This window comes from Sphingopyxis solisilvae (assembly GCF_015475875.1).
Lineage (GTDB): Bacteria > Pseudomonadota > Alphaproteobacteria > Sphingomonadales > Sphingomonadaceae > Sphingopyxis > Sphingopyxis solisilvae.
Window position 1 is genome coordinate 164365 of sequence record NZ_JADKYM010000002.1, and the last position, 50049, is coordinate 214413.

46 protein-coding genes are annotated in these 50049 nt (G+C 65.6%); 12 read left to right on the plus strand and 34 right to left on the minus strand.

The genetic code is table 11. The features are described from left to right. The first annotated feature begins 140 nt into the window (after positions 1–140). Positions 141–1205 carry a sigma-54 interaction domain-containing protein gene (locus IR187_RS02895; protein WP_194953198.1) on the plus strand — a complete coding sequence of 355 codons (1065 nt, stop codon included), beginning with the start codon at positions 141–143 and terminating at the stop codon, positions 1203–1205. Between the two features lie 133 nt (positions 1206–1338). On the opposite strand, the gene IR187_RS02900 is transcribed toward IR187_RS02895, so the two are convergent. Genes IR187_RS02900 through fliE form a run of 17 tightly spaced genes read right to left on the minus strand, consistent with a single transcriptional unit; the run spans position 1339 to position 15055 of the window. Continuing rightward, positions 1339–1728: a flagellar export chaperone FliS gene (locus IR187_RS02900; RefSeq protein WP_194953199.1), complete on the minus strand. Its 390-nt coding sequence runs from the start codon at positions 1726–1728 to the stop codon at positions 1339–1341. Between the two features lie 11 nt (positions 1729–1739). Then, positions 1740–3110 carry a flagellar filament capping protein FliD gene (fliD, locus tag IR187_RS02905; RefSeq protein WP_194953200.1) on the minus strand — a complete coding sequence of 457 codons (1371 nt, stop codon included), beginning with the start codon at positions 3108–3110 and terminating at the stop codon, positions 1740–1742. A gap of 45 nt (positions 3111–3155) precedes the next feature. Further along, positions 3156–4295, minus strand: a complete 1140-nt coding sequence (flhB, locus tag IR187_RS02910; protein ID WP_194953201.1) for a flagellar type III secretion system protein FlhB — start codon at positions 4293–4295, stop codon at positions 3156–3158. A 3-nt stretch (positions 4296–4298) separates the two neighbouring features. Then, on the minus strand, positions 4299–5078 hold the full coding sequence (fliR, locus tag IR187_RS02915; RefSeq protein WP_324187629.1) for a flagellar biosynthetic protein FliR: 780 nt from the start codon (positions 5076–5078) through the stop codon (positions 4299–4301). Between the two features lie 7 nt (positions 5079–5085). Further along, positions 5086–5355, minus strand: coding sequence for a flagellar biosynthetic protein FliQ (locus IR187_RS02920; protein WP_194953202.1), 270 nt, complete (start codon positions 5353–5355; stop codon positions 5086–5088). A 12-nt stretch (positions 5356–5367) separates the two neighbouring features. Next, positions 5368–6138 (minus strand): flagellar type III secretion system pore protein FliP, encoded by a 771-nt coding sequence (gene fliP / locus IR187_RS02925; protein WP_194953203.1) that lies wholly within the window; start codon positions 6136–6138, stop codon positions 5368–5370. Next, positions 6128–6406 (minus strand): flagellar biosynthetic protein FliO, encoded by a 279-nt coding sequence (locus tag IR187_RS02930; protein ID WP_194953204.1) that lies wholly within the window; start codon positions 6404–6406, stop codon positions 6128–6130. Before IR187_RS02930 ends, fliP begins: the two co-directional genes overlap by 11 nt. After that, complete coding sequence (gene fliN / locus IR187_RS02935) at positions 6406–6744, minus strand: flagellar motor switch protein FliN (RefSeq protein ID WP_194953205.1); 339 nt, start codon at positions 6742–6744, stop codon at positions 6406–6408. The genes IR187_RS02930 and fliN overlap by 1 nt, the downstream gene beginning before the upstream one ends. Next, the gene (locus IR187_RS02940) at positions 6737–7669 is read right to left on the minus strand and encodes a FliM/FliN family flagellar motor switch protein (RefSeq protein ID WP_194953206.1); all 933 of its coding nucleotides are present in this window, start codon (positions 7667–7669) and stop codon (positions 6737–6739) included. Before IR187_RS02940 ends, fliN begins: the two co-directional genes overlap by 8 nt. Further along, positions 7666–8265, minus strand: coding sequence for a flagellar basal body-associated FliL family protein (locus IR187_RS02945; protein ID WP_194953207.1), 600 nt, complete (start codon positions 8263–8265; stop codon positions 7666–7668). Before IR187_RS02945 ends, IR187_RS02940 begins: the two co-directional genes overlap by 4 nt. Before the next feature lie 17 nt (positions 8266–8282). Then, on the minus strand, positions 8283–9656 hold the full coding sequence (locus IR187_RS02950) for a flagellar hook-length control protein FliK (protein ID WP_194953208.1): 1374 nt from the start codon (positions 9654–9656) through the stop codon (positions 8283–8285). Beyond that, positions 9653–10099, minus strand: a complete 447-nt coding sequence (locus IR187_RS02955) for a hypothetical protein (RefSeq protein ID WP_194953209.1) — start codon at positions 10097–10099, stop codon at positions 9653–9655. Before IR187_RS02955 ends, IR187_RS02950 begins: the two co-directional genes overlap by 4 nt. Then, complete coding sequence (locus tag IR187_RS02960; protein ID WP_194953210.1) at positions 10096–11427, minus strand: FliI/YscN family ATPase; 1332 nt, start codon at positions 11425–11427, stop codon at positions 10096–10098. Before IR187_RS02960 ends, IR187_RS02955 begins: the two co-directional genes overlap by 4 nt. Further along, entirely contained in the window at positions 11424–12023 is a 600-nt protein-coding gene (locus IR187_RS02965) for a FliH/SctL family protein (protein ID WP_194953211.1), read from the minus strand. Before IR187_RS02965 ends, IR187_RS02960 begins: the two co-directional genes overlap by 4 nt. Continuing rightward, positions 12016–13047 (minus strand): flagellar motor switch protein FliG, encoded by a 1032-nt coding sequence (gene fliG, locus IR187_RS02970; RefSeq protein ID WP_324187630.1) that lies wholly within the window; start codon positions 13045–13047, stop codon positions 12016–12018. Before fliG ends, IR187_RS02965 begins: the two co-directional genes overlap by 8 nt. Further along, positions 13040–14698 carry a flagellar basal-body MS-ring/collar protein FliF gene (gene fliF / locus IR187_RS02975; RefSeq protein ID WP_194953212.1) on the minus strand — a complete coding sequence of 553 codons (1659 nt, stop codon included), beginning with the start codon at positions 14696–14698 and terminating at the stop codon, positions 13040–13042. The genes fliG and fliF overlap by 8 nt, the downstream gene beginning before the upstream one ends. 3 nt (positions 14699–14701) lie before the next feature. Further along, positions 14702–15055: a flagellar hook-basal body complex protein FliE gene (fliE, locus tag IR187_RS02980; RefSeq protein WP_194953213.1), complete on the minus strand. Its 354-nt coding sequence runs from the start codon at positions 15053–15055 to the stop codon at positions 14702–14704. A 248-nt stretch (positions 15056–15303) separates the two neighbouring features. Here fliE and IR187_RS02985 point away from each other — a divergent pair, with 248 nt between their 5' ends. Continuing rightward, positions 15304–16122 (plus strand): flagellin N-terminal helical domain-containing protein, encoded by an 819-nt coding sequence (locus IR187_RS02985; protein WP_194953214.1) that lies wholly within the window; start codon positions 15304–15306, stop codon positions 16120–16122. A gap of 222 nt (positions 16123–16344) precedes the next feature. Here IR187_RS02985 and IR187_RS02990 read toward each other — a convergent pair whose 3' ends face one another. From IR187_RS02990 to IR187_RS03020, 7 genes are all read right to left on the minus strand, one after another. Next, positions 16345–19629 (minus strand): error-prone DNA polymerase, encoded by a 3285-nt coding sequence (locus IR187_RS02990; protein WP_194953215.1) that lies wholly within the window; start codon positions 19627–19629, stop codon positions 16345–16347. Continuing rightward, positions 19626–21161, minus strand: coding sequence for a Y-family DNA polymerase (locus IR187_RS02995; RefSeq protein WP_194953216.1), 1536 nt, complete (start codon positions 21159–21161; stop codon positions 19626–19628). Before IR187_RS02995 ends, IR187_RS02990 begins: the two co-directional genes overlap by 4 nt. Beyond that, positions 21067–21855 (minus strand): ImuA family protein, encoded by a 789-nt coding sequence (locus IR187_RS03000; RefSeq protein ID WP_194953217.1) that lies wholly within the window; start codon positions 21853–21855, stop codon positions 21067–21069. The genes IR187_RS02995 and IR187_RS03000 overlap by 95 nt, the downstream gene beginning before the upstream one ends. A 222-nt stretch (positions 21856–22077) precedes the next feature. Beyond that, a complete protein-coding gene (locus tag IR187_RS03005; protein ID WP_194953218.1) occupies positions 22078–23484 on the minus strand; it encodes an efflux transporter outer membrane subunit in 1407 nt (468 codons plus the stop codon). Then, positions 23481–26672, minus strand: a complete 3192-nt coding sequence (locus IR187_RS03010; RefSeq protein ID WP_194953219.1) for an efflux RND transporter permease subunit — start codon at positions 26670–26672, stop codon at positions 23481–23483. Before IR187_RS03010 ends, IR187_RS03005 begins: the two co-directional genes overlap by 4 nt. Before the next feature lie 6 nt (positions 26673–26678). Continuing rightward, positions 26679–27869 (minus strand): efflux RND transporter periplasmic adaptor subunit, encoded by a 1191-nt coding sequence (locus IR187_RS03015; protein ID WP_407699064.1) that lies wholly within the window; start codon positions 27867–27869, stop codon positions 26679–26681. Between the two features lie 123 nt (positions 27870–27992). Then, the gene (locus tag IR187_RS03020) at positions 27993–28880 is read right to left on the minus strand and encodes a LysR family transcriptional regulator (RefSeq protein WP_194953220.1); all 888 of its coding nucleotides are present in this window, start codon (positions 28878–28880) and stop codon (positions 27993–27995) included. Positions 28881–28978: 98 nt separating this feature from the next. On the opposite strand from IR187_RS03020, the gene IR187_RS03025 reads away from it, so the two are divergent. From IR187_RS03025 to mmsB, 9 genes are all read left to right on the plus strand, one after another. Beyond that, positions 28979–30472 carry a CoA-acylating methylmalonate-semialdehyde dehydrogenase gene (locus tag IR187_RS03025; protein WP_194953221.1) on the plus strand — a complete coding sequence of 498 codons (1494 nt, stop codon included), beginning with the start codon at positions 28979–28981 and terminating at the stop codon, positions 30470–30472. A gap of 91 nt (positions 30473–30563) precedes the next feature. Continuing rightward, positions 30564–31082: a hypothetical protein gene (locus tag IR187_RS03030; RefSeq protein WP_194953222.1), complete on the plus strand. Its 519-nt coding sequence runs from the start codon at positions 30564–30566 to the stop codon at positions 31080–31082. 23 nt (positions 31083–31105) lie between these two features. After that, on the plus strand, positions 31106–31411 hold the full coding sequence (locus tag IR187_RS03035; RefSeq protein WP_194953223.1) for an I78 family peptidase inhibitor: 306 nt from the start codon (positions 31106–31108) through the stop codon (positions 31409–31411). Between the two features lie 155 nt (positions 31412–31566). Next, positions 31567–31989, plus strand: coding sequence for a hypothetical protein (locus IR187_RS03040; RefSeq protein WP_228765498.1), 423 nt, complete (start codon positions 31567–31569; stop codon positions 31987–31989). Further along, positions 31982–32380: a RidA family protein gene (locus IR187_RS03045; protein WP_194953225.1), complete on the plus strand. Its 399-nt coding sequence runs from the start codon at positions 31982–31984 to the stop codon at positions 32378–32380. The genes IR187_RS03040 and IR187_RS03045 overlap by 8 nt, the downstream gene beginning before the upstream one ends. Beyond that, positions 32377–33522, plus strand: coding sequence for an acyl-CoA dehydrogenase family protein (locus IR187_RS03050; RefSeq protein WP_194953226.1), 1146 nt, complete (start codon positions 32377–32379; stop codon positions 33520–33522). Before IR187_RS03045 ends, IR187_RS03050 begins: the two co-directional genes overlap by 4 nt. A 181-nt stretch (positions 33523–33703) precedes the next feature. Next, a complete protein-coding gene (locus IR187_RS03055) occupies positions 33704–34747 on the plus strand; it encodes an enoyl-CoA hydratase/isomerase family protein (RefSeq protein ID WP_194953227.1) in 1044 nt (347 codons plus the stop codon). 148 nt (positions 34748–34895) lie between these two features. Then, entirely contained in the window at positions 34896–35678 is a 783-nt protein-coding gene (locus tag IR187_RS03060) for an enoyl-CoA hydratase-related protein (protein WP_194953228.1), read from the plus strand. A gap of 178 nt (positions 35679–35856) precedes the next feature. Further along, positions 35857–36732, plus strand: a complete 876-nt coding sequence (gene mmsB / locus IR187_RS03065; protein ID WP_194953229.1) for a 3-hydroxyisobutyrate dehydrogenase — start codon at positions 35857–35859, stop codon at positions 36730–36732. Positions 36733–36836: 104 nt separating this feature from the next. Here mmsB and IR187_RS03070 read toward each other — a convergent pair whose 3' ends face one another. From IR187_RS03070 to IR187_RS03115, 10 genes are all read right to left on the minus strand, one after another. Then, the gene (locus IR187_RS03070) at positions 36837–37061 is read right to left on the minus strand and encodes a hypothetical protein (protein ID WP_228765499.1); all 225 of its coding nucleotides are present in this window, start codon (positions 37059–37061) and stop codon (positions 36837–36839) included. 264 nt (positions 37062–37325) lie between these two features. After that, on the minus strand, positions 37326–39359 hold the full coding sequence (locus tag IR187_RS03075) for a 3-hydroxyacyl-CoA dehydrogenase NAD-binding domain-containing protein (protein WP_194953231.1): 2034 nt from the start codon (positions 39357–39359) through the stop codon (positions 37326–37328). 112 nt (positions 39360–39471) lie between these two features. Then, on the minus strand, positions 39472–40674 hold the full coding sequence (locus IR187_RS03080; RefSeq protein WP_194953232.1) for a serine hydrolase domain-containing protein: 1203 nt from the start codon (positions 40672–40674) through the stop codon (positions 39472–39474). A gap of 153 nt (positions 40675–40827) precedes the next feature. Then, positions 40828–41631 carry an SDR family NAD(P)-dependent oxidoreductase gene (locus IR187_RS03085; protein ID WP_194953233.1) on the minus strand — a complete coding sequence of 268 codons (804 nt, stop codon included), beginning with the start codon at positions 41629–41631 and terminating at the stop codon, positions 40828–40830. Beyond that, positions 41631–42407, minus strand: a complete 777-nt coding sequence (locus IR187_RS03090) for an SDR family NAD(P)-dependent oxidoreductase (protein ID WP_194953234.1) — start codon at positions 42405–42407, stop codon at positions 41631–41633. The genes IR187_RS03085 and IR187_RS03090 overlap by 1 nt, the downstream gene beginning before the upstream one ends. Next, positions 42404–43471, minus strand: a complete 1068-nt coding sequence (locus IR187_RS03095) for a phosphotransferase family protein (protein ID WP_194953235.1) — start codon at positions 43469–43471, stop codon at positions 42404–42406. Before IR187_RS03095 ends, IR187_RS03090 begins: the two co-directional genes overlap by 4 nt. A 160-nt stretch (positions 43472–43631) precedes the next feature. Beyond that, complete coding sequence (locus tag IR187_RS03100; protein ID WP_194953236.1) at positions 43632–44723, minus strand: Zn-dependent alcohol dehydrogenase; 1092 nt, start codon at positions 44721–44723, stop codon at positions 43632–43634. Between the two features lie 123 nt (positions 44724–44846). Then, positions 44847–46136, minus strand: a complete 1290-nt coding sequence (locus IR187_RS03105) for an acyl-CoA dehydrogenase family protein (protein ID WP_194953237.1) — start codon at positions 46134–46136, stop codon at positions 44847–44849. A gap of 112 nt (positions 46137–46248) precedes the next feature. After that, positions 46249–47715 (minus strand): MFS transporter, encoded by a 1467-nt coding sequence (locus IR187_RS03110; protein ID WP_194953238.1) that lies wholly within the window; start codon positions 47713–47715, stop codon positions 46249–46251. Beyond that, entirely contained in the window at positions 47712–48569 is an 858-nt protein-coding gene (locus IR187_RS03115) for an SDR family NAD(P)-dependent oxidoreductase (RefSeq protein ID WP_194953239.1), read from the minus strand. The genes IR187_RS03110 and IR187_RS03115 overlap by 4 nt, the downstream gene beginning before the upstream one ends. A gap of 170 nt (positions 48570–48739) precedes the next feature. On the opposite strand from IR187_RS03115, the gene IR187_RS03120 reads away from it, so the two are divergent. Further along, positions 48740–49921 carry an acyl-CoA dehydrogenase family protein gene (locus tag IR187_RS03120; RefSeq protein ID WP_194953240.1) on the plus strand — a complete coding sequence of 394 codons (1182 nt, stop codon included), beginning with the start codon at positions 48740–48742 and terminating at the stop codon, positions 49919–49921. Positions 49922–50049: the final 128 nt, after the last annotated feature.

Genomic DNA, 50049 nt, shown 5'->3' on the forward strand with positions numbered 1-50049 from the left:
GTAGACAAAACATCCATTTTGGCAATAACCATTTGTTTTGAATGGGTTAGGTGCCTTTGGATAATCTTTTGTTTACTACTTTCGTCAATTTCTGGGTCCATCGAAAAGGCGCCGAATTGGGGGGCGCGGTGGAGACCAGAATGACCGTGGGGCACAAAAATAATCCGGCGCTCGAGACGCTCATCATCGGGAGCAGCGCGGCCGCGACGCAGCTGCGCGACATGATCCGCCGGGTCGCCCGGTCGAACGCCTCGGTCATGCTCTGCGGTCCGTCCGGATCGGGCAAGGAACTTGTTGCCCGCGCCATCCACGACGAAGGCGCCCGCGCCGCAAAGGCCTTTTCCGCGATCAATTGCGGCGCCATTCCCGGCGACCTGATCGAATCCGAATTGTTCGGCCATGAAAAGGGCAGCTTCACCGGCGCCCACGCCCGCCGCATCGGCCATTTCGAGGCGAGCGACGGCGGCACATTGTTCCTCGACGAAATCGGCGACATGCGTTTCGACATGCAGGTCAAGCTGCTTCGCGTGCTGGAAGAACGGACGATCGTCCGCGTCGGCAGCAGCGAGGTGAAGGCCGTCGATGTCCGCGTCATTTCGGCGACCCACCAGGATCTCGGCGCCGCGATCGCCGATGGCAAGTTCCGCGAAGACCTGTTCTTCCGGCTCGGCGTGGTTGTGTTGCAGGTCCCCAGCCTCGCCAGCCGCGTCGAGGACATTCCCGCGCTCATCCGCCATTTTCAGCGCAAGATGCCGGGCGAGGCGAAGTGCCGGTTTGACGATGCCGCGATGGCGCTGCTGATGCAGCACGGCTGGCCGGGCAACGTCCGCGAACTGCGCAACTTCGTCGAGCGAGCCAGCGTGCTGCACGGCGGCGAAACGCTCGGCGCCAGCGATGTCGCCATCCTTTTGAACCCCACCGCAGCGCTTGCACCGCGGCCGGCTGTCCCCAGCAGCCCGGCCGCGGTGCAGGCCAGCGCGGACGAATCCGCCGCGGCCCATGCGGCACCGCATGCCAAGACGCCGGCGCCCGGCCGCCCGATCGACCTGAAGCGCGAGATCGAAACGATCGAGCTCGAACAGATCCACGTCGCGCTCGACCTGGCCGACGGCATCATTTCCGAAGCGGCGCGGCTGCTGACGTTGAAACGCACCACGCTCATCGAAAAGATGCGCAAATACGGGGTGCAGCAGCAGGCGGCCTGACCATATCGCACAAGTTTTCAGCAAGTGCTGAAAATAGGGGGCTCTGGTCCGCCCCCGATCACCCGGCCGCCCGTCCCCACCTAGGGCGGCCGGGTACCCAATTTTCCGAAATCAGGACGAGTGGACGCCGCACTCAGCGCAGCTGGCGCCAGGCCGCGCTGACCGTCAGCAAGCCTTCGAGCAGATCGGCGAGCGCCGCATCGTCGTTTTGCAAGACGGCGTCGTCGAGTTTGCGGCGCATGCTGCGATAGACGCGCGACAGCGCCGCCGCGACGTCGCCCCCCGCATCATGATCGAGCCCCGCATCGAGGCCGATCAGGATTGCGCGGGCGCGGTGTGCGGGCTCGGTCGCCGAAATGCGCTGTCCTTGGCGAACCATCGACCCCAGCACGCCCAGCGCGATTTCCAGCTCGTCGTACAGCATCGTCACCAGCTCGACCGGGTCGGCGGCGGCGGCGCGGCTTTCGTGCTGCAAACGGCGATATTGCCCGGTCGCCCGGACGGTCGAGGCGGTGGCGGTCACGGTCGAAGTCCCTAGTCGTTACGCGAGTTGGTCCACATCTTGATCTGCTGCTCAAGATAGGTCTGGGTGGCCTTGAACGCGGCCAGTTTGGCGTCGAGCGAGCCATATTGTTTCTCGAGCCGGGCACGATAGGCGCTCTCGCGCATCTCGACCGTTTCGAGTTGCCCAAGCAGATTGTCTTTCCGCGCCGCGAGCGATTTGCTGACGCGGTCGATGACGCCGTTGTTGCCGACCGCCCTGTCGCGGATCGCGTCGAGGGCAAAGGCGATACCGGGGTCGGTCGCCTCGGTGCGACCGCCGTCGCGGCGGGGATTGAACAATGCCTCGACCGCGCCGGCATCGGTTTCCAGTGCCTTGGCAAGCTTGGCCTCGTCGACCGCGAGCAAACCGTCCTTGGTTGTCGACACGCCGATGTCGCTGAGCTTGTTGATCGTGGGGTGGCTGGTAACGACCTGTCCGACCAGCGTCGCCAATTCGCGCTCCAGTTCGCGGAGCGAGGCGGTGGGCCCGGCCATGCCCGAAGCCGCAAGCACACTCTTCTTGAGCTGGTTGTACACGGCGACGAAATCGCCGACCGTCTGCTTGATCATGTCGAGCGGACGGTTCGCGCCAATATCGACGGGCTGGCCCGGCGCAGCCTTTTTCAGGGTCAGCGACATGCCCGGAACCACGTCGTCGACGATGTTCGACGCGCGGCTGAACGCGATCCCGTCGATCGTGAACTCGGCGTTGGCGGCGCTTTGTCCCTGTGTCATCCCGCCGCCGGTGGCGAAGGCCGCGAGTGCCGGATCGGCATCAGGGTCGGCGGTGAGTGTGAAGGCGTTCGCCGCGCCGGTCGGACCCTTCAGGATCAGCCGGTGGCCGCCTTCGTCGGCGATGATCGAGGCGGTGACCCCGGCGCCGCTGGCGTTGATGCTGTTGGCCAGGCCGTCGAGGCTGTTGTTGCCTGCGCCGACGGTAATCGTTGTCGCCACGCCGCCCACGGTCAGGGTCATCGTCCCCGTGCCGATCGCGTCGGTGCGGCTGGCCACAACCGCCGAATAATTTGTTTGTGCGCGCGCGAGCTGGTTCACCACCACCGTTGCGGCAAAGCTGTCAGCGGACAGCCCGGCACGACTGGTGGCGCCAAGGATGCTCTGGTCGGACACCGTCGGCGTGCTGCGCAGGGTGCCGTCGCTGACCATCTGGCTCAATGAGTCGGCAAAGCCGTCGAGATTCGACCGCGCTTGCGCCAGCGCGCTGATCCGCGCCTGGTTCTGTTGATTCAGCGACGCGATGCGCGCGACCTTGGGATCGCGCGATGCGGCCGAGAGATCCTCGACCAGCTTTTTCATATCGATGCCCGAGCCAAAGCCCAGGCTGGCGGCGATTGAACTGACCATGGCGCAATATCCTTCGCGACTCTTAACGGATGCGCGCGGACGATTTTAAGCCCGACGGCGGCCCTCGGCGTCGAAATGGTGTGACGGCGGAACATCGACCACGGGTGGCGCGGTTCCTTCCGCGACCATGCGCTCAAGCTGGAAAACGAAGGCCAGCACCGTGGCAACGGCGACGAACAATTCCTCCGGGATCACACGTCCCGCGCGTGCGGTGAAATAGATCGCGCGGGTCAGCTGCGGATATTCGAGCAGCGGGACATTGGCGCCGCGGGCCAGTTCGCGGATCGACAGCGCGACGTCGCCGCGCCCGCGCGCGACCACCACCGGCGCCGCATCGACCCCCGGACGGTAGCGCAAGGCCACCGAAAAATGTGTCGGATTGGTCAGCACCACGGTGGCTTCGGAAACCGCCTTGCGCGCCGAACCGCTCAAGATCTCATGCGCGCGCTGGCGCTGCGCCTGTTTGAGTTCGGGGGCGCCGTCGGTCTGGCGCATTTCGTCCTTGATCTCTTGCTTGCTCATCATCAGCCGCTTGTTGCGCTGGAACCATTGGACGGGCACGTCGATCAGCGCGATCACGACCAGCCCCCCCGCCAGCATCAGCATCGCGTGGCCAATCGCCTGTCCGGCGAGGCCGACCGCGGCCAGCAGGTCGGCCTGTGCCATCGTCATGATCGCGGGCAGGCTGCGCGCCACCAGCCAGTAACCGATGGTGCCAAGCAGGAGCACTTTGGCGAGTGCCTTGCCGAGTTCGGTCGCGCCCTGCATCCCGAACATCCGCTTCAGCCCCGCCATCGGGTTCATGCGGCTGCCCTTGAACGCGAGCGCCTTGCCGCGCCAGCCGAACGAGCCAAGCAGGGCGGGACCGGTGATCGCGGCGCCCAGCGCCAGCGCGAACAGGCTGACGAGCGGCAGCAGGATTTCGGCGCCGTTGCGCATCAGCGCCTCGGCAGGCGCGAAGTCGGCGACGTCGGCCGCGGTCAGCGTCAATCCGCGGCGGACAAGGTCGCCCGCCGATTGCACAAACCAGCCCCCCGCTGCGACGATCCAGCCTGCGGCGGCCAGCATCATCAGCGCCGTTGCCAGCTCGCGCGACATCAACACATCGCCTTCGCGCGTCGAATCGGCCAGCTTCTTGGCCGTCGGCTGTTCGGTTTTCTGGTCCTTCTCGGGCTGGCTGGCCATCGATCAGGGTCTCGCGAACATTCGCGCGGCGTCGAGTGCGTCGGACAGGACGCGGACGATGGCCTCGGCCATGGCCGGGGTCGCGACCCCGAGCAGGACCAGACCGGCGAGCAGCGTTGCCGGGATGCCGACCGCGAACAGGTTCAGCGCCGGTGCGGAGCGGCCGATCACGCCCATGATGATCTGGACCAGGATCAGGATGAAGCCGACCGGCATCGCAATGGTCAAGGCCGCGGCGAACATCAGGCTGCCGAAACGCAGCACGCCGCCGATCGCGTCGAACGAAGGGAAAGCATTGCCGGGGGGCAGCGCCACATAGCTGTCGACGATGATTCCGATCAGCACCAGATGGCCGTCGGCAGCAAGGAATAGCGCCGTGGCCAGCATCGACAGAAACTGGCCGATCGCCGAGCTCGATGCGCCGCCCAGCGGATCGACCATCGATGCAAAGCCCAGCCCCATGGCGTTGCTGATCGCTTCGCCGGCGAGCAGCGCCGCTGCCAGCCCCATCTGGAGCACAAAGCCGATACCGAGCCCGATCACGACCTCGCCCATGACGAACAAAAGCCCCGGAACCGATACGATGCCTTCGGCGGGCAACGCCATTCCCGACGCCGCCACCGACGGGACGCCGACTGCGAGCGCGATCACCAACCGCAGCTGCATCGGGATATTTGCAGCGCCGAACACCGGCGCGGCGATGAACGCGGCGCCGGGGCGAACCATGCCCAGCATCCACAGCTGGAGCATCGCCTCGATATTCGGGATGTCGGCGGGGTCCACGGCGAATTTAGCGGACGAGGTTCGGGATCTGCGCGAAGATGTCGCGGGTGAAATCGGTGAGCAGCACCAGGATGCTGCCGCCGAAAATCGCGAGGCAGATGGCCGCGACGATCAGTTTCGGGACAAAGGTCAGCGTCTGTTCGTTGATCGACGTCGCCGCCTGGACCATGCCGAGCAGGACGCCGATGACAAGCACCGGCAACAGCAACGGCGCCGCTGCAAGGGCAAGTATCCACAGCGACTGCTGCGCCATGCCGATAAAATAGTCGGTTTCCATCCTGCGCTGCCCCTAGGTGCCGAACGAAGCGGCGAGCGAGCCCATCGTCAGCGCCCAGCCGTCGACAAGCACGAACAGCAGCAGCTTGAACGGCATCGAGATGATCGTCGGCGACAACATCATCATGCCGAGCGACATCAGCGCCGAGGCGACGATCAGGTCGATGACGAGGAAGGGCAGGAAGATCAGGAAGCCGATCTGGAATGCGGTCTTGAGTTCGCTGGTGACAAAGGCGGGCAGCAGGATCGAAAAGGGCACATCCTTCGGACTGGCATAGTTTGGTGCCTTCGCGATCTTGGCGAACATCATCAGGTCGCTCTTGCGCGTCTGCGACATCATGAAGCCATGCAGCGCGGTGCCCGAACGCGACACCGCTTCGCCGATGTCGATCTGTTCCTGGCCATAGGGCTCGATCGCGACGCGGTTCACTTCGCTGATCACCGGCTGCATCACGAACAGCGACAGAAACAGGCTCAATCCGACGAGCACCTGGTTTGGCGGGGTCTGTTGCAGGCCGAGCGCATGGCGCAGGATCGACAGCACGATGATGATGCGGGTGAAGCTGGTCATCATCAGCAGCAGCGACGGCAGCACCGTCAGCAGGCTCATCAGCACCAAGATTTGCAGCGACAGGCTGAGCGGACGGCCGTCGCCGCCGATGTCGTTCACCGCGCGGCTGAGCCCGTCGGCGGTCTGGGCAAAAGCGGCGGGGGAGGCGATCAGCAGCGCGAGGCCGCCGATCAGCGCCGCGGCGCGCAGCCCGGTCTTGCGATCAATCTGCATGGAAGTCGCCCTGGCTGTCGTCGGCAATCCGGGTGATGCCGTTGCGTGAAACGGCAACCAGAATCCGCTGTCCGGCGAATTCGACCACCGCCAGCTTCGACCCCGGACCGAGCGGCAGCACATCGACCATTTCGACGGCGCGCGCCTTCGCCGCGCCGCCGACGAGCGGCACGCCCATCTGGACGCGCTTCCACAGCCACAGGCTGCCCCATGCCATGCCGCCGACGAGCGGCAGCAGGAGAGCCAAGCGGAGGATATATTCCAGCATCAGGCTCTCCGCTCGAAACCTTCGAGGCCGCGCGCGGGCGCGACGACTTCGGCAACCTGGATGCCGTAACGGCCATCGACGCTGACAATCTCGCCCTTCGCGATCAATGTGCCGTTCGCGTAGATGTCGAGCAGGTCGGTCGCGGCGCGGTCGAGTTCGATCACGCTGCCCTCGTCGATCGCGAGCAACTCCGCGAGCGTCATCGAGGTCGACCCGACCTCGACCGACACGCGCAACGAGACTCCGGCGAGCAGGTCGAAATTGGGCGCCGCGGCGATATTCTTGTTGTCGCGGCGTTCGGCGCGCGGCGCCGTCGGTGCGTCACTCAGGTCAGTCATGGTTCGGTCCTTTTTCGATATGTTCGATCATGATGGCGGCGTTGCCATTGGCTTCGCCGATGCTGCCCAGCGCAAAGCTGCGTCCGGCAACGGTGACGGGTACGTGGCGCGGCATGCCGATGGGGATGATGTCGCCGACCTCGAGCGCCAGCAGTTTGACGAGGCTGATTTCGGGGCGTGCCAGCACCGAGCGCACGGGCAGGCGAACCTCGCGCAGCGTCTTGTGCAACGCGCTTGCCCAGGCCGGGTCGGCGGCGCCCGGAATTTCGGTCGCCGGTTCGGCGCCCGCGATGCCGCGCAGCGCGGCGAGCGGATAGGCGCAGCTGATGGTTCGGCCCTCGAACGGGGCACCGCGCAGCACAAAGCGCTGGACGAACAATTCGTCGTCGGCGCGCACCGCGGCCAGCTTGGCGGCGTCGCACGTCACGCAATCGAGTTCGGGTTCGAGGCCGAGCTTGCCGCGCCAGGCGGCGGCGAGCTGAAGCCCCATGTCGCGACCGAGCCGCGCCGCGAACCGGTCTTCGGCGTCGGTCAGTTCCTCGCGCTCGCCCGCCGGGGCGCCTTTGCCGCCATAGAAAATGTCGACGAGCTGGAGCAACAGCGGGCGCGGCGCGGCGAGCAGCAGCGGCCCCTTGAGCGGCGGCGCATGATAGCGCCAGAAGATCGCGGGCGCCGACGCCGCGGCCCAGTCGGCAAAGCTGATCGTGGCGGTTTCGCCGCGTTCGACCTGCACCGTCGGGGCGCCCAGCGCGCGGATCAGATCGCGCAGGCTGCGCGCGAACTGCACCGCGACGCTGTCCAGCGCCGGAAACGCATAGCTGCCCTCCGCCTTGCGCAGCAACAGCGACGCCCTGGCCTCGGCCGCCTCGGTGCTCGGGGCGGCCGGCGGCTTCATCGCTTTCACCGATTTTTCGCGCACGCTCACTGGATCACCAGGCTCGTGAAATAGACATTGTCGATACCCCCAAATCCCTCTTTTTCGCGCAGGACATCGTTGATCGCAGCGGTCAGTTGCCGCTGCAGTCGTTGTTTCCCTTGCGATGTCGAGAGCAGCGCCGGATCCTGTTCGGACAGCACCATAAGGACGACCGACCGGATCGGCACCGCCTGCCGTTTGATATTATTGATAACCTTGCCGTCATAGAAGGTCGAAAGGCTGATACCCGCCTGCAGAAAGCCCGACCCGTCGGCCAGGTTCGTTGTAAAGGCGTCGGGGATCGCAAAGTAAGTGACTTCATATTTGCGCGGGTCGACCTTGAACTTGTCGTTGGGCACCGACACGGTACCGACCTTGGGCGCTGCGTCCTTCTCGTCGCCTTCGGCAGCCGGGGCATCCTTGCCGCGCACGACCAGCTTCGGATATTGATCTTCGGGCTTGGCTTCGTGCGCCGACAGCGCGCCGAAATAGATGCCGGCTCCGGCGCCGGCGCCGACCAGCACCAGGGCGCCGATGCCGATGAACAGCAGCTTCTTGAGCTTGCCCTTCGGCTTGGCTTCGGTTTCGGTTTTATCCTTGGACATCGGTCATTCCCTCATGGTCAGGCAAAGCGGCCGCGGCGGTCGGCGGCCTCTTCGCGTTCGCGCGGCGCGGCGCGCTCGGTGGCGGTTTCGATCAGGTGGCTGGCGTCGGGCGCGGCGGTGGGCCCCTGACCCTGCGACTGGCCCTGCATCTGGCGGTTGCTGTCACCGGGGGTGCAGGTCACTTCGCTGCTGGTGACGCGAACGCCCTGCTGGCGCAGATCGTCGACCAGTCGGCCCTGCGCGGCGGTGACGATCGTCGCGGTGGCCTCATGCTGGGTGTCGAGCTTCAGCGCCACGCCCTCGTCACCCATGCGCATCGCGACGTCGAGGCGGCCGAGGTGCCGCGGCATCAGGCGAAAGCTGATGTCCCCGCTGTCCGATTTGGTCGCCGCAATGTCGTGCGCCAACTGGTCGATCCACGCGCCATCGCTGGCGAGGTCAAGGATGCGTTCGGCAACGGTGACGGGAGCGGCAGCGTTGGACGATGCTGCGACGCCCGTGGTCGCCGGCTGCGCGAACTGGATCGTCATCGACGGTGCTGCGTCGGCGGGCTTGGCCGCGACGGCTTCGGCGCGCGCGGCAACCGGGCCAGGCAGCGGCGCGGGGCGCGGCTTGCTTGCCGCCGACGCCGCGATCGCCGTTTCCATTTCTGGCGCGGCGGGCCTTGCTTCGGCACTGCGCGCTTTCTCGCTGGTTGGCGCGGCGGTTGCGGCTTCGGCGGTCGGCGCCGTGTCGCCGGTGGGGAGCGAGGCGCTTTCGCCCGCCTTCGCGGGCTTGCCAACGACAGCGGCGACCACCGCCGCGGCGACAGGCGCAGTCGGGATGGCCAGCGCCGCTGCGGGCGCCGGGGTGGTCGTCGGTGCGGGCGTTTCGGGCGCCGCGACCGTTTCAGCGGGTTTGGCCGCCGTCGTAGCGTCCGCGGCTGCACCGTCGGGCCGGGCTTCGCTCTCGACCGCTTTGGGTGATTTCGTCTCGGGCTTGGCGAGGCTGCCGTTCAACGCGATCAGCAGTTTCGCCGCCGATGCGGCGGCGGTTTCTGGGTCCGGACGGGCATCGCGCGCACCATCGTCGGTGCTGGCAACCGGCGTTGCGACGGCGATATCCATCGCGTCTCCCTCGCCCGCGGCAGCCGCCGGGACGATCGCGGTGGCCGCGGCAACGGCAACCGGCGATGTCGCCATCATGGGCGTTTCTGCTGCCGCTGGCTTAACCGGCTGCTCGGGCGCAGCTTCGATCGCAGCGGCATCGACCTTTGGAATCGCCGCCAGCAATTGCTCGAAGCCATTTTCTACCTCGCTACCGGTCGGCGTCTGGCCGATCGTGCTCAGGAAGGCGGCGAACCCGGCGGGTGTCGAACCCTGGGGCTGGGGGAGGGAGGCGGCGCCCATCATGCTGCGCCGCCTTCGATCAGGCGCAGCCGCATGCCGCCGCGCGTGCGGTGCGGACGGTTGGCGTCGCGGCGACGCTCGGCTTCGGCTTCGGCGGACTTGCGGCTGCGTTCGTACAGGCGGACGGCGGACTCTTCCTTTGCCATGGCGCTTTGCGCCAGCACCCCGGCCTGGTCGCGGCGCGCGCTGGCACCCGCGAGCGGCGCGGTCAGATTTTCCTGCGCGATGTCGAGCCGCATCGCGAGCTCGCCGATCGTGTTGAGCGCGCCGCCTGCGACCGCGCCCTTGGCCATTGCCAGGTCGACGCGCAGCGTTTCGAGCCGCTTGGCCAGTTCGACCAGGCTGGCGAGTTCGCCATTGGCGCGCGCCAGATTGGCCTCCGCCATCTGATGTTCGACGGTGCGCACGCGGATGATACGTTTGCGGCGTGCGGTGCGGGCGGTCATGCAGAATATCCTTCAATCAGGGTTTGGCGGGACATGTCGAAATCGACCCGGGCTTTCGCTGGCTGGGTCACGAACGCGAGCTGGTCGGCGTGGCGCGCGATGGCGGTGTCGAGCACCGGATCGCCGCCGGCGACATAGGCGCCCATCAGCATCAGATCGCGGTTCTCTTCATAGGCCGACCACAGCTGGCGAAAGCGCGCGGCGGCGGCGGCATGTTCGGGATCGACCGTGTCGACCATCGTGCGCGACAAGGATCGCGCGACGTCGATCGCCGGATAGACGCCCTGTTCGGCGAGCTGGCGCGACAGGATGATATGGCCGTCGACGATCGCGCGCGCGCTGTCGACAACCGGGTCGTCGATGTCGCCGCCATCGGCAAGCACGGTATAGAGCGCGGTGATCGATCCGCCCGTTTCGCGGTCGATGCCGGCGCGTTCGCACAATGACGGGATCAGCGCGAACACCGACGGCGGATAGCCCTTCATCGTCGGCGGCTCGCCCAAAGTCAGCCCGATCTCGCGCTGCGCATGCGCAACGCGGGTCAGGCTGTCGATCAGCAGCAGCACTTTCTTGCCGTCGGCGCGAAACGCCTCGGCAATCGCGGTGGCGCGCATCGCGGCGCGCAGGCGCAGCAGCGGCGGGTGATCGGCGGGAACCGCGACGACAACCGCTTTCTTGCGGACGTCGGGGGGCAATTTGGTTTCGACGAAGTCGCTGACCTCGCGGCTGCGTTCGCCGATCAGCCCGACGACGATGACGTCGCATTCGGTCCCGGCGATCATCTGGCCCATCAGCACCGATTTTCCGACGCCCGATCCCGCGATGATCGCGACGCGCTGCCCTTCGCCGACGGTCAGCAGCGCGTTGATCGCGCGCACCCCCATGTTAAGCGGGCGGGTGACGCGGCCGCGGCGCAGCGGATTGACCTTGCGTCCGGCGAGCGGCCACTGGAATTGCGATTTGACCGGCGGGCGCCCGTCGAGCGGATGGCCCTGCGCGTCGATGATCCGGCCGAGCAGCGCCTTGCCGCACGCGACCATGCTGCTGGCGCCATGCGGCTCCACGGGCGCGCCGGTGACCAGCGGCATATTGGTATCGAACGGCAGGACCAGGCTGCTCTGGCCGCGAAAGCCGACAACCTCGCCATAGACATAGTCGTTGTTCGCCGACTTGATGCGGACATTGCTGCCCAGCGGCTGCGGAAAGCCCGACACTTCGAGCATGATGCCTTCATGCGACACCAGCGTGCCGATGCGGCGCGGGCTGGCGTCGGTCAGGTCGATCGGGTCGAGCAGCTGTTGTGCGGAGAGGGCCAGGCGGCGCGTCATGCCGCCGTCCCTTCGCCCAGCGCGGCGCACAATTCGTCGAGATAGACGGCGCGACCATGCTCGATCCAGCCGGTCGAGGTTTCGATGCGGACGGTACCGCGCATCATCGCGCTGTCGCTTTCGATCGCCAGCGACAGCGGGCAATCGGTCAGCAGCGCGGCATCGTCGGGATGAACGCAAAGCGTGCGCGCCTTGTCGGCATCGGCGACCAGCGCCGCGGCGGTTTCGGCCTGTGCCTGAAGCCAGGCGGCATCGATCGGGGCATCGGCGACGATCTGGCGCACCAGCCGTTCGACGGTGCGTGCGATCAGCTGCGCCAGTTCCTCGCTCGGTTCGTCCTGCAACGCTTCGGCACTGGCGAGCAGCGCGAGCAGCTGGTGGCGCTCGGCGACAAAGGCGGCCTCGGCGACGCGTTGCCCCTCGGCGAGACCGCGGGCGAAAGGATCGTCGAGATCGGCGTCGGCGACGGGCCGTGTCGCCGTCGGCGGGGCAGCCGCATGGCCGCCCAGAGCCAGCGGACGAAAGCCGCCGCCGCGCGCCATCGCGTCGGCGAGCGAAACGGGGCTGAAGCTCGTTTCGGCGGCACGGTCAGACATAATCGTCGCCGCTCCCTGCGATCATGATCTCGCCCGACGCCGCCATCTGGCGCACGATCGTCATCACGCTCTTTTGCGCATCGTCGACGTCGGCGCGCTTGACCATCGTCATTTCGGCCATTTCGTCGCGGATCGTTTCCGCCGCGCGCTGCGACATCGTCGACAGGCACAGGTCGATCATGTCGTCGTCGGTGCCCTTCAGCGCGATGGCGAGCTGCGCCGCATCGACCGAACGCAGCACCGAACCCAGGCTCTTCTTGTCGAGGTCGCGCAGATTCTCGAAGATGAACATTTCTTCCTCGATCGTCTGGGCGAGCAGCTTGTCGGTCTTTTTGAGCGCGCGGATCGTGCGTTCGCTCAGCGACTTCGGCATTTTCTTCATGATCTTGGCGACGTCGCTGGGGCCGCCGATCGCCTGTTTGGCAACGCGCTGGCCGTCGACATTGGCGCTGGCGAGCACCGATTCCAGATCCTCGATCGCTGCCGCGGGGACGGCGGTCAGCTGCGCGGCGCGCAGCACCAGATCGGCCTGCAGGATTTCGTCGAGCGTTTCGATCGCGCGCGCCGCGACGTCGGGGACCAGCACCGACAGGATCAGCGCGCCGACCTGCGGATGTTCGGTAGCGAGCAGCGCGCTAATCGCATCGACATCCATCCAGCGCAGGATTTCCAGCGAGGTGGCGCTGCGCTGCGGCGCGACCGCGGCCAGGATATTGTCGGCGCGGACGTTGCCCACCGCCTGGTTGATGACGGTGCGGATGCGCGTGTCGGCGCCGATCGCCAGCGCGCTGACGTCGCGGCTGCGCACGACGAAGCGGTCGAGCGCCTGGCCGATCTGCTGTTCGCTGGCATTGGCGGTGTCGAACATCGATTTCGCCAGCTGGCGCACCTCTTCGGGCGCCAGATGCTTCAGGATCGTCGCCGCTTCATTCTCGTCGAGCAGCATCAACAGGATGGCGGCGGCGGCCGATCCTTCGATAGCGGGGGCGGCGGGAGGGGTAAGCGTGTCGGCAGCGTCAGGCACGGGCGCCCTCCTGCATCAGCTGGCGCACGACGAGCGCGGCGCGGGCCGAATCCTGACGGACAAAGGCGCGAACCAGGTTGGCGCGGGCTTCATAGCTCGGCGCCTGCTCGATCATTTCGAGAGTGATTTCGCGCCCGGCGCTGCCGCTGGCGAGCGCCGGGCGCGCATCGGTGGCGGCGAGCAAAGTTTCCTCGAGCGCGGAGTCGCGTTCGGCGCGTTCGGCGGCGCGCGCCTTGGCGGCGCGAATCAGCGGCCGGCCGATGAACAGGAACGCCAGCAGCGCGGCGAGGATTGCCCCGACCTGTTTGACGAGCGGCAGGAACCAGGCCTGGTCGTAAAAGGCGGGCTCGCTGACCTCGGTCTGCACGAACGGGCGCTGGCTGATCGCGACGACGTCGCCGCGCGCCGCGTCGAAACCGACCGCACCCTTGACCAGCGCATCGATCTTGGTCAGGTCGGCCTGCGTCAGTGCCTTCTTGCCCTGGTTGAGCGCGACGGCGACCGACACGCGGCGCAGCTTGCCCTGCGGCGAGTGGGTGACCGAAATCTCGCGGCCGACCTCGAAAGCGCGCGCGGCATTTTCGTTGCTTTCGGTGCCCGGCGTCATCGCCGGGGCGGGGGTCGGCTGCGGCGCATTGGCGGTGACCGTGGTGGCTTGCGGCGGCTGGTTCGACAGGGCGCCGGGAATGCCGACGGCGGGCGGCGTCCCCTGGCCGCTGACGGTGCGGGTGATCTGTTCGCTGGTCATCGCGCGGTCGTTTTCGGGAAAGCTCTCGCGCGTCGCCTGGCTTTCGGACATGTCGACGTCGGCGTGGACCTCGACGCTGAAATTGCCCGCGCCGAGCATCGGGCCGAGCAAGGTGTCGAGCGCGCGGCGGAACCGGTCCTCGATCTGCACCTGCAACTGGAATGCCTTCATGTCGCTGCCCGATGCGGTGTCGGACAGCAGCGCGCCGCGCTGGTCGATCACCGATACCTGTTCGGCGTTCATGCCGGGAACCGACGAGGCGACGAGATATCGGATCGCCTGCACCTGACCGTCGGACAGCGAGCGCCCGTTCTGCAGCGTCAGCATCACCGATGCCGTTGCGGGCTTGTCCTCGCGGACGAACAGGCTCGGCTCGGCGGCGGCGATATGGACGCGCGCGCTGCGGATCGCATCGACCGTTTCGATCGTCCGCGACAGATCGGCCTCGCGCGCCGAGCGCAGGGTTTCGCCTTCGATCGCGCGGCTCGATCCCATCGGCAGCGATGCAATCAGGCTGTCGCCGCTCGGTGCCGCCTTCGGCAGGCCTTGTCCGGCCAGCGCGATCCGTGCCTGGTGCAGCTTGTCGGCATCGACGGTCAGCGCACCGGTCACCGGATCGATGCGATGTCCAATCCCCTGCGTCTGCAAGGCGTCGGCGACCGCGGATTTGTCGCTGTCGTCCAGACCGGCGAACAGCTGCGCCTGCGGCGCGGCGTTCATGGTGAAATAGGCGAGCGCGGCGATGCCGATGGCCGACGTCATGGCAATGGCAGGCAGGGCGCGCTGCACCGCCGGCTGGCGGATGAATCCGGTCAGCGGTGCGAAGGGATTGGCGCTGGCCGGGGCGGGCAGGCGTCCGGCATGACCGTCGTCGATGGGCGCAAGGATCTGGGTATCGGCCATGGGTTACACCGGCATGTTCATGATGTCGCGGTACGCGGACAGCAGCTTGTTGCGCACCTGCAGCGTCGTTTCGAAACCGAGCGAGGCCTTTTGCCGCTCGATCATCACGCTGACGATGTCGTGCGTATCGCCGCGTTCATAGGCTTCGCTGATCGCGCTTGCCTTCGCCTGCTGGGCGTTGACCTGTTGCAGCGCATTGTTGATCGCGGCGCCGAAATCGGGGGTTCCGCCAATGCCGTCGCTGGCGCCGCCGGCCCCGCCGATGCCGCCGCGACCGGCGGCGCGTTGCAGCGCCTCGTTCTGATTGAGGATCGAACTGCGCATCTGCAGCAGCCGGCTCGGGTCAATCGTGCTCATTGCTTTGTCATCCGTTCCGGGCGCACCGGTGCGCCGTACGCAAATAACAATGCAAAGCTTGTGCCAAATAATTTATTTGAGGTATTTCAATGACTTGATTGAGTCCGACATTCGCTGTGAACAACCTTCGGCATTTTTTTGACGGCGCCGCCTTAATCGCCGCCGCCGCCCGTCGTTACTGCTTTCCGTGACCGCTCCTCGAGCCCTCACATCACGGGAATGGCCATCGAGGCCGGAAAGGAACAACAATGACTGTCATCAACACCAATGTCAGCGCGCTTCGCGCCCAGAACAATGCGCGTGTTGCCAGCAACATGCAGTCGCAGGCGATGGAACGCCTGTCGAGCGGCAAGCGCATCAACGCCGCGAAGGACGATGCCGCCGGCCTCGCCATCGCAACCCGCATGGACGCCGCCGCGCGCGGTCTGACCCAGGCGGTTCGTAACGCCAACGACGGCATTTCGCTGGCGCAGACCGCCGACAGCGCCGCCGGCAGCATCGCAGACATCCTGGTCCGTATGCGCGAACTGGCGATGCAGGCTGCCAACGGCACGCTCGGCGACGACGACCGTACCGCGATCCAGACCGAAGTGACCGCGCTGATCGAACAGATCGGCGACGTGGCGACCCGCACCAGCTTCAACGGCAACGTGCTGCTCGACGGCAGTGTCGCCACCGGTTTCGATATCCAGACCGGTCTTGACGATGGCCAGGTCGTGAACATCACGGTCGCCGACCTGCAGGCTGCGGCGCTGGGCGTCGACGGTCTCGACTTCTCGACCGCCGCCGGTGCCTCGGGCGCCCTCGCGACGCTCGACACGGCGATCCAGACGGTGGCCACCGAACGCGCCAACCTGGGTGCGCAGCAGAACCGTCTGACCTCGGCTGTCGACAATTTGACGTCGAGCGTCACGAATCTGGCGGAATCGAAATCGCGCATCGAAGACGCCGATTTCTCGGTCGAGTCGACGAACCTCGCTGCGGCCGGCATTCTGTCGCAGGCATCGACCGCGATGCTCGCCCAGGCGAACCAGAGCCAGCAGGGCGTGATGGCGCTGCTCCGCTAACATCCGCCCACGACTTTCAGGCTATATTTGGTTGGTCCCTTAAATAGCCTGATCCGATGCCCCGGCCCCCACAGCCGGGGCATCATCTTTTTTGTCTGTTCGGCATTGCCGAACAGGGACGGCACCAGCCCGCTCCCCCACCCGGCCTCCCCAGGTTACTATCGTTGGGAGGCCGGGTGGGGGAGCGGGCTGGTGCCGTTCGCCGACGTCAGTCGGCGATCATCAATGAAAATCCCGCGACTTGGGCAGGATACGGACATCGCGCGGATGGCCGTGCTTGGCGGCATAGCCGCGCGGCAGCTGCGGATGTTTTACCTCGTCGGCGCGGCAGACATCGGGGTCGAAGCGCCGGTCGCTGCCCAGCGTATCGAGCATCGCCGTCCGGTCGGTGATGCGCGTCGCCATCAGGTGGATGACGCCCTCCTTGCTCCGCTGTACCGCGCCCTCGGCCAGCATCAGCCGCGACGCCATGACGGCGCGGCGATAGCGTTCGAAATGCCGCGCCCATAAGAGGATGTTGACGACCCCGCCCTCGTCCTCGAGCGTGATGAAGATCGCATTGCCCTTGCCGGGGCGCTGGCGAATCAGCACGACTCCTGCGGTGCGGACGATCGATCCGTTCTTCGCTGCCGCCACTTCAGCGGCGCTTAGCACCCCTTCACGTGTGAAATCGTCGCGCAGGAACGCCATCGGATGTCCTTTCAGTGACAGGCGCGTCGTCTGGTAATCGGTGAGGACATGTTCGACGAGCGGGGTGGGGGGCAGCTGCGCGTCCTCCTCCATACCCAGCTCGTCGGTTTCGGCGACGCCGAACAGCGGCAGCACCCCCTGCCGCACGCGCCGGGCGTCCCACAGCGCCGGCTGCCGGCCGAGCCCCATCGACCCGCACGCATCGGCTTCAGCGAGCAGACGCAGCGCGCGCGAAGGCAGATTGGCGCGCCGCGCGAGTTCCTCGACCGAGGCAAAGGGCATAGTTCGCGCCGCCGCGATCTGCGCTGCCCAAGTCTCGCGAAACCCGTCAACCTGCCGAAAGCCGAGCCGGAGCGCGAGGCTGCCGTCATCGCGGCGCTCCAGGCTGTTGTCCCAATCGCTGGCGTTCACATCGACCGCGCGCACCTCGACCCCATGCTCCTGCGCATCGCGGACGAGCTGGGCGGGCGCATAAAATCCCATCGGCTGCGAGTTGAGCAGGCCGCAGGTAAAGACCGCAGGGTGATGGCGCTTCAGCCATGACGACACATAAACAAGTTTAGCGAACGACTGGGCGTGGCTCTCCGGGAAGCCATAGCTGCCGAATCCCTTGATCTGATTGTAACAGCGTTCGGCAAAGGCGCGATCATAGCCGCGGCGGACCATGCCGCCGATCATCTTCTCCTCATATTGATCGATGGTGCCGACATTGCGAAAGGTCGCCATCGCGCGGCGCAAACCATTGGCTTCATCGGGGGTAAACTCGGCGGCCACGATGGCGAGTTTCATCGCCTGTTCCTGGAACAATGGGACGCCAAAGGTCCGGTGAAGCAGATTGTAGAGTTCCCGCGGATCGTGCGGTGGGGCGGGTGACGGATAATCGACCGCTTCCTCGCCATTGCGGCGCTTCAGATAAGGGTGGACCATATCGCCCTCGATCGGACCCGGCCGCACAATCGCAACCTGGATGACCAGATCGTAGAATTCGCGCGGACGCAGGCGCGGCAGCATGTTGATCTGGGCGCGGCTTTCGACTTGAAAGACCCCTATACTGTCGCCTTTGCAAAGCATGTCGTAAACAACCGGGTCTTCCGGCGGGACCGACTTGAGGTCGTGATCCGCCAGCCCGTGCAGCCGCATCAGATCGAAACATTTGCGAATGCAGGTCAGCATCCCAAGCGCGAGGATATCGACCTTCATCAATTTCAGTTCGTCGATGTCGTCCTTGTCCCATTCGATGAAGGTGCGGTCCGCCATCGCGGCATTGTGGATTGGCACCGTTTCGTCGAGCCGGTCCTCGGTCAGCACATAGCCGCCGACATGCTGCGACAGGTGGCGCGGAAAGGTGAGCAGTTGCGCGACGATCCATTGCAGGCGTGCGATGTCGTCCTGCTCGGGATCGAGCCCGGCTTCGATGAAGCGCTCGACCGGCATCTCGCTGCCCCAGCTACCCCAACTCGTATCGGCGAGCCGTGCGGTGACATCTTCGCTGAACCCCAGCGCCTTGCCCGCCTCCCGTACCGCGCTGCGCGGCCGGTAATGGATCACCGTCGCGGCGATGCCCGCGCGCCGCCTTGTGTAGCGGCGATAGATATATTGCATGACCTCCTCGCGCCGTTCGTGTTCGAAATCGACGTCGATGTCGGGGGGCTCGCGGCGTTCTTCCGAGAGAAAGCGGGTGAAGAGAAGGTTGTTCGCGATCGGATCGATCGAAGTGATCTCGAGCAGGTAGCAGACGAGCGAATTCGCCGCCGAACCACGCCCCTGGCACAGGATGGGGGGGCTTTGTGTCCGCGCGAAATTGACGATGTCGTGGACGGTCAGGAAATAGCAGGCGAAATTGCATTTGCGGATGAGCGAAAGCTCCTCGTCGAGCACGTCCTGCCAGCGCTGCGGCAATCCCTGCGGGTGGAGCCGGTTCGCGGCATCCAGCACCATATGTTCGAGCCAGCTTTGCGGAGCCCATCCTTCGGGAACCGGTTCGTGCGGATATTCATAAGCGAGATCGCGGAGCGAAAAACCGATGCGATCGAGAATCCGGACGCTTTCACCAACCGCCGACGGGCAGGCACGGAACAACCGCCGCATTTCGCGCGGCGCTTTCAAATGGCGCTCGCCATTGACGCGCAGCAGGCGGCCCGCCGCGTTCAACGTCGTGCCTTCGCGGATGCAGGTGACGACATCGTGGAGCGGGCGCTGCCCGCGCGTCGCGTAAAGCGCGTCGTTGGTCGCGAGCATCGGAATCCCGACGCGCATCGCCAACGCTTCCAACCGGGCGAGATGGCGGCGATCGCTGCCACCCCTTGGCATTGTCGCGCCGAGCCATAACGCGTTCGGTGCAACCCTTTTGAGACGGCGCAACACCGCCTCGTCCTTTTCGCCCGCCATCGCGATCAGAAGCATGTCTTCGCAGTGGATCAGCAGATTTTTGAATTTCATCACGCAGTCGCCCTTGGTGGTGCGGCGATTGCCGATGGTCAGCATCCGGGTCAGGCGGCCCCAGCCGTGGCGCGTGGTCGGATAGGCAATGATTTCGGGGGTGCCGTCGTCGAAGACGAGGCGCGCGCCGACCACGAGTTTGAAGGGCGGCAGCTCTATCCCCTCTGCGTCGGCCTTCTCGCGCAGCTTGCGCAGCCCGGTCAGCGCCCGCACCACCCCCGCGACGCTGTTGCGGTCGGCGATGCCGATACCTGCCATGCCAAGGTTGATCGCTTCGGCGACCATCTCATGCGGGTGCGAGGCGCCGCGCAGGAAGCTGTAGTTGGTCGCGGCGACCAGTTCGGCAAAGCCGGGATCGGGCGCGGGTTGTTCGCTCATGCGAACACCCCATGGATATACCAGCGTGGATCGGGCTTTTCGTCGTACAGCCCGTGGCGAAACAGCCAGTACCGCCGCCCGCGCTCGTCCTCGACACGGTAATAGTCGCGCGTCAGCCCGGCATTGTCGCGGCGGCGCCACCATTCGCTCGCGATCCGTTCCGGCCCCTCGTAACGGCGGATCGCGTGGGTAGCGCGGCGCCAGCGGAAGCGGTGCGGCGGGCCGTCGGGCACCTCGGCGATCACCTCGATCACCTGCGGCGGATCGAAAAGATAGAAGGGGCGCAGCGGCGGTTCGCCGGGTTCGGGGGCGGGCCAGGGCGTGGGCGGCGGTGCGTCGATCGCGGGCAGGGCGAGCTGCGCCTGTTCGGGGATATGGGTGTCGGCGGCGACGAACTTGCGCACCCCGCCACGACCGAGCCGCGTCGCCAGCCGGTCGACGAGATCGGTCACCGCCGCGGCGCGCACCTCCCCGCCTTCGAGCTTGAGCTGCGTCGCGGCAAGTGGTTCGAGCCGCGGTACCGCGAGGCGCATCATGTCGAACCCGAAACCGGGGTCGAGCGGATCGCGCAGGCCATCCATCCGCTCGGCGAACAGGCGCATCACCAGCCCCGCATCGCGTGTCGCATGACCGGTCTCGACCGCAATACTGCGCGCCAGGCCGTCACTGCGAAAGAAGGTGGCGCGGAAATGGCGCCCGCCCTTGCCGCGCTCGCCAAGCTCGATGATCGCTTCATCGACCAGCTCGGCAAGAATGCGGGTCGCGTGGGGCAGGCTCGCGACCGGTTCGGCAAAGCGGCGTTCGGTAGCGACCGGCGGCGGCGTGACCCGCGGGTCGAGCGGGCTGGGCGCGTCGCCGAGCAGGCGGCGCAGCGCCATCGCGGCGGCGGCACCAAAACGCGCGGCGATGTTCGCCATCGGCCGCGCCGCGAGGTCACCGATCGTCTTGAGCCCGGCGCGGACCAGCGCGGTCGTCGCTTCGGCGTCGAGTTCGAGCGCGGCGACGGGCAGGCGGCGGATCGCGGTGGGCTCGTCGGGAGCGGGGCGCGTCTGGTAGCGTGCGAGCGCGCGGGCGGCGTCGGCGGTGGGGCCGAGGGCATGGCGCGGCGTCATGCCGAGCCGGGTCAGCCGCCGCTCGATATCATCGATCAACCCTGCCTCGTCCTCGAACAAATGGGTGCAGCCGGTGATGTCGAGGATCAGCCCGTCGGGGGCATCGAGCGCGACGAGCGGGGTATAGCGCGCGCAGCCCTGTGCGAGCCGGTCGAGCCAATTCTGGTCGAGGACGGGATCGTGCGGCACGATGGTCAGATCGGGCACCTGCGCCCGCGCGTCGGCGAGCGGCATGCCGACACGCAGCCCGAGCGCCTGCGCGCGCGCATCGACGCTCGCGATCCGCAGCGCCCCGCGCTGCTTCTCGGCAAAGACGAGCGGAAGGTCAGGCGGCTTCGGCGCCGAGCGGGTGAACCGTTCGGCGGGCAGCCAGGGGAAGAACAGCGCCAGATAGCGCCGCGTTCCGGAAAGCTTGCTCATCTTTGTCCCAATCGAGTCGCCAGCGCGTTCCAGCAGGGCCGCTACGCCAGCGCAGCAGTTCAAGGTCGAAGGCCGGGGCGCCGGGGGCGTTGGCTTCGAGTGCGCGCGACGGTGCGGCGACGATATTCCAGCGCGTTTCGGCGACGCTTGGCGTCGGCACGGCATTCAGGCGGAGCATCAGCAGCGTCGTCCCCGCATCGCGCGCGCCGAGCGCCAGTCGGCGCCCCGCGGTCAGGTCGAGCAGCGGGAATTTGCCCCAGCTTTCGACAATCACCGCCGCCGATCCGGCGCAGCGTACAGCGTCGTTGGCGCAGGCGAGCAGCATTTTGGGGTCGGCGGTCTCGACAAGAAGAAGCCGGTCGGGGTCGCCGCCGAGTTCGGCGATGCCGGGGGCATAGATATGCCCGGTGCGGCGTCCGGCGTCGACGGTGCGCAACCACAGCAGCGGTGCCTTGCCCGGGGTTCGCAGCGCGAGCAATGCTGCAAAGGCCGCAGCACTAGACGCGTCGAGCGCGTCGGCGGCAAAAAACTCGTGCGTGCGCCCGATTGCCAGCCCGCCGCCGAGCGCCGCATCGAATGCGTCATGCCCCGTCGCCAGCCAACCCTCGGCCGGGCGGCTTTCGGGGCCACCGGTGGCGGCCAGCCGGGCGATGCGTTGGCGCAGCCCGGCGAGAGGTTGAGACGACTCGCGCATATATGTTCCTGATTTGTTCTATTAGCGCGCGAGCGAGGGGGGATGTCAAGGCGTCCAGCGTTTAGTCGATTTATCTCACGCAAAGGCGCAAAGGCGCGAAGAAGGGATTTCGGGCGGATAGGCCCAGTATCTCTCTTGTCTGAAAGCAGATCATTTGGTCATGGTGCCGCTTTGCGGCCAGTGCCAATCTCTTCGCGTCTTTGCGCCTTTGCGTGAGATTATCTAGCGCGCCGTCGCGTTGCCCCCCGCACCGCTATCGCCACCCAGCGCACGGAACAGCGCGATGCGCGTCTGGACGAGCAGCAGCTGGGTCGCGATCTCGCTGCGCCGCGCCGCATAGAGGCTGCGCTGCGCGTCGAGACTGGCGAGAAAGCTGTCGATCCCACCCTTGTAGCGGGCATCGGTGAGCGTCGCAGTGTCCGCGGCGGCGGCGGTGTTCGCGGCGGCGGCGCGCGCGCGTTCGGCGATCGTGCCCTGCACCGCAAGCGCATCGGCGACCTCGCGAAACGCCGTCTGGATCGCACCTTCATAGCTTGCGAGCGCGGCATCGCGCTGCGCCTCGCTCACCGCCACCCCGGCGCGGCGGCCGCCGGCGTCGAAAATCGGCGCGGTCACGTCGCCGCCCGCCGACCAGCTGAACGATCCGCTGTCGAACAGGCTGGACAGCGCATCGCTGGCAAAGCCGAGCAGCCCGGTCAGCGAAATCGACGGAAACAGGCGCGCGCGCGCCACCCCGATGTCGGCATTGGCGGCGCGCAGGCCATATTCGGCCTCGATCACGTCGGGACGGCGGAGCAGGATCTGCGAACTCACGCCCGCCGGAACCGGCGCAATCGCGGGCGTTACCTCGGCAAGCCCGGCGGGCAGCAGCGCGCGGTCGACATCGCCGCCGACGAGCAGGCGGATGAGGTTTTCGTCCTGCGCGATCGCCGTCCTTTGCTGCGCGATCGCATCTTCGGCGGTCGCGAGAATCTGTTCGGCCTGGCGCAGGTCGGTGCGCGGCGCCACCCCGCCGTCGAGCCGCGCCTGCGTCAGTCGCACACTCTCGCGCGCATTGGCGGCGGTGTCTTCGGCGATCTGCAGCAGGTCGCGGTCGGCGCCATAGGTCGCCCAGGCGTCGGCAAGGCTGGCGATCAGCGCCAGCCGCACGGTGCGGGCCGCCGCTTCGGTGCCGAGCGCGCGGTTGCGGTCGGCTTCGGTCGCATTGGCGAGCTTGCCGAACAGGTCGAGTTCGAACGCGCTGATGCCGCCGCGCAGGGAAAAATCCCCGCGGCCGTTGCCGTCGCCGCTGCCATCCGAATAGCCTGCTCCGGCATTGATCCCGACGGCCGGAAATTGTTCCGCGCGGGTCACGCGTGTGCGCGCGCGCGCCGCCGCGACATTGGCATAGGCGACGCGCAGGTCGCGATTGTTCGCCAATGCCTGTTCGGTGAGCGACTGGAGTCTCGGGTCGGTCAAAATGCTCTGGTAGGAAAGGATCGGCAGCGCCGCCTCGCTTTGCAGCAGATAGGCGTCGCCGACCGGCCAGCTTTGCGGCACCGGCGGCGTGGGCAGCACCGTCTTGGGTGCGAGCGAACAGGCGCCGAGCAGCAAGGGGCCGAAGGCGAGGAACGCGCGGAGGCGGATCATGCCGGCACCTCGGCGGCTCCGTCCTTGCCCTTGCCGAAGCGGGCCCGTGCGGCGGCGATGCCGTCGCGTACGCCGCGGCGGACGAGGACGAAAAACAGCGGAATGAAAAAGATCGCGAGCAGGGTCGCGGTCAACATCCCGCCGATCACCGAGGTGCCGATCGCGATGCGGCTGTTCGCTCCGGCGCCCGACGCCAGCGCCAGCGGAATCACGCCGAAGATGAAAGCAAAGCTGGTCATCAGGATCGGACGCAGGCGGATGCGCGCCGCGGTGATCGCCGCCTCGATGACGCGCTTGCCCTTTTTCTCTTCCTGTTCGGCGAACTCGATCATCAGGATGGCGTTTTTCGACGCGAGCCCCATCGTCGTCAGCAGCCCGATCTGCAGATAGACGTCATTTTCCAGCCCGCGCAGCGTGACCGCGAACACGGCGCCAACCAGCCCGAGCGGAATGACCAGCAGAACCGCAACCGGAATCGACCAGCTTTCATAGAGCGCGGCAAGGCAGAGAAACACGACGAGCAGCGACAGCGCATAGAGCAGCGGCGCCTGCCCCGACGACAGTCGTTCCTGATAGGATGCCCCCGACCAGGCGACGCTGGTGCCGGGAATTTCGGCCGCCAGTGCGGCAATTTCATCCATGGCTTCGCCCGAACTGGTTCCCGCGGTCGGCTGGCCCGAGATTTCGAAGGCGGGCACACCCTGAAAGCGCGAGGTGGTGCTCGGCGTTGTCGACCAGCCGATGCTCGCGAAAGCCGAAAAGGGCGACATTTCACCGCTGGCCGACCGCACATACCATTGGCCCAGGTCTTCGGGCTTGGCGCGATACGGCGCGTCGCCCTGCACATAGACGCGCTTCACGCGGCCCTTGTCGATGAAATCGTTGACGTAACGCCCGCCCCAGGCGGTCGACAGCGTGGTGTTCACATCGGCGTTGCTCAGACCATAAGCCGTCAGTCGCTGGGAATCGATGTCGATCTTCAGCGTCGCGAGGTCGGGCAGGTCGCTCAGCCGCACCGAGGTCAGCTTGGGATTGGCATTGGCGGCGGCGAGCAGCCGGTCGCGTGCCGCGGCAAACTGCTCGCGTGTCATGCCGCCGCGATTCTGGAGCTGCATCGTAAATCCCGAGGTGTCACCCAGCCCGCGTACCGCGCCCGGCACCAGCGCAAACACCTGTGCGTCGCGCAGCCCGGCGAAAGCCTGCCGCGTCCGTTCGGCGATCGCGTCGGCGCTGTTTTCCTTGCCCGGCCGGTTGTCCCAATGCGTCAGGTTGATGAAGCCCTGACCCGTATTCTGTCCCGATGCGCCGCCCCCGCCGCCGCCGGCATTGAGGAACAGCGATTCGATATTCGCCTTTTCGGCGCTCAGCAGATGATCCTCGATCGCGTCGCGCACCTCCAGCGTCCGTGCCTGGGTGGCTCCGGCCGGCAGACGGAACTGGACCTGGACGCGGCCCTGGTCCTCGCCCGGCAGAAAGCCGCCGGGCAGGCGCAGGAACAGAAAGGCGAGCAACACCAGAATGATGATGTAGAGACCCAGAAAGCGCCACTTGCGGTCGACCACCTTTTCGACGCTGCCGACATAGCGTTCGGTGGAGCGATCGAACCGGGTGTTGAACCAGGTCTTGGCGCGCAGCATCGCCGCATCGAAGCGCGGAAAGCGTCCGGGCGGCGTTTCGCCATGCGCGCGCGGTTTCAGCAGCGTCGATGTCAGCGCCGGGCTCAGGATCAGCGCGACAAACACCGACAGAACCATCGCCGACACGATGGTGATCGAAAACTGGCGATAGATGACGCCGGTCGACCCACCGAAAAAGGCCATCGGCAGGAACACCGCCGACAGCACCAGCCCGATTGCAACCAGCGCGACCTGCAATTCCTTCATCGACTGGACGGTCGCCTCGCGCGCGGTCATGCCGGGATTTTCTTCCATCAGCCGCTCGACATTTTCGACGACGACGATCGCGTCGTCGACCAGCAGGCCGATCGCCAGCACCAGCCCGAACAGGGTCAGCGTGTTGATACTGAACCCGGCCAGATAAAAGATCGCAAAGGTGCCGAGCAGCACGACGGGCACCGCGATCGCCGGGATCAGCGTCGCGCGCCAGCTTTGCAGAAACACGAACATGACGATGATGACGAGCAGGATCGCCTCGAACAGCGCCTTTTGCACCTCGCTGACCGACAGGCGGATAAAGGTCGTCGTGTCGTTGATATAGGCATAATCGAGGCCGTCGGGCATATTCTGCGCCAGTTCGGCCATCCGCGCCTTGACCCGCTCGACCGTCGCCAGCGCGTCGGCGCCGGGCGACAGCGAAATCGCCATGCCCGAACTCGGTTGCCGGTTCAGGCGCCCGACCGAATTATAGCTTTCGGCGCCGATTTCGACGCGCGCGACATCGCGGATCCGCACCGCCGACCCGTCGGGCAGCGTTTTCAGCAGGATGTTGCGAAATTCCTCGGGTGTCTGCAGCCGCGACTGCGCGGTCACGGTGGCGGTCAGCAACTGGCCCTGCGGCGCCGGCAGGCCGCCCACCTCACCCGCCGCGACCTCGCTGTTCTGTGCGGTGATCGCCGCGATGACATCGCCCGGCATCAGCGACACCGCGGCCAGCCGCTGCGGATTGAGCCAGATGCGCATCGCGTGCGGCGAACCGAAGATGTTGACGTCGCCGACCCCTTCGACGCGCGACAGCGGATCCTGGATGTTGGTGGTCAGATAATCGGATACGTCATAATTCGACCGCGTCCGCGTCTTGTCGAACACGCTGACGATCAGCAGCGTGTCCGAATTGGATTTGCTGACCCGCACGCCCTGCTGCTGCACCTGCTGCGGCAGGCGCGATACCGCCGATTCGATCTTGTTCTGGACCTGGACCTGCGCGATGTCGGGGTCGGTCCCCTTGTCGAAGATCGCGGTGATGCTGGCCTGTCCGCGCGAACTCGACTGCGAACTGAAATAGAGCAGCCCGTCGATACCGGTCAGCTGTTGTTCCAATATCTGGGTGACGCTGTTCTCCACCGCTTCGGCCGATGCGCCGGGATAGCTGGCGCGGATATTCACCTGCACCGGCGCGATGTCGGGATATTGCTCGATCGGCAGCGCGCGCAGCGCGCCGAAACCGGCGAGCATGACGACGATCGCCAGCACCCAGGCAAAGATCGGCCGGTCGATGAAGATCCGTGACATGGGGGGCTATTTACCCTTTTCGGCTGTCTTGGCCGCCGCGGGAGCCCCTACCCGTTGCGGACTGCTGGCGGGAACCGGTCGGATGTCGGCGCCGTCGCGCAGATTGCCGACGCCTTGCGTGATCACCCGGTCGCCGGCCTTCAGCCCGTCGGTCACGATCCAGCTGCCGCCGACCGTCCGTTCGGTCGCGATCTTACGGCGTACCGCCTTGTTGTTCGGTCCCGCCAGATAGACGAAGGCCGACCCGTCGAAATCGCGTTGCACGGCCGGCTGCGGCACCAGGATCGCAGTCGGATCGACCGCCTGCTGGAACATCGCGGTGACGAACATGCCCGGCAGCAGCAAGCCTTGCGGATTGGGAAAGCGCGCGCGCAGCGTCACCGTTCCGGTCGCCTCGTTCACCGTCATCTCGGAAAATTCGACCGTCCCGGTCAGGCCATAGGCGCTGCCGTCCTCCAGCCGCAGCCGCACCGCGGTGCTGCCCGGTGTGATGCCGCCGTTGGCGATCGCCTGGCGCAGCGTCGTCAGTTCGGCGCTCGACTGCTGCATGTCGACATAGATCGGGTCGATCCGCTGAATGGTGGTCAGCGGTGCCGTCTGGTTGGCGCTGACCAGTGCGCCTGCCGTGGCCAGGCTACGGCCGATCCGCCCGCTGATCGGCGCGGTGATCGTGGCATAGCGCAGCGTGATCCGCGCGGTTTCCAGCGCCGCGGCATTTTGCGCGACGGCGGCGCGCGCCACCCGCGCCTCGGCCAGCGCGTCGGTATAATCCTGCTCGGCGATCGCCTGCATCTTGGCGAGCGGAGCAAAGCGGCGGACGCGCTCGTCGGCCGCCTGCGCGGCGGCGCGCGCGCTGGCAAGGTTCGCCGCGGCCTGATCGACCGCGGCCTGATACAGGCTGGCATCGATCTGGTAGAGCGGCTGCCCGGCGCGGACAAAACCGCCCTCGGTAAACAGGCGGCGACGGATCAGGCCGTTCACCTGCGGCCGCACTTCGCTGGTTTCGAACGCCACGGTCCGCCCGCCGAGCGAGGTGGTAACCGGCACCGCCTCGACCTTTGCCACGACAAAGCCGACTTGCGGCGCGCCGCGACCGCCCTTGCTGTTTTCGTCCGATCCCGAACAGGCGGCTAGCAGCAAGGTCGCAGCGCCCAACAAACCGGTCAGCAGCGCACCCTTTTCCGGCATAAAATTCATTCTCGTCATGGATCGCCAGCGGCGGCGGGGGAGGAATCGCGCCTATTCAACCCATTGATTGGCCGCTTGCAAGCGCAATGCGGGATTTGCGACAAATTACGACAACTTTATCCCGCGCGGGATTCAATTTTCGACCAGCAACGCGCGGGCGTCACGCACCTCAGCATCCAGCCAGTCGATGAACGCGCGGATGCGCGGTTGCGGCGCGATGTCGCGGTGGAGCGCAAGCCAGAAGCTGCGGCCGATCACCTGTTCGGGCCGCACCCGGGTCAGTGCCGGATCGCCGGCGGCGAGGAAACAGGGCAGGACACCGACCCCCGCGCCGCCCGCGATCATCCGCCGCTGCGCCAGGATCGACGAGGAACGAACGTGGGCGCGCAGCCCCGGCTCGATTTCGCCCAGATAGTCGAGTTCGGGAGCATAGAGGATGTCGGGGATATAGCCGATCACGGGAATGCCGGTACGCGACAGCGGTGCCGACGCAATCTTTTCGTGCCAGTCGGGCCGGTCGGAGGGGGCATAGATTCCAAGGCTGTAGTCCGCCAGCTTGCGCGTGATGAGCGGGCCTTTGCGCGGCCGCGCGAGCAGCACCGCCATATCCGCCTCGCGCCGTGACGGGTTGAGGAAACCCGACGAGGCGACGAGGTCGATCTCGAGCTCGGGATGCGCGGCGACGAAGCCCGCCAGCCGCGGCGCGATGAAGCTGTTGCCGAAACCTTCGGAGACGCTGACCCGCAGTTGTCCCGACAGCGCCGACCCGCCTTCGCGCGCCGAATGAATGCGCGCCGCGGCCGCCGCCATCGCTTCGGCGTGCGGCACGAGCGTGCGGCCCGCCGCGGTCAGCACAAAACCCGTCGGCGCGCGTTCGAACAGGGTCTGCTGAAGCGCGGCTTCGAGCGCGCTGACCCGGCGGCTGACCGTCGTCGCATCGACGTGCAGCGCCGCCGCCGCGCGTGCGAGCGTGCCATGGCGCGCGACCATCAGGAAATATTGCAGCCTGCCCCAGTCCATATGCTGCGAATATGCAGGATCGTGCTGCAAGTCTATCCCTTGCAATCGCTCCGTAACTCGGCTGTTGCAGCAGCAACATCTTATGGGAGATTCGGGATATGCGACAAATCGACCACCATATCGTCGGCGGCGCCGGCGGTAGCAGCCGTTTCGCCGACGTCCTTGACCCCAATAATGGCGGCGTGCAGGCGCAGGTCGCGCTCGGCGACCGTGCGATCCTCGACCGTGCCGTCGCCGCCGCGAAGGTCGCGCAGCCCGCCTGGGCCGCGACCAACCCGCAGCGCCGCGCGCGCGTGATGTTCGAGTTCAAGCGCCTCGTCGAAGCCAATATGAACCAGCTCGCCGAAATGCTCTCCGCCGAACATGGCAAGGTGATCGCCGATTCGAAGGGCGACATCCAGCGCGGCTTGGAGGTCATCGAATTTTGCTGCGGCATCCCGCATGTGCTGAAGGGCGAATATACGCAGGGCGCCGGTCCCGGCATCGACGTCTATTCGATGCGCCAGCCGGTCGGTATCGGCGCGGGGATTACCCCGTTCAACTTCCCCGCGATGATCCCGCTGTGGATGGGCGGCGTCGCGACCGCGACCGGCAACGCCTTCATCCTGAAGCCCAGCGAGCGCGACCCCAGCGTGCCCGTTCGCCTGTCGGAACTGTTCCTTGAAGCCGGAATGCCCGAAGGCATTTTCCAGACCGTCCATGGCGACAAGGAAATGGTCGATGCGATCCTCGACCATCCCGACATCGGCGCGGTCAGCTTCGTCGGATCGTCGGACATCGCGCATTATGTCTACAACCGCGGCGTCGCCAATGGCAAACGCGTGCAGGCGATGGGTGGCGCGAAGAACCACGGCATCGTCATGCCCGACGCCGACCTTGACCAGGTGGTCAACGACCTCACCGGCGCGGCCTTCGGCTCGGCGGGCGAACGCTGCATGGCGCTGCCCGTCGTCGTCCCCGTCGGCGAGGACACCGCGAACCGGCTCCGTGAGAAATTGATCCCCGCGATCGAGGCGCTGCGCGTCGGCGTATCGACCGACGCCGAGGCGCATTACGGTCCGGTGGTGACGCAGGCGCACAAGGAAAAGGTCGAAGGCTGGATCCAGAAATGCGCCGACGAAGGCGCCGAACTGGTCGTCGATGGCCGCGGCTTCACCTTGCAGGGGCATGAAAAGGGCTTCTTCGTCGGCCCGACTTTGTTCGACCATGTCACCCCCGACATGGAAAGCTACAAGGAAGAAATCTTCGGTCCCGTGCTGCAGATCGTCCGCGCGGCCGATTTCGAGGCGGCGCTCGAACTGCCGTCAAAGCATCAATATGGTAACGGCGTCGCGATCTTCACGCGCAACGGCCACGCCGCGCGCGAATTTGCGGCGCGCGTGCAGGTCGGCATGGTTGGCATCAACGTGCCAATCCCGGTGCCCGTCGCCTATCACACCTTCGGCGGCTGGAAGCGGTCGGCGTTCGGCGACACCAACCAGCACGGCATGGAGGGTGTGAAATTCTGGACCAAGGTGAAAACGATCACCGCGCGCTGGCCCGATGGATCGCTGGACGGCGGCAACGCCTTTGTCATCCCGACGATGGGTTGATCGGTCGCACGGGCATGAAACCCTATCCGGCCACCGGACATTCTACAGATACGGCTCCGGCAATCGGTCGGCGCAGCAAGGAAGGATGCCGATGATGCGCTGGGCATGGCCGATCACGTTGTTGCTGCTCGCGGCGTGCAGCAAAGGCGAGCCCGTGCCGGACGATGCAGCGAAATCCAGCGCGACTCCCGACCTTGCCGAGCCCGCGCTGTCACAGGAAGTCACGGCGGATTATCACCCCGATCCGGCGTTGCCGCCGCCAACGACGCGCGAAACCGGAATCGGTGCCCGCGACAAGGTGATACCCGCCGCAATTCGCGGCCGTTGGGGGCTTGCTGCCGCCGATTGCACATCGACCAAGGGCGATGCCAAAGGGCTGCTGACCATCGACGCGACGAGTTTGCGCTTCTATGAATCGCACGGCGAGTTGGCCCGCATTCGCGAACGCGGCGCGAGCCGGATCGTCGCGGACTATAAATTCAGCGGTGAAGGCATGGAATGGGACCGGTTGATGCTTCTCGACGCGCAGGGTGGCGGCCAGACGCTCGTTCGGCGCGACTATGGCGACGAAACCGACACCCCTTTGTTGCGCTACACCCGCTGTAGCTGATGAATTGGATAGGGAGACCGAAGATGGATATTCGCTTGGCTCTAGTTGCCGCCGTCCTGCCGCTCACCGCCTGTGCCTACAGCGACGCCCCCGCCGAACCCGCGCCGCCGCCCGTCGACGGGCTCAAGCAATGCAACATCGACGCAGTGCAATCCTATGTCGGCCAGACCGCGACGCCCGAGCTTGGCGCGCGCATCCTGAAAGAAGCCGAAGGCCGCACGCTGCGCTGGGGTCCGCCGCGCTCGGCGATGACGATGGACTATCGCTCCGACCGCGTGAACATCATGTACGACGACGCCTACAAGATCACGCAGATCACCTGTGGCTGACGGGCTACGAGCTTGAACGGAAAACGAATAAGGTGCTTGGACTGGTTGCCATATCGTTTTTGGTCGGTACCCAGCCGGAACCGCCCAGGACCGTCAACGGTGCGGTTTTGGGAGCGGTCGAGGATTTTTCTAGCTCGGGTCCAGCGATCGTCTGCATGCGCGAACTCGCGGTAGAAGCCGCGGCTGGCGAAGCCGTCTATCTCGGCTATTCGGGCATTCACAACGGAACGCTCCGGTGGGAAGGTCCACAAGGTGTGATCGAATTCAAGCAGAGCGAAAGCTGGCTTCCGCCGCGCAGGCGTGGCCAGCTTATCGGAAAATTCGGCGGTTACACGGTCTATCGAAAGCGAGAAAAAGGGGATTTCTATCTGGCGTTTCTTGCAGGTGAGGGGGCCGAACCACGCCTTGATCTCAGAATCGCCGGGAGTGCACTCGATGGCTCGAAGCGCGATGAGCCGCTACTGAATCGGCTTTTGCAGCATAGCGGAACATCGGCACGCTGCGATCGCAGTTACGCATATGGTTGGGGGGTGATCATGGGAGATGAATCTGTCGTGTCGGGACCGGGCGATGAATGAGCGTCGCAACCACAGCTCGGCGTCGCCGTTCGAGCCGGTGTACGGCTACAGCCGCGCGGTGCGTGTGGGCAACCGCATCGACGTCGCGGGCTGCGCGCCGATCGAGCCCGATGGGACATCGACCGTCGGCGACGCGGGGGTGCAGGCGGCGCGCTGCCTGACGATCATCCGCGAGGCGCTGGAGGCGCTGGGCGGTTCGCCCGCCGATGTCGTGCGCACGCGCATGTATATCACCGACCCCGCCGACGCTGACCTTGTGGGTCACGCGCATGGCGCGATGTTTGGGGACATCCGCCCCGCGGCGACGATGCTCGTCATCCCCGCGCTGATCCGCCCCGAGTGGAAAGTCGAAATCGAAGCCGAAGCCATCATCATCGAGAAGACCGCATGACCGACCAGTTCCAGCTGACCGACGACCAGCTCGCCATTCAGGATATGGCGCGCAAGTTCACCGCCGACCGCATCACGCCCTTTGCGGCCGAATGGGACGAGAAAAGCCATTATCCCGTCGAGGTGTGGAAGGCCGCGGGCGAGCTCGGCTTCGGGGCGATCTATGTTGCCGAGGAATCGGGCGGCATCGGGCTCGGGCGACTGGAGGCGGCACTGATCATGGAGGCGATGGCCTATGGCTGCCCCGCGACCAGCGCCTATGTCTCGATCCACAATATGGCGACGTGGATGATCGACCGCTTCGGCGGCGCCGCGATCAAGGACCGCTTCCTGCCGAGCCTTGTCAGCATGGACAAGATCGCGAGCTATTGCCTGACCGAACCCGGCTCGGGCTCGGACGCCGCGGCGCTCAAGACGACGGCGAAGCGTGACGGCGACCATTATGTGCTCAACGGCACCAAGCAGTTCATCTCGGGCGCCGGGGTCAACGACATCTACGTCTGTATGGTTCGCACCGGCGACGAAAAGTCCCAAGGCATCAGCTGCATCGTTGTCGAAAAGGACACGCCGGGATTGAGCTTCGGCGCCCCCGAAAAGAAGCTCGGTTGGAATGCCTCACCCACCGCGCAGGTGATCTTCGAGGATTGCCGCGTGCCGGTCGAAAATCTCGTCGGCGCCGAGGGCGACGGTTTCCGCTTCGCAATGGCGGGGCTCGATGGCGGCCGCCTCAACATCGGCGCCTGTTCCTTGGGCGGCGCGCAGCGCTGCCTCGACGAGGCGATCGCCTATACCAAGGACCGCCAGCAATTCGGGCAACCGATCGCCGATTTCCAGAACACCCAGTTCATGCTCGCCGACATGGCGACTGACCTCGAAGCGTCGCGCGCGCTGCTCTATATGGCGGCGGCAAAGGTCACCGCGAACGCGCCCGACAAGTCGCGCTTCTCGGCGATGGCGAAACGGCTTGCGACCGACAATGGCAGCAAGATCGTCAACGACGCGCTGCAATTGTTCGGCGGCTACGGCTATCTGCGCGATTATCCGATCGAGCGCTTCTGGCGCGACCTGCGCGTCCATTCGATCCTGGAGGGCACCAACCAGGTGATGCGGATGATCGTCGGAAGGGACTTGTTGCGCCAGTAACGAATTCCCCTCTCCCGTCGGGAGAGGGTTGCGAAGACTTGCCAGCTTGCTGGCTAGTCGCAGCTGGGTGAGGGGTGGTGCGCTATCGGTACGGCGGATCCCCTTATCCAACTCCGCCTAACCGGCAAGCCGGTAAGGCTGCATATCCTTCTCTCGACGGGAGAAGGTTTTGAGAGGTTGTATGACCGAAGACGTTCTCATCTCGACCGCCGGCCGCATCGGCCGCCTGTCGCTCAATCGCCCCAAGGCGATCCATGCGCTGAACCTCGCAATGTGTCAGGCGATGATCGATGCTCTGGTGAAATGGCGCGACGACGACGCCGTCGAAGCGGTGATCATCGACCATAGCGAGGGCCGCGGCTTCTGCGCCGGCGGCGACATCCGCATGCTCGCCGAAAGCGGGGCAAAGGACGGGGTCGAAGCGCGCGCCTTCTTCCACACCGAATATCGCCTCAACCACCTGCTCTTCACTTACCCCAAGCCCGTTGTCGCCTTCATGGACGGCATCACCATGGGCGGCGGGGTCGGCATTTCGCAACCGGCGAAATATCGCGTCGCGACCGAACATACCCGCTTCGCAATGCCCGAAACCGGGATCGGTCTGTTCCCCGATGTCGGCGGCGGCTGGTACCTGCCGCGGCTCGAAGGCCGCGTCGGGGTGTTCCTTGCGCTCACTGGCGCGCGGCTCGACGGGGCGGAATGCCTCGCGCTCGGGCTCGCGACGCACTATCTGCCGTCCGAGCATCTCGCCGAAGCCAAAGCGCGGATTGCGCAGCACCCCGACCGCATCGGCGGCATCTTGGGCGAGCTGTCGATCACCGCACCGCCCGCGGCGATCACGCACCAGATCGACAAGATCAACCGGCTGTTCGCCAGCGACACCTATGAAGACATCCTCGCCGCTCTCGAAACCGACGGCAGCGACTGGGCCGAAAAGGAACTCGCCGCGCTGCACAGCAAATCGCCGCAGACGTGCAAGGTCGCGCTCCGTCAGCTGAAGGAAGGCGGCGCGATGCACGACTTCGCGGCGCAGATGACACAGGAATATGCGATCGGCAGCCGCGTCGTTCAGATGCATGACTTCATCGAGGGCGTGCGCGCGCTGATCGTCGACAAGGATAACAGCCCGAAATGGGACCCCTCGACCCCCGAGGCGGTGACCGACGACTGGATCGACGCAATCTTTGCGCCGCTGCCCGATGATGAGAAATGGACGCCGCTCTAATCCTCCCCGGAACGGCGAGGGGGACCGCCGCAGGCGGTGGAGGGGGGCTTCGGTCTTGCGCAAGGCCGCGAACCCCCTCCGTCAGCCCCTCCGCTTTGCTCCGGGTCTGCCACCTCCCCGCCAGCGGGGAGGATTTTAGGAGATACGAATGACCTACGAAACCCTCCTCGTCGAAACGCGCGGCGCCGTCACGCTCGTGACGCTCAACCGCCCGCAGGCGCTGAACGCGCTCAATTCGGGCGTGCTCGATGACCTGATCGCCGCCTTCGCCGCGTTTGAGGCTGACGCCAGCCAGCGCTGCGCTGTGCTCACCGGCTCGGGCGACAAGGCGTTCGCCGCGGGCGCCGACATCAAGGAAATGGCCGACAAGCCCGCCGCCGATTTCTACCTCGAAGATTTCTTCTCGAAATGGACGAGCGATTTCGTGAAGAAGGTGCGCAAGCCCTGGATCGCCGCGGTCAACGGCTTCGCGCTCGGCGGCGGGTGCGAACTCGCGATGATGGCCGATTTCATCATCGCGTCGGACAAGGCGAAATTCGGCCAGCCCGAAATCAAGCTCGGCGTCGCGCCGGGCATGGGCGGGTCGCAGCGGCTGACGCGGGCGATCGGCAAGGCGAAGGCGATGGAAATGTGCCTGACCGGCCGGATGATGGACGCCGCCGAAGCCGAGCGCTCAGGCCTCGTCGCGCGCGTCGTGCCGCATGAGTCGCTGGTCGACGAAGCGGTGAAGACCGCGACCGTCATTGCCGCAATGCCGCCGATGGCCGCGATGGTGAACAAGGACATGGTCAACGCCGCGTTCGAAACCACCCTCGACCAGGGGCTGATCTACGAACGCCGCCTGTTCCAGATTTTGGCGGCGACCGAGGACAAGGCCGAAGGCATGGCGGCGTTTATCGAGAAGCGCGAAGGCGTGTGGAAGGGGCGATAGCCTTTCATCCTCTCCCGTTGGGAGAGGCAACGGAGACTTGGTCCGCATGGACCTAGTCGCAGTCGGTGAGGGGCTGTGCGCTATCTGTGACGACTACCCCCTCACCAACTTCGCCTAGTCGGCCAAGCCGACAAGGCTACATATCCTCTCCCAAAGGGAGAGGAAGTTGGAGCAAGATATGAAAATCGCATTCATCGGACTCGGCAATATGGGCGGTGGCATGGCCGCGAATCTGGCGAAGGCGGGGCATGACGTCCGCGCCTTCGATCTCAGCGAAGAGGCGCTGGCGCGTGCGGTCGAGGCAGGCTGTTCGCGCGCTGCGTCGGCGGCCGAAGCCGTCACCGGCGCCGAGGCGGTCGTGACGATGCTGCCCGCGGGCAAGCATGTCGCCTCGGTGTATGAAGGCGACGTCTATCCGAACGCTGCACCCGGCACCTTGCTGCTCGATTGCTCGACGATCGACGTCGCCACCGCGCGCTCGAATATCGAAGCCGCGACCGCAAAAGGCCTTGTCGCGGTCGATGCGCCGGTGTCGGGCGGCATCGCCGCCGCCAACGCGGGCACACTGACCTTCATGGTCGGCGGCACCGACGACGGCTTTGCCCGCGCGCAGCCGATCCTGGCGCAGATGGGCAAGGCGGTGATCCACGCCGGCGATGCGGGCGCGGGTCAGGCGGCGAAAATCTGCAACAACATGCTGCTCGGCGCCTCGATGGTCGCAACGTGCGAGACGCTCGCGCTCGCGCAGAAGCTGGGGCTCGATCCGCAGAAATTCTTCGACATCGCCAGCGTGTCGTCGGGGCAATGCTGGTCGCTGACCAGCTACGCACCGCTACCCGGCGTCGGGCCCACCACCCCCGCCGACAATGATTACAAGGGCGGGTTCGCCGCGGCGCTGATGCTCAAGGATTTGCGCCTCGCGATGGAAGCGGCGGCGAGCGTCGACGCCGATGTGCCGATGGGGGCAAAGGCGCGCGAATTGTATGAAGCGTTTGTCGAATCCGATCAGGACGGCCGCGACTTTTCGGCGATTATCCGGACGTTGCAGGGATAGACCAGACACCCAACGCCGTTCGCATCGAGCGAAGTCGAGATGCGTCTGGCGCTGTGCTGGCGTGTCTCGACTTCGCTCGACACGAACGGGAATTTGGGTCGGTTCTAGTAAAAATCCGCCGTCTCGCCGCCGTCCTTGCGCTCGCCGCGATGCACCTGCGTCGGCGCGCGGCGGTCGCCGGTCCGCACCTCGATCCGCCCGTCGATCCGCCGCACTTCGGCTGGCGCCAAGATCCGCGCCCGCGCTACGGCAACCGCGCTCGTCGGCGGCGCGGGCGGCGCGGCGACCGGAACGCTGCCGGTGAGCAGCAACAGGGCGAGAAACGACATAGCAACCATGCTCTGCCGTAACGGCAGGTGTGACCAGCGCTTTAACCCTGAATCGCAACTATTTGCGCCCACCAATAGCGACGGCAGACCAAAGCAAAGGCCGCCTGCCCCGCGGTGAGACAGCAGAAGCCCCTCCCCTTAAGGGGAGGGGTTGGGGTGGGGTCCATCGGTCTTGCGCAAGGCCGATGGACCCCACCCGCTGCGACTAAGCCAGCAAGCTGGCAAGTCTCGCTGCCCTCCCCTGAAGGGGAGGGCGTATGGGATTTAGAAGCCCGACTTCGCCTCGGCCTTTTCCTTGAGCAGCGGCGCGATCTCGAACCCGTGCTTTTCCAGCGCTGCGACGATCTTGTCGGTGCCTTCCAGCCCCGCCCAGAACATCGGGCCGCCGCGATAGACCGGCCAGCCATAGCCATAGATCCACACGACATCGATGTCCGACGCGCGCTGCGCCTTGCCTTCGGACAGGATCAGCGCGCCTTCGTTGACCATTGGATACAGCGTGCGTTCGATAATCTCCTGATCGGTGATGTCGCGCTTCTCGACGCCTTCCTTGGCGCGAAACTCCTCGATGATCTCGGCAACGCGCGGACTTTCCGACGGATTGCGCTTTTCGTCATAATCGTAAAAGCCCGCTTGCTTCTTCTGCCCCCAGCGGCCTTCGGCGGCGAGCGCGTCGCGGATGCTTTCGATGCGGTTGGGGTCGCGGTGCCAGCCGATGTCGACGCCGGCAAGGTCGCTCATCTGGAACGGCCCCATCGGCATGCCGAATTCGACGTGCACCTTGTCGACCTGCGCCGGGGTCGCGCCTTCGAGCAGCAGCTTCATTGCTTCCATCTGGCGCGGTTTGAGCATGCGGTTGCCGATGAAGCCGTCGCATACACCGGCGACGACCGCGACCTTGCCGATCTTTTTGCCGATCGCCATCGCCGTCGCCAGCGCATCGGGCGCGGTCTTGTCGCCGCGCACGACCTCGAGCAATTTCATCACATTCGCGGGCGAGAAGAAGTGCATCCCCAGCACGTCGCCGGGACGGCTCGTCGCGGTCGCGATCTCGTCGATGTCGAGGTAGCTGGTGTTCGACGCGAGGATCGCGCCGGGCTTGGCAATCTTGTCGAGCTTGCCGAAAATGTCCTTCTTGACGTCCATATTTTCATAGACCGCCTCGATGATGAGGTCGCAGTCGGCGAGATCGTCCAGGTTCAGCGTCGGCGTGATCAGCCCCATCATTTGATCGACCTGCTCGGGCTTGAACCGACCCTTGGCGGCCGACGCGTCGTAATTCTTGCGCACGACGCCGAGCCCGCGGTCGAGCGCGTCCTGCTGCATTTCGACGATCGTGCAGGGGATGCCCTTTTGCAGGAAGTTCATCATGATGCCGCCGCCCATCGTGCCGGCACCGATGATGCCGACCTTCTTGATGTCGCGCAGCTGGGTGTCTTTGGGCAGGCCGTCGATCTTCGCGGCCTGGCGTTCGGCGAAGAAGATGTGGCGCTGCGCCGCCGACTGGCTGCCGAACATCAGCTTCATGAACTGCTCGCGCTCGAACGCCAGCCCTTCCTCGAACGGCAGCCGCGTCGCCGCTTCGACGCAGGCGAGGTTGGCATAGGGCGCCTCGAACCCGCGCCAGCGCTTCGCATTCTTCGCCTTCAACTCCTCGATGACGGCAACATCGCCGAACACCGGGCGTTCGCGCGTCGGGCGCGGGCCGTCGGCAATCTTGGCGCGCGCAAAGGCGATGGCGTCGGCGGCAAGGCTGTCCTCACCCGCGAGTTCGTCGACGAGGCCAAGCTCCTTCGCTTTGGCAGCAGGCAGCGGATCGCCGGTCGAGGTCATCGTCGCCGCGGCTTCGACCCCGACGATGCGCGGCAATCGCTGCGTACCGCCCGCGCCGGGCAGCAGGCCCAGCTTCACTTCGGGAACGCCCAGCTTCGCCGACGGAACCGCGATGCGATAATGGCAGACGAGCGCGGTTTCCAGACCGCCGCCGAGCGCGGTGCCGTGGATCGCCGCAACCACCGGCTTCGATGCCGCTTCGATGCTGTTGAGCACCGCGTTGAAATCGGGACCACGCGGCGGCTTGCCGAATTCGCTGATGTCGGCGCCGGCGATAAAGGTCGCCCCGGCGCAGCGCAGCACGATCGCCTTGACGCTGTCGTCGGCAAGCGCGGCAGCGAAATTATCTTCGAGTCCCTGCCGGACGTGCCAGCTCAGCGCGTTGACAGGGGGGTTGTTGACGATGATGACGGCGACGTCGCCATCCATTTCCATCGTGACGGAGGTGGGGGTGTCTTCGGTCATGGGATACTCCTTTGATATTCTCCGTTCGCTTCGAGCGAAGTCGAGAAGCGTCTAGCGCTGCACTTCGCGTGTCTCGACTGCGCTCGACACGAACGGTGGGTGGGTTGTTGAATCAGTCATCGATCGCCGCGTGGACCAATGTCTTGACCTCGCGCCGCACGGGGTAGGTGGAGGAGGGCATCAGCTGGGTCATGAAGACCATGCAGATTTCCTCGACCGGATCGACGAAGAAGCCGGTCGAAAACATGCCTCCCCAGTAAAAATCGCTCGCCGAGCCGGGAATGCCCGCGCGTGCCGGATCAAGCGTCACTGCAAAGCCGAGGCCGAAACCGATCCCGGCATTTTCATCCTCGCTGAACACCCCGACGCTATGCTGCGTCAAATCGCCCCCGCCGGGCAGATGATTCGACGTCATCAGATCGAGCGTCTTGCGGCTGACGATCCGCACATCGCCCAACCTGCCGCCGCCAAGCAGCATCAGGCAGAAGCGGTGATAATCGTGGAGCGTCGAGGCGAGGCCGCCGCCGCCCGAATGAAAGCTCCTGTCCTTCGCCCAGCGGCTGCGCGCGCCTTCGTCGAAGCCCTGCATCTTGTCCTTGGGGTGAAAAGCATAGGCGTCGGCCAGCCGGTGCTGCTGGTCGGCGGGCACCTTGAACCCGGTATCGACCATGCCGAGCGGGCCAAAGATGCGCTCCTGCAACACCTGCCCGAACGGCTTGCCTTCGATCCGCTCGATCACCGCGCCGAGGACGTCGGTCGCCATCGAATAATTCCAGTGCGCGCCGGGATCGAACTGCAACGGGATTTTCGCGAGCTCGGCGATGAAGCTGTCCATCGTATAATCGGCGTCGAAATCGTCGATCCGCGCCTTGCGATACGCCGCATCGACCGGGGTGCGCTCCTGAAAGCCATAGGTCAGCCCCGATGTGTGGCGGAGCAGATCGACCATACGGATCGGCTGCGTCGGCGGCCGGGTCAGGAACGGCACGTTGCCTCCGCCCGCGACGAAGACGCCGGTATCCTTGAATTCGGGGCAGAATTTCACCAGCGGATCGGACAGGGCGACCTTGCCCTCCTCGACCAGCATCATGAAGGCGATGCTGGTGATCGGCTTCGTCATGCTCGCAATGCGAAAGATCGCATCATCCTTCAGCGGCTCGCCCGGCCGCGCTTCGCCGATGACGGACTGGTGCGCGATCTCGCCGCGCCGCGAAACCAACGTCGCGGCGTGCGGCAGGCGGCCGGGGCCGACATATTTGGCCTCGAGAAAGGCGGGAATGCGGCCCAGCCGCGCCGTATCGAAACCGTGAGTCATGGCATCCCTTTTGACTGTGAAGGCTTCGCGCCTTCCTTTCGTTCCCGTTCGTGTCGAGCGAAGTCGAGACACCCCGAAGGCACGCGCGACCGATGGGCATCTCGACTTCGCTCGATGCGAACGGAAGAGGGGAGGCAGATCAAAACCATTGTCTCAATGCGACGTCTGGCCAAGCAGCTGGCGCGTCACCGGATGCGAACTGGTGAGCCCGCCGTCAACTGCGATCGCCTGTCCGTTGACATAACTCGCCTGATCGCTGGCGAGGAAGAGTGCGACATTCGCCAGCTCCTCGGGCTGCGCCGCGCGGCGGAGCGGATTGAGCTGGCCCAGCTTGTGGGTGACCTCCTTCGCCTTGGCATAATCGAAGGTCGGCTTGGTCATGCCCGTTTCGGTCAGGCCGGGGCACACCGCGTTGACGCGCACGCCGCTGGTCGACAGCTGCTGCGCCGCGACTTTGGCGAGGTTGATCACCCCTGCCTTCGACGCGGAGTAAGCACCCGGACCCGCGCCCGAATTGATCCCGGCGACGCTCGCGGTGAGCACGATCGCGCCGCCGCGCCCCTGGTCGACCATCGCTTTGCCCGCATGTTTCACCATCAGCGCGGGGCCGATCAGGTTGACGCGCAGCGTCTCGGCCCAGGCGATCGGATCGAAATCGAAAATGCCGCCCATGTCGCCGATGATCCCGGCGTTGGCAAAAGCGACGTCGAGCCCGCCATAGCTGTCCTTGGCGGTGGCAACCAGCTTGACGACATCGGCCTCGACGCCCGCGTCGATTTCCAGCGCCACGGCCTCGCCACTGGCGTCTTTCACCAGCTGCGCCGTCTCATGCACCGCCGCCGTCTTGTCGCCGAGCACCAGCTTCGCGCCCTCGGCGGCGAAGCGCAGCGCGCTGGCGCGGCCGATGCCGCTGCCCGCACCCGTGATGATCGCAACCTTGCCGTCCAACGCGCCCATCATGCGCCTCCCGAAATTGTGGCCCCGCCATCGCACACGATGGTCTGGCCGGTGGTGAATGCTCCCGCGCGGCTGGCGAGGAAGACGGCGGCACCGGCGATTTCCGGCGGTTCGCCGATCCGGCGCAGGCAGGCCATGGCGGTCGCGCGTTTCAACGTCTCGGGATTTTCCCACAGCGCGCGGGCCATGTCGGTGCGGACCAGCCCGGGGGCGATACAGTTGACGCGGACCCCTTGCGCGCCGAATTCGACCGCAAAATTGCGCGCCACCTGCATGTCGGCGGCTTTCGAAATCCCGTAAGCGCCGATGACCGGCGACCCTTTCAGCCCGCCGACCGAACTGATGATGATGATCGACCCTTCGCCGCGTTCGAGCATTTCGGGCGCGACCATCGAAATCAGCCAGTGGTTGGACAGAATATTATTGTCCATGATCTTGCGGAACTGATCGTCGCTGATCCCCAGGCCGGGGCCATAATAGGGGTTGGACGCGGCGTTGCAGACCAGCGTCGTGATCTTGCCGAACGCGGCGCGCGTTTCGTCGACAAGATTCTGGAGGTCGTCCTTCGACGAGATGTTGGCAGCGACCGCAATCGCGGTGCCGTCGCCGAACCGCGCGTTGATCTCGGTCGCGGTCGCGTCGCAAGCATCCTTCTTGCGGCTTGAAATCACGACCTTCGCGCCCTGTTCGGCCATCGCTTCGGCCGTGGCCTTGCCGATGCCGCGCGACGATCCGGTGATCAGCGCGACCTGACCGCTCATGTCGAACAGGCTCATGCGCCGGCCTTTCGGGCAAATTCCCACGCGCGCGCCGCCAGCGGCTGCACGCGCTCGGACATGGCCTTGGCATGGGCCGAAGAGGCGGTGCCGTCGATGACGCGCTTCTTGATTCCCTGCATGATCCCGGCGAGGCGGAAGAAATTATAGGCGAAATACCAGTTCATGTCGGGCACCCCGTCGCGGCCGGTGGCGGCGCAATAACGCTCGACCATCTCGTCGAGTTCGGGAATGCCGAGCGCGGCGCGGTCGATGTCCATCACCCCTGACCGTCCGCCATTTTCGGTCACCCACGCCATCGCGACATAGGTGAAATCGGCGAGCGGATCGCCCAATGTCGACAGTTCCCAATCGAGCACCGCCAGCACCTCGGGCCGATCCTTGGCATAGATCATATTGTCGATACGGTAATCGCCGTGAACGACGCTGGTGCGCGTCTGTTCGGGGAGGGTGGCGGGGAGGAAGGCAGTCAGCCGCTCCATCTCGTCCATCGTCTCGGTCTCGGCGAGCTTGTACTGCTTGGTCCAGCGATCGACCTGGCGGCCGAAATAATTGCCGGGCTTGCCATAGTCCGACAGCCCCGCCGCCTCGACATCGACCTTGTGCAGCGCGGCGAGTGTGTCGATCATCGCCTCATAAGTCGCGCGGCGGTTCTCCGGGGTCGATCCGGGCATCGACCCGTCCCAGATCGTCTGCCCGTCGACCATGGACATGACATAAAACCAGCTGCCGACGACGCTGTCGTCGGTGCAAAGGCCATATTGGCGCGCGACGGGGAAGCCCATCTTGTGCAGTCCAGACTGAACCTTATACTCGCGGTCGACCGCGTGCGCCGAGGGCAGTAGCAGGCCATAGGGCTTGCGCCGCAGCACATAATTGCCCGACGGCGCCGAGATTTTATAGGTCGGGTTCGACTGGCCGCCGGCGAACTTGCTCTGCGTCAGCGGCCCTTCAAACCCCTCGACATTCGCTTCCATCCACTGGGTCAGCTTCGCCTCGTCGAGCACGTCCGCCCCCTCGGGCGCGACGGTGCCGCTGAAGGCTTTCTGTGCGTCCAAGGTCATATGTTCCTCCCTGCGCGAAGCGTGGGGAGGGGGACCATGCGAAGCATGGTGGAGGGGCCGCCGACGAAGTCGGCGAGCTGCGCTCGCTGCCCCTCCACCGGCCTGCGGCCGGTCCCCCTCCCCATCTTCGACGGGGAGGATTGCTGTCGCGCCAGCCCGCTCACTGGTCGAAAACGATCACCGACCGAGCGGCGTCGCCTTTCTTCATCTTGTCGAAGCCTTCGTTGATCCGCTCGAGCGGGATCGTTTCGGCGACGATGCTGTCGAGGTCGAGCAGCCCGCGCAGGTAGAAATCGACGAGGCGCGGGATGTCGACCGGGAAGCGGTTGCCGCCCATGATCGCGCCCTGCAATTTCTTGCCGCTGAGCAGGTCCATCGCCGACAGGCCGACCTTTTCGGTCAGCGGCATCATGCCCAGAATCGTCGCGGTGCCGCCGCGGCGCAGCGATGCGACCGCAAGGCTCGCCGACGCCGGACGCCCGACCGCTTCGATCGCATGATCGACGCCGCCCTTGCTGAGTTCGACGATCTGCTTCGCGGCGTCGCCGTCCATCGCATCGACAACGTCGGTCGCGCCCAGCTTCATCGCCAGCGCGCGCTTTTCGGGCACCGGGTCGGCGGCAATGATCCGTCCCGCGCCCGCAATCTTCGCGGCGTTGATCGTCGCGAGGCCGACGCCGCCGCAGCCGACGACCGCGACCGTCTCGCCCGGCGTCACCTTGCACGCGTTGAAGATCGTGCCCGCGCCGGTCGTCACCGCGCAGCCGATCACCGCGGCGCGGTCCAGCGGCATGTCGGGGTCGATCGCGACGCACGCATGTTCGTGGACCAGCATCACCTCCGAAAAGGCGCTGAGGTTGAGCATCTGGTTCACCGGCGACCCGTCGGGGCGCGTGATGCGCGGGGCGGAGCCCACGGCGCGCCGCGTATCGCCGCCCATGCACAGCGACATGCGCCCGCTGACGCAGAATTCGCAGTGACCGCAAAAGGCCGACAGGCAGGTGACGACCGCGTCGCCCACCTTCACCGTGCGCACTTCGCTGCCGACCGCCTCGACGATCCCCGCCGCCTCATGGCCGGGGATCGCGGGAAGGGGGTGCGGATAGGCGCCGTCGATGAAATGCAGGTCCGAATGGCACAGCCCGCACGCCGCGGTGCGGATGCGCACCTCGTGCGGGCCGGGCTTGTCGACGACGACATTCTCGATCGACAGTGGCTGGCCGGGTTCGATCAGGATCGCGGCTTTGGTCATTCAAAATCTCCGTTCAGTCCCCCTCCCGCGTGCGGGAGGGGCTAGGGGAGGACATGTCAATTCCGGACGGGAGAGGAACAGGCCCTCCCCCGACCCCTCCCGCAAGCGGGAGGGGAGCCTATTTTAACGCGAAACCCCGACGTCGCCCGACGAAAAGCCGGGTTCGGCGGCCTCGCTATATTTGGCGAACTCGATGCGGGCGATCGCGCGTTCATGCACCTCGTCCGGACCGTCGGCCAGCCTCAAAGTCCGTTGATGCGCATAGGCCTTGGCCAGCCCGAAGTCCTCCGACACGCCCGCGGCGCCATGCGCCTGGATCGCGTCGTCGATGATTTTGAGCGCCATGTTCGGCGCCTGCACCTTGATCATCGCAATTTCGGCCGCGGCCGACTTGTTGCCGACCTTGTCCATCATGTCGGCGGCTTTCAGGCACAGAAGGCGGGTCATTTCGATGTCGATGCGGGCGCGCGCGATGCGATGTTCCCAGATGCTGTATTCGGCGACCTTGCGGCCAAAGGCGACGCGCGACTGGAGCCGTTTCGCCATCTTCTCGATCGCTTCCTCGGCGACGCCGATCGTGCGCATGCAGTGATGGATGCGGCCCGGGCCAAGGCGCCCCTGCGCGATCTCGAAGCCGCGGCCTTCGCCCAGCAGCATCGCTTCCTCGGCATTGACGCGAACGTCCTTCAGCTCGATCTCCATATGGCCGTGCGGCGCATCGTCATAACCGAAGACGGGCAGGTGGCGCTTGATCGTCACGCCGGGAGCATTCAGCGGCATCAGCACCATCGACTGCTGCGCATGGCGTTTGGCGGCAAAATCGGTCTTGCCCATCACGATCGCGATCTCGCAGCGCGGATCGCCCGCGCCCGACGACCACCATTTGGTGCCGTTGATGACATAATCGTCGCCGTCGCGCTCGATGCGCGTCTCGATGTTCGTCGCGTCGGACGAGGCGACCGCGGGTTCGGTCATCAGGAAGGCCGAGCGGATTTCGCCATTCATCAACCGGCCGAGATATTTCTCTTTCTGCGCGCGCGTGCCGTAGCGGTGGAACACCTCCATATTGCCGGTGTCGGGCGCCGAGCAGTTGAACACTTCGCTGGCAAAACCGATGCGGCCCATTTCCTCGGCGCACAGCGCATATTCGAGGTTGGTGAGCCCCGGACCCTCGAACTCGAACGTCTCGTCGACATGGTGGTGCGCGCCGCTGCGCGGCGGCATGAACAGGTTCCAGATGCCCGCGGCCTTCGCCTCGGCCTTCAGATCCTCGACGATCTGGATCACCTTCCAGCGATCGCCCGCCTTGTCCTGCTCGTTATAGGTGGGGACGGCGGGACGCACCTTGCGCTCGATGAAATCGCGCACCCGGTCGCGCCAATAGACCTGCCGGTCGGTAAGGTCGAAATCCATCTGAGCATCCTTTCCGTTTACGTTCGCGTAAGCCTTTGGACCGAATCGTCCTGCTTTGCCAACCCCTGCGGGCCGATTATTACCTCATTTGGTCGCGCACCGACATTTTCCGTTACGGATGCGCCCCGCTTCCGTCGGGTTCCGCCCGCGCCGTATCGTCGAGCAGTGCCAGTCGTGCCTCGTGATCAGCGCGCGAGATCGGAAAACGCCGCATCACGATCAGCCCCAATATGCCGATCACCAGCACCGCCAGCGCATAGCCGAGCGCCAGATCGCCCAGGATCATGCGGTCGATCTCGCCGGGCTTTGCCGACGCCGGAAACGCCGCGAACGACAGGATCAGTCCGGCGATAAAGATGCCGATCCCGGTCGCGCATTTCTGCATGAAGAAATAACCGGCAAAGAACAGCCCTTCCGATCGCCGCCCGGTTTCGCTCTGCGACGCCTCGACGACGTCGGCCATCATCGACGACGACAGGATCATCAGCATGATCGAAAAGCTGTTGGAGACGAACACCAGCGCGAACATTGTCGCGACGCTGGGTTTGCCGGGCAGGCCGGGAAATACGCCCTGGATCCACGCGAAATACATGCCGCTGTTGACCAGCAGCGCGATTGCCCCCGCCACAATCGCGCCGTCGCGTTTGCCGAGCCGGGCCGACAGCGGTGCCACGAACAGAAAGGCGGCGATCATCGATCCGAACAGCAGAAAGACATAGGCGATCAACTCGATCTGGTTGAGCTGCCAGAAAAAGCCGAGCAGATAATTGGTCATCGAAAAGGTGATACCCTGATTGATGAAGCCGAACAGCGCGGCAAAGATCAGCCACAGAAACGCGCGGTTCGACAATGTGTCGCGCATCTCGCGCAGTACCTGGCGCAATGTTGTCACCGGCTTGACGTCGGTCAGGTTCGACACCGCGATGCGGCGATGCTGCCCCGCGGCCGAAATCATCACCGCGCCCAGCATCATCAGCGCCCCGGTCAGCGCATAGGGGCCATAGCCGTCGGGATCGACGAGCCCCTTTTCGCCGCCGAAAAACACGCCATAGGCGAGGAGCAGGATCAGCAATCCGCCGCCCCAGCCGAACAGGAAACGATAGCGCATCACGATCGTCCGCTCGTCATAATCGGCGGTCAGTTCGGGGACGATCGCCACCGACGGCACCTCGCAGCATGATACGAGCGACCGGACGATAATCGCAAAGCCGATCAGCCATGCGACCGTCATCGCGTCGCTCATCGCGGGCGGATGCCACAGCAGCATCCAGGCAATGGCAAGCGGGACGGGCGCAATATAGAGCCACGGCAGGCGTCGGCCCCAGCGGCTCCGCGTCCGGTCGGTCAGCTCGCCGATCACCGGATCGACGAACGCGTCGGCGATGAGCGCCATCATGATGGCGGCCCCGACGATTCCGGCATCGATCCCGATCACCTGATTGTAGAATAACAGCAAAAAGGTCGAAAAACCGTTGTCTTTTACCCCATAGGCGATGCTGCCGAGGCCGTGCATCACCTTCAGCCGGACGGGCAGTTTTTCGGGTGGCGGCACGGCGGCGGTCGCCGCCGACGCGTTCACGCGGCCGCTCCGGCCTTGGCGGCCTCCTCCATCTGGACCAGCGCGTCGAACATGCCCGGCGTTTCCTTGTCCCACGCGTGGCGCTGGCCGATCGTCAGCCCGCCGTCGACGAGCAGGTGGGTGCCGGTCATGAAACTCGACTCGTCGCTCGCGAGATAGGCGACCGCGTTGGCGATATCCTCGGGCTGGCCGCCGCGCGCGACCGGCTGCGCCTGCGCGCTCATTCCGGCGATGATCGCATTCGCCTGTTCCTTCATCTCGCCGGGAACGTCGAGCGACGCGGTGAAGATATTGGTGTTGATGAAGCCGGGGCAGATCGCGTTCACCCGGATGCCATATTGCGCCAGATCGGTGGCGGCGACCTTGCTCAGATGCAGCACCCCCGCCTTGGCCACCGCATAGGCGGTCGGCGAATAGCCCGCGCCCAGCGCCGCGACGCTCGCGGTGTTGACGATCGATGCACCCTTGCGGTGTTTCATATGCGGCGCCGCATAGCGAATACCCATCGCGACCGATTTCAGCACCAGGTCCATCGTCCGGTCCCAGCCTTCGGGGGTGATCTCGTCGATCGGCGCGCGGTCGCCGCCCGCCGCGGCATTGTTGAACAAGATGTCGATGCCGCCACTCTTTGCTGCCGCCTCGTTCATCAGTGCCTCGATATCCGACGGCTGCGTCACGTCGCAGCGGACGAAGTCGATCTTGCCGTTCGACTGTTCGGCGAGCGCGCGGCCGCCCGCTTCGTCGATATCGGCGGCAAATACATGCGCGCCTTCGCCCGCCAGTTTCAGCACCGCCGCCTTGCCGATGCCCGATGCCGCGCCGGTGACGACGGCGACTTTGCCTGCGAATCGCATATCCTGCTCCCGTTTTCTTTTGCCACTTAGCTTAGGCGCGCCGGGAGCCGCGTCAACGCCGGTCGATCCGACGCTACGGTGCCGTAACGGCAGGTGTGCGCCTCCAAGTTGACGCTTGCGTAAAGGAACGAAGCCGACGTAGGTTTGCGGGCAGAAGAGGAGCCAAAAGGATGAGCGAACTGGACGCTTTCCGCACCGAGGTGCGCGAATGGCTGGAGGCGAACTGCCCCCCCGAAATGCGCGAACCGATCCGCGACGAGGATGATATCTGCTGGGGCGGGCGCAACTTCAAATTCAAGAACGACGCCCAGAAAGCGTGGCTCGATGCCTGCGTGTCCAAGGGCTACACTGTGCCCGACTGGCCCAAGCCCTATGGCGGCGCGGGCCTCACGCCCGAGCAGACCAAGATCCTCAAACAGGAAATGAAGCGCATCAAGGCGCGCTCGCCGCTCGACAGTTTCGGCATCTGGATGCTCGGCCCCGCGCTGCTCAAGTTCGGCACCGAGGAGCAGAAGGTCCATTATCTGAACCCGATCGCGCGCGGCGAAATCCGCTGGTGCCAGGGCTATTCGGAACCGGGTTCGGGCAGCGACCTTGTCAGCTTGCAGACCTTCGGCGAGGACAAGGGCGATCATTGGGTCGTCAACGGGTCGAAAATCTGGACGAGCTACGCCGACAAGGCCGACTGGATCTTCTGCCTCGTCCGCACCGACAAGACGAACAAATATCAGGGCATCACCTTCATGCTCTTCGACATGGAGAGCCCCGGCGTCACCACCAAGCCGATCCTGCTGATCAGCGGCAACAGCCCTTTCTGCGAAACCTTCTTCGACGATGTAAAGGTGCCGAAGGACCAGTTCGTCGGCGAGGTGAACCGCGGCTGGGACGTCGCCAAATACCTGCTCGGCCACGAACGCGAGATGATCTCGGGCGGCGGCGCCGGCGGCGACATGGTCAGCATCGGCGGCGCCTTTGCCAAGGCGTTCGGCAAGAATGCCGCGGGCGAACTCGACGATCCGATCCTGCGCGCCGAAATGGCGGCGTTCGACACCGACGTCTTTGCCTATCGCGCGATGGGCGAGCGGTTCATGGACATGTGGAAGACCGGCCGCGCGCATCCGGCGTCGTCGAACATGATGAAATATGTCGGCACCGAACTCAACAAGCGCCGCCACGAACTTGTCATGTCGGGCGGCGGCAGCGACGCGCTTGAATGGGACAGCGAAGAAAGCAAGGGCGGCGCGCGCGCGCGCAGCTGGCTGCGCACCAAGGCCAATTCGATCGAGGGCGGAACGAGCGAAGTCATGCTCAACGTCATCGCCAAGCGGATATTGGATTTGCCGGGGGCGTAATCCTTCTCCCCTCCCGCTTGCGGGAGGGGCAGCGAGGCTTGCGAACTTGTTCGCTAGCCGCAGCGGGGTGGGCAAATGCGACGTCGCTGGCCCACCCCTAACCCCTCCCGCAAGCGGGAGGGGAACTG

What these genes read in the sequence shown, in the direction of transcription:
- fliN (WP_194953205.1), bottom strand. Translation starts at nt 6,744, where the DNA reads ATGACTGACCTGAGTGACGCACCGACGGCGCCGCGCGCCGAACGCCGC.
- IR187_RS03105 (WP_194953237.1), bottom strand. Translation starts at nt 46,136, where the DNA reads ATGGATTTCGACCTTACCGACCGGCAGGTCTATTGGCGCGACCGGGTG.
- IR187_RS03000 (WP_194953217.1), bottom strand. Translation starts at nt 21,855, where the DNA reads ATGCGCGAGTCGTCTCAACCTCTCGCCGGGCTGCGCCAACGCATCGCC.
- IR187_RS03050 (WP_194953226.1), top strand. Translation starts at nt 32,377, where the DNA reads ATGACCGACCAGTTCCAGCTGACCGACGACCAGCTCGCCATTCAGGAT.
- IR187_RS03075 (WP_194953231.1), bottom strand. Translation starts at nt 39,359, where the DNA reads ATGACCGAAGACACCCCCACCTCCGTCACGATGGAAATGGATGGCGAC.
- IR187_RS03025 (WP_194953221.1), top strand. Translation starts at nt 28,979, where the DNA reads ATGCGACAAATCGACCACCATATCGTCGGCGGCGCCGGCGGTAGCAGC.
- IR187_RS02995 (WP_194953216.1), bottom strand. Translation starts at nt 21,161, where the DNA reads ATGAGCAAGCTTTCCGGAACGCGGCGCTATCTGGCGCTGTTCTTCCCC.
- IR187_RS02930 (WP_194953204.1), bottom strand. Translation starts at nt 6,406, where the DNA reads ATGCTGGAATATATCCTCCGCTTGGCTCTCCTGCTGCCGCTCGTCGGC.
- fliE (WP_194953213.1), bottom strand. Translation starts at nt 15,055, where the DNA reads ATGAGCACGATTGACCCGAGCCGGCTGCTGCAGATGCGCAGTTCGATC.
- IR187_RS02955 (WP_194953209.1), bottom strand. Translation starts at nt 10,099, where the DNA reads ATGACCGCCCGCACCGCACGCCGCAAACGTATCATCCGCGTGCGCACC.
- IR187_RS02950 (WP_194953208.1), bottom strand. Translation starts at nt 9,656, where the DNA reads ATGATGGGCGCCGCCTCCCTCCCCCAGCCCCAGGGTTCGACACCCGCC.
- fliP (WP_194953203.1), bottom strand. Translation starts at nt 6,138, where the DNA reads ATGCAGATTGATCGCAAGACCGGGCTGCGCGCCGCGGCGCTGATCGGC.
- flhB (WP_194953201.1), bottom strand. Translation starts at nt 4,295, where the DNA reads ATGGCCAGCCAGCCCGAGAAGGACCAGAAAACCGAACAGCCGACGGCC.
- IR187_RS03090 (WP_194953234.1), bottom strand. Translation starts at nt 42,407, where the DNA reads ATGAGCCTGTTCGACATGAGCGGTCAGGTCGCGCTGATCACCGGATCG.
- IR187_RS03070 (WP_228765499.1), bottom strand. Translation starts at nt 37,061, where the DNA reads ATGTCGTTTCTCGCCCTGTTGCTGCTCACCGGCAGCGTTCCGGTCGCC.
- IR187_RS02920 (WP_194953202.1), bottom strand. Translation starts at nt 5,355, where the DNA reads ATGGAAACCGACTATTTTATCGGCATGGCGCAGCAGTCGCTGTGGATA.
- IR187_RS03015 (WP_407699064.1), bottom strand. Translation starts at nt 27,869, where the DNA reads ATGAATTTTATGCCGGAAAAGGGTGCGCTGCTGACCGGTTTGTTGGGC.
- fliD (WP_194953200.1), bottom strand. Translation starts at nt 3,110, where the DNA reads ATGGTCAGTTCAATCGCCGCCAGCCTGGGCTTTGGCTCGGGCATCGAT.
- mmsB (WP_194953229.1), top strand. Translation starts at nt 35,857, where the DNA reads ATGAAAATCGCATTCATCGGACTCGGCAATATGGGCGGTGGCATGGCC.
- IR187_RS03040 (WP_228765498.1), top strand. Translation starts at nt 31,567, where the DNA reads ATGCGCGAACTCGCGGTAGAAGCCGCGGCTGGCGAAGCCGTCTATCTC.
- IR187_RS02945 (WP_194953207.1), bottom strand. Translation starts at nt 8,265, where the DNA reads ATGTCCAAGGATAAAACCGAAACCGAAGCCAAGCCGAAGGGCAAGCTC.
- IR187_RS03115 (WP_194953239.1), bottom strand. Translation starts at nt 48,569, where the DNA reads ATGCGATTCGCAGGCAAAGTCGCCGTCGTCACCGGCGCGGCATCGGGC.
- fliF (WP_194953212.1), bottom strand. Translation starts at nt 14,698, where the DNA reads ATGGCCGATACCCAGATCCTTGCGCCCATCGACGACGGTCATGCCGGA.
- IR187_RS03120 (WP_194953240.1), top strand. Translation starts at nt 48,740, where the DNA reads ATGAGCGAACTGGACGCTTTCCGCACCGAGGTGCGCGAATGGCTGGAG.
- IR187_RS02895 (WP_194953198.1), top strand. Translation starts at nt 141, where the DNA reads ATGACCGTGGGGCACAAAAATAATCCGGCGCTCGAGACGCTCATCATC.
- IR187_RS03005 (WP_194953218.1), bottom strand. Translation starts at nt 23,484, where the DNA reads ATGATCCGCCTCCGCGCGTTCCTCGCCTTCGGCCCCTTGCTGCTCGGC.
- IR187_RS03020 (WP_194953220.1), bottom strand. Translation starts at nt 28,880, where the DNA reads ATGGACTGGGGCAGGCTGCAATATTTCCTGATGGTCGCGCGCCATGGC.
- IR187_RS03055 (WP_194953227.1), top strand. Translation starts at nt 33,704, where the DNA reads ATGACCGAAGACGTTCTCATCTCGACCGCCGGCCGCATCGGCCGCCTG.
- IR187_RS03045 (WP_194953225.1), top strand. Translation starts at nt 31,982, where the DNA reads ATGAATGAGCGTCGCAACCACAGCTCGGCGTCGCCGTTCGAGCCGGTG.
- IR187_RS03095 (WP_194953235.1), bottom strand. Translation starts at nt 43,471, where the DNA reads ATGACCTTGGACGCACAGAAAGCCTTCAGCGGCACCGTCGCGCCCGAG.
- IR187_RS02960 (WP_194953210.1), bottom strand. Translation starts at nt 11,427, where the DNA reads ATGACGCGCCGCCTGGCCCTCTCCGCACAACAGCTGCTCGACCCGATC.
- IR187_RS03080 (WP_194953232.1), bottom strand. Translation starts at nt 40,674, where the DNA reads ATGACTCACGGTTTCGATACGGCGCGGCTGGGCCGCATTCCCGCCTTT.
- IR187_RS02985 (WP_194953214.1), top strand. Translation starts at nt 15,304, where the DNA reads ATGACTGTCATCAACACCAATGTCAGCGCGCTTCGCGCCCAGAACAAT.
- IR187_RS03100 (WP_194953236.1), bottom strand. Translation starts at nt 44,723, where the DNA reads ATGACCAAAGCCGCGATCCTGATCGAACCCGGCCAGCCACTGTCGATC.
- IR187_RS02990 (WP_194953215.1), bottom strand. Translation starts at nt 19,629, where the DNA reads ATGAGCGAACAACCCGCGCCCGATCCCGGCTTTGCCGAACTGGTCGCC.
- IR187_RS02965 (WP_194953211.1), bottom strand. Translation starts at nt 12,023, where the DNA reads ATGTCTGACCGTGCCGCCGAAACGAGCTTCAGCCCCGTTTCGCTCGCC.
- IR187_RS03085 (WP_194953233.1), bottom strand. Translation starts at nt 41,631, where the DNA reads ATGGGCGCGTTGGACGGCAAGGTTGCGATCATCACGGGTGCGGGCAGC.
- IR187_RS03010 (WP_194953219.1), bottom strand. Translation starts at nt 26,672, where the DNA reads ATGTCACGGATCTTCATCGACCGGCCGATCTTTGCCTGGGTGCTGGCG.
- IR187_RS03060 (WP_194953228.1), top strand. Translation starts at nt 34,896, where the DNA reads ATGACCTACGAAACCCTCCTCGTCGAAACGCGCGGCGCCGTCACGCTC.
- IR187_RS03035 (WP_194953223.1), top strand. Translation starts at nt 31,106, where the DNA reads ATGGATATTCGCTTGGCTCTAGTTGCCGCCGTCCTGCCGCTCACCGCC.
- IR187_RS03030 (WP_194953222.1), top strand. Translation starts at nt 30,564, where the DNA reads ATGATGCGCTGGGCATGGCCGATCACGTTGTTGCTGCTCGCGGCGTGC.